Origin of the sequence: Streptosporangium sp. NPDC050284, assembly GCF_044459525.1 — a bacterium.
In the GTDB taxonomy this organism is placed as follows: domain Bacteria; phylum Actinomycetota; class Actinomycetes; order Streptosporangiales; family Streptosporangiaceae; genus Streptosporangium.
Window position 1 is genome coordinate 115,344 of the sequence record NZ_JBITIZ010000016.1, and the last position, 56,934, is coordinate 172,277.

Consider the following 56,934-nt stretch of genomic DNA (forward strand, 5'->3'; position numbering starts at 1 on the left):
CGTCGACCTCCCTTGTGCTGGACCAGTTCGGCCGCAACCTGACCCAGGCCGCCCGTGAGGGCAAGCTCGACCCGGTCATCGGCCGGGAGAAGGAGATCGAGCGGGTCATGCAGGTCCTGTCCCGCAGGACCAAGAACAACCCGGTCCTGGTGGGAGAGCCCGGCGTCGGCAAGACCGCCGTCGTGGAAGGCCTGTCCCAGAAGATCGTCAAGGGCGAGGTGCCGGAGACGCTCAAGGACAAGCAGCTCTACACCCTCGACCTGGGCGCCCTCGTGGCGGGTTCCCGTTACCGTGGTGACTTCGAGGAGCGGCTGAAGAAGGTCCTCAAGGAGATCCGCACCCGAGGCGACATCATCCTGTTCATCGACGAGCTCCACACGCTCGTCGGCGCGGGTGCCGCCGAGGGCGCGATCGACGCCGCCAGCATCCTGAAGCCGATGCTGGCCCGAGGCGAGCTGCAGACCATCGGGGCCACCACCCTCGACGAATACCGCAAGCACCTGGAGAAGGACGCGGCGCTCGAACGACGCTTCCAGCCGATCCAGGTGGCCGAGCCCAGCCTCAGCCACACGATCGAGATCCTCAAGGGCCTGCGCGACCGTTACGAGGCACACCACCGCGTCTCCATCACGGACGGCGCCCTGGTGGCCGCCGCGCAGCTGGCCGATCGCTACATCAGCGACCGGTTCCTGCCGGACAAGGCGATCGACCTCATCGACGAGGCCGGCTCGCGCATGCGCATCCGCCGCATGACCGCGCCGCCGGACCTCCGCGAGTACGACGAGAAGATCGCCAACGTGCGGCGCGACAAGGAGTCCGCGATCGACGCGCAGGACTTCGAGAAGGCCGCCGCGCTGCGCGACCAGGAGAAGCAGCTCCAGCTCAAGCGCGAGCGCCGCGAGAAGGAGTGGAAGGCCGGCGACATGGACGTCGTCGCCGAGGTCACCGAGGAGCTCATCGCGGAGGTCCTGGCGACCGCCACCGGCATCCCGGTCTTCAAGCTCACCGAGGAGGAGTCCCAGCGACTGCTCCGCATGGAGGACGAGCTCCACAAGCGGATCATCGGTCAGGACGACGCCATCAAGGGTCTGTCCCGCTCGATCCGCCGTACGCGCGCCGGTCTGAAGGACCCGCGCCGTCCGGGTGGCTCGTTCATCTTCGCCGGTCCGTCAGGTGTCGGTAAGACCGAGCTGTCCAAGGCGCTGGCCGAGTTCCTGTTCGGGGACGAGGACGCGCTGATCATGCTGGACATGTCGGAGTTCATGGAGAAGCACACCGTCTCCCGCCTGTTCGGCTCGCCTCCCGGCTATGTCGGATACGAGGAGGGCGGTCAGCTGACGGAGAAGGTGCGGCGCAAGCCGTTCTCGGTCGTCCTGTTCGACGAGATCGAGAAGGCCCACCCCGACATCTTCAACTCGCTGCTGCAGATCCTGGAGGACGGTCGCCTGACCGACGCCCAGGGCCGGGTGGTCGACTTCAAGAACACCGTCATCATCATGACGACGAACCTCGGCACCCGAGACATCTCCAAGGGGCAGGGCGTCGGCTTCGCGAAGAACAACGACGCCGAGTCCAACTACGACCGGATGAAGTCGAAGGTCCAGGAGGAGCTCAAGCAGCACTTCCGGCCGGAGTTCCTCAACCGTGTCGACGACATCGTGGTCTTCCACCAGCTCACGCCGAAGGAGATCATCCGCATCGTCGACCTGATGCTGGCCCAGGTGGACCTGCGTCTGAAGGACCGCGACATGGGGATGGAGCTCACGCAGGAGGCCAAGCAGCTGCTGGCCGACCGTGGCTACGACCCCGTGATGGGCGCCCGTCCGCTCCGCCGTACGATCCAGCGCGAGCTGGAGGACATCCTGTCCGAGAAGATCCTGTACGGGGAGCTCCGCCCCGGCCAGATCGTGAAGATCGGGATCGAGGGCGAGGGGGAGAACGCGAAGTTCACCTTCATCGGTGAGAACGCGCCGTCTCCCCAGGTCCCCGACTCGGCCGCGGCCATCGTGTAGCCGATCCAGGACCGGAGCCGGTCAGACATGGCCTGATTCAGGCCGAATGAGCAGACCCCGCCGTGAGGAGACTCACGGCGGGGTCTGCTCATTTGTTATCTAAGACGGTATTTCGCCACGACAGGTAGTACTACACTCTGTAGAGTGAGTTCGGTGACTCTCACCCGGATGATCTGAAAGTAGTACCGGCTGCGGTGAGAGCGGTATCGAGGTCAGCCCGGCGACGTACCGAGGAATCAACTCCGAGAGTGACGCGGAGATCGGTGCCCGCGCGGGATGCTTCAGACGACCGGGCCGGACTCCCGGCCGGAGGGCTCCGGCTCGCGCCGCCGTCGACGAGCGGCGCGGGGGCCATCGGGACGCTTACACGAAAGCACGCTTTGGAGGCACGCATGCGTTTACGGCACGAGGACGGGACGCTCGTTCACCTGGCCTACAACGCGGGTGTGCACCCCGCCGAGGATCTGGAGAACCTCATCGCGCACCTCACGCGGTACGCGGTGCCGGTGCGCAAGCGCCTCGGGGTGGAGCGCATGGGGGTCGGCCTCTGGCTCTCCCCGAGCGTCGCCGACCATCTCACCTCCGACAGGATCGAGCTGGTGCGCCTGCGCCGATCCCTTGAGGAGCGTGGTCTGGAGGTCGTCAGCCTCAACGGCACCGGTGGCAGAAACCAGGAGGTCCCCGGCCCCGACTGGGCCAAGCCCGAGCGTTACCGCTACACGATGGCGCTGGCCAGGATCCTCGCCTTCCTGCTCCCGCAGGACGTCCGTTTCGGAAGCATCTCCACCATCCCCATCGGCTGGCGCCGCGACTGGCCCGCCGACCTGCACTCGATCGCCTCGCGGCGGATGGAGCGCCTCGCCCGTGAGCTGCGCGGACTGTACAGCGTCACCGGCAAGACGATCAGGGTCGGTTTCGAGCCGTGGCCCGGATGCGTGCTGGAGACCACCAAGCAGGCCCTCGACCGGGTCGGCGGCATCGACTCCGAGCACCTGGGCATCTGCCTGGACGCCTGCTATCTCGCGGGCGGCTCTGAGGAGCCGGGAGCCGCCCTGCGCGGCCTGGCGGACACCGGAGCCCCCGTGGTGAAGCTCGGCCACGTACACAACCACATGGCCGCCGCGTGCCAGGAGCTGCCCAGCACCCGCCCGGTCCTGGAGGACACCCTCACCGCGATGCTCTCCGGCGCGGTGAACGGCACCGCCCACATCGAGGTGGAGACCCACGATCTCGCCGTGCCCCTCAGGGGCAAGGGCCCCGGCGCCCTGGTCAACGTGATCGCCGAGGAGCTCGACTGGGCCCGCACCAGCCTCACCGCCCTCGGCCTGCGCCTCGCCGCCTGACCTTCCTGGCTCGACGCCCTGTTGTGTCGATGCCGAGGGCGGACTCACCGAACTCGGCGCCGGACGGCTCCGGGAGAGGTGTCCTGATCTCTTCGTGTCACAACGGCTCATCACCGGGAAATCGTCGAAGCCCTCGGCTGCAAGAAGAGCCGAGGGCTTTCGCGGCATGGGGGCGGCACACCTCAGACGTACGAGAACTCCGGATGCGGGTGCATCAGGAAATCGTGGTGGGAGATGTTCCAGGCGTAGGCGCCGGCCATCAGGAACTGCACCAGATCGCCGGTCGCCAGAGCGGCCGGGACCCGGCGCGCGAGGGTGTCCTTGGGAGTGCAGAGCTGGCCGACGACCGTGACCGGCTCGCCCTCCCCGGCGATGACCATCGGCTGGTCGTGGCCCTTGGTCGCGGGTGTGCGGATGTGGTGGGTCCCGCCCGCCACGATGGCGAACAACTCGCCGTGGACTCGCTTGACGTCCAGCACACGGGTCACGTACCGCCCGCAGTAGACCGACACGGACCGGCCGGGCTCGACGCGCAGCGTCTCGCCGGGGCGGCGCAGTCCCGCCAGGCCCTTGCCGTAGGTCTCCCAGTCGAAGACGGCGCCGGGGTCGGCGTAGTCGACGGCCATGCCGCCACCAAGGTTGATCTCGGTCAGGCCAAGGCCGCGGGCGTAGCCGAGCACGCCGTCGGCGACCTCCAGCATGCGCGGGGCGTCCAGGCCGCTGGCCAGGTGGGCGTGAACGCCACGCAGGCGCACCGCGTCCTGGCGCTCCAGAAGCGCGAGACACTCCTCGACGCCGGCCGGGTCCATGCCGAAGGGGGTCGCGCCGCCGCCCATCGCCAGGGCCACGTCCCCCAGCGAAAGGGCCAGGTTGGCGCGGAGCAGCACGTCGGCCTCCCGCCCGGTGGCGATCAGGCGGCGCAACTCGTTCGGGCTTTCCACGTGCAGCCGTTCGACGCCGTGATCGAGGGCGAGCCGGAGCTCGTCGTCGGTCTTGCCGGGGCCGCCGAACGCGATCCTGGCCGACGGGAGCACACCCCGCACGTGCTCCAGCTCGCCACCGGAGGCGACCTCGACCCCGTCCACGTGCCGGGCCAGCACCCGCAGCAACTCCGGGTCCGGGTTTGCCTTGGCCGCGTAGTACAGCTCGATTCCCGGAAGCGCGGCCCGCACCGCCGCCGCGTGCGCGTCCAGGGCGGCCAGGTCGTACACGTAGGCGGGTAACCTTCCGGCCGCCGCCAGCTCACGGGCTCTTACGGTGAGAGCGTCCACAAAAATCTCCGATGGATGTGGGATGCCGAGGATCAGGTGAGAGGGAACGTGGATTCGATGATCAGGTAGCTGGTAGGCGTGACGGTCGTGGTCACCTCCACGGTCCGGCCGTCAGCCATGCGCCCCGTGTGAAGAATGTCGAAGACCGGCCTTTCGGTACTGATCTCCAGCTTCTCCGCCTCTTCGTCGGTTGGGAGGCGAACCAAGATCCGCTCGTCTGCCTCCACCTGAGGATGGCCGAGACTGGCGTACAGGGACTTGATGCCCCCGACGATCATCGGCTCAGGTTCTTCGAGCGCGGTGCCGACCGCGATGTCAGCAGGCATGTAGGAAACGACGAGACTGACGGGTATGCCGGAGGCAAGCAGGCGACGTGACCGGCGTATCACGGTGATCTCCGAAAGGCCAAAAAGGACGGAGATGTCGTCCGGAGCGGTCATTCGTGTAACCGAGATCTCATGCTGAGGTTCCAGGCCGATGGCACGAATCTCAGCGTCGAACGCCCTTTTCGCTCCTTCGTGCTCACGTGTGTCGCGCCGATAGCGAGCGCCGGACCGTGACAGGGGCGGAAGCCAAGTCACTCGGGTTCCGTCTCCCTGTCGGGGACGTACCAGGCCTTCAGTGGCCAGGAGTTGCAACGCCTTGTTCACCAGACTACGAGAGACGCCGTAGTCCGCAGCGAGGGCTGTCTCGGACGGCAGGGTCTTACCGGGAGCGTAGGTTCCGCTCCGGATTGATTTACGCAGGTCTTCGGCTATGTCCCTATATGTGAACTTCATGATCCAGCTCTCCTCTCTCGCAGCCACCAAGCATAGAGGTTAAACGTTTGTCATCTCTTGACGTGGGTCTCGATCGCACCAAGCCGGAGATGTTAAACGTTTGTCTTCTGCAGTATCGCCTTGAGCTGTCAGAGAAAAGATCGGGCCTGCTGGGTGCTGAGAACACCGAACAGGCCCTTGACCAGGAAGGCACTCCTGACCCGTGAACAACCCTAATGCCCCGAGTCTCGACCAGGCTGCGGCAATCGGCTGTGGCTGCTTTGCCGAAGTTTCGCCGATGCCGATGGGCTGTGCCCTCTGCGGGCATGCCCCCTACGCGCATGGCTGTCCCGGCCAGGGCGCCGTCGACCACGACTACGTCCAGCCGTTCAGGGAGCTGATGGCCGTCCGCTTGGAGGCCTGGCGCTTCGGCATTTTGCTGCCCGCTTCCGAAGCGTTCGTCGACGCTGAGGCCATTCCCCTCGTGCCCGCGCAGCGCCGTCCTGAACAGCCCGCCTCGGCCGCGCCGACGCCGCTGCCCAAGCGCACACCTCGGTCCTTCCCTCGTCCAGACACTCGCCCCGTCGTCGCGCCGCCGGGACGTGATGACGGCCCCTTCGGCGCGCGCCGAGCAAGTCCCAAAGCCACGCTTCTCGTCGTGGAAAAGGAGGCGCCCGTGATCCCGCACCTCGACCCCCTGGCTGGCGATCATTTGAGCGCGACCACCTGGCGCCCCGATGCCATCAGCGCCCTCAAACACCTGCGCACCGAACTACACACCCACCGCATCTACCCAGAGATCGCCTACGACGAGAGCAGGCCTCGTCTTGTGATCAGCTCTGAGCTGACCGTATGGACTGACCAGGCGGGCACGATCTTCTGTTGGGGAGCCTGCTTCCTCGAAGGCAGCGACCTCCGCGGGCCTTCCCGCCACCGCGCCGGCTCCACGTCTACGGTGGTATGGCGTATCGGCGGGGTGGATCGTTCTGATCTTCGATGACCTCGACGGCCGCCACCCCGACCTGTCGCCAGGGTCGGCCGATGTGCCCGCTGTCGTCACGGCCGTATCCGGCATGGGCGAACTGCTGGCGCCTTCCCCACTGTCCGACCTCCCCTCGGCCTCCACCACTCGCGTCTCCCTCCTGCACGGCTGGCGCGAAATGGTCGCCCGCCCGCTGAGCGACCTCGGCGGCTGGGAACGACGCCACCTGCGCGATCTCTCGGAGCTGGAGACCCACTGGGCGCATTACGCCGATGGGGCCACCCTGGTTCACGGCGACATCCGCCCCGACAACATGATCATCGCTATGGGCGGGGGCGTGTTCGTCGTGGACTGGGCACAACCCAGCAGGGGAGCCGCCTGGCAGGACGTCGCCGACCTCGTCCCTCACATGATCATGGCGGGCCATTCTCCGGCGTCGGCGGAGAAGACGCTGATCGGCGTCCAGGCATGGGATTTCGCCCCATCGGATGTGATCACCGGCTACGCCGCATCGTTCGCCGGGTACTGGACCCGGATGAGCCGGCAGCCCGCACCGCCGGGCGTCCCGAACCTTCGCGCCTACCAACGCCGAGCGGCTGCCGCCGCCATCGCATGGACGACGTACCGCACCGGCTGGTGACTCAGCCGGGGAGGCGGTAGGTGCCGTCGTCGAGGACTTCGGCCAGGCCGTCCGCGACCAGGCCGTCGAGGGCGCGCTCGCGCTGCGGGGCGTCGTCCCAGACCACGTCGAGGGCGTCCTTGGGTACGGCGCCGTGGGCCTGGCGCAGCACCGCGAGGAGGCGGCCACGGCACTGGCGGTCCGTTCCCGCGTACGTCTGGCCCTTGCGCGCCGGACCGTCGTGGGCCGGTTTGCCCGCGAGGCGCCAGGCGCACAGGTCACTGATCGGGCAGTCGGCGCAGCGGGCGGCGCGAGCGGTGCAGACCAGGGCGCCCAGTTCCATCACGGCGACCGCCCAGACGGGTGCGCGGTCGGCGTCGGGGAGCAGGGAGGCGGCGAGCCTGCGTTCCGGGGGCGTGGTGGCCTTGGGCGGATACTCCTGCCCGCTGACGGCCCGCGCCAGGACCCGCCGCACGTTGGTGTCGAGAACCGCGTGGCGGCCCTTGAAGGCGAAGCTGGCGACCGCGGCGGCGGTGTACTCGCCGACACCGGGAAGCGCGAGCAGGGCGTCGTGGCCGGTGGGGACCTCTCCGCCGTGCCGTTCGGTGATCGCGCGGGCGCACGCGTGCAGGTTCAGTGCCCGGCGGGGGTAGCCGAGGCGGCCCCAGTGGCGTACGGCCTCTCCGGGGGACTCGCGGGCGAGGGAGGCGGGTGTGGGCCAGCGCTCCATCCAGTCGGTCCAGACGGGAAGCACCCTGACCACCGGGGTCTGCTGCAGCATGATCTCGCTGACCAGGATCGACCAGGGGGAGGCGCCGGGCGTACGCCAGGGAAGGTCGCGGGCGTTGCCGGCGTACCAGTCGAGGACGGGTTCGAGTAAGCGGTTCGACTCGGGCACCTTTCGACGATAGTGCGGGCACGGACAGGCACGGGCAGACACGGGCGGACGCGGACAGGCGCGGACGCCTTGGCCTGGCTTCGCCTGTCTGCACTTGGCTGCACTTGACTGTGTCTGTCCGCGCCTGGCTGTGCCTGCTCCATGCCCGCCCCGACGACTGACCTGCGGCCGAAACAGGCCGGAAGCGGCGGGTCGTCTCCTGTGGTCCGCCAGGACTAACCATACTGAGCGTATGGATCCCGACACGTTCCGTAGTGACGTTGGAGCCGACGTCTACTGGCGGCGCCGGATAGCCGCGCTTGTCGGTGTGCTCGTGGTGGTCGCCGTCGTGGCGTGGGCCTGCTCGTCGACGAGCAGGCCGGATGACCTCAGGGAGAGGAGCACCTCGGCCGCCGGACAGGAGACACCTGACCCGCTGACGGCCGTCCTGCCGACCATGACGGTCGTCCCCTCGACGTCCGCGAGCCCGACGCCCATGCCGAAGGCGGTCGTGCGGCCCAGACGGCCGGGCGAGGCCTGCGTCTCCCCGCAGCTCGTGCTGAGCATGGAGGGCGAGGGGACGATCTACCCGGCGGGAGTCCAGCCCCGCTTCGTCCTCACCCTCGTCAACGTCGGCAAGGTGATGTGCACCGCCGACGTCGGGCCGCGCGCGATGGAGATGCGCATCACCTCCGGCAACGACCGCGTGTGGTCGTCCTCCGACTGCGTCGGCGGCGACGCCGTCAAGATCCGCGAACTCGACCGGGGCATCCCGTACGTCAAGGAGCTGGTGTGGGACCGCCGCCGGTCCGGCGACAACTGCACCGCCGACCGCGCCGCCGCCCTGCCGGGTACCTACGTCGCGGTGGTCCACGCTCCAGGCCTGAGGAGCCGCAAGGCGGTCTTCCACCTTCGGTAGCAGTCGGGGTTGCCGTCTGGCGAGACCTCAGCCGTCGGGGTTCCCGTCCGGCGGGACCTTGAGGCCGCCCTCGGGGATCATCGGGGGTGTCCCGGGTTCGCTTTTCGCGGTCGTCGGGGCTGTCGAATCCGGAGGGCGCGCGGGACGCCGGGTACGCCGTGGGCTCACCGGGGCCCCGCCGGAATCTCAGACGTAGCGTTCCAGGATGGACGACTCCGCGAGCCGGGAGAGGCCTTCGCGGATGTGGCGGGCCCTCGCCTCGCCCACCCCGCCCACCTCCTGGAGCTCGCCGATGCTGGCCGCGAGGAGCTTCTGCAGGCTGGCGAAGTGGTCGACGAGGCGGTCGACCACCGTGTTCGGCAGACGCGGGACCTTGGCCAGCAGCCGGTAGCCCCGTGGGCTCACCGGGGCCTCCAGTGCGTCGTTGCCCGAGTGGCCGAGGATCTGGGCGACGACCGAGAGGTCGAGAAGCTCGGCGGAGGAGAGCTGGTCGAGCTCGTGCAGCGCCTCGGCGAACTTGCGCGGGCGGCGGCCCGCCGCGGGCAGGTAGTCGCGCACGATCAGCTCACGGTCGCTCTCCGTGCCGGCGACGAGCTCGTCCAGCTGCAGGGAGAGCAGCCGGCCGTCGGTGCCGAGCTCGACCACGTACCCCGCGATCTCCTCGGAGATGCGCCTGACCATCTCCAGCCGCTGGGCGACCACCGCGATGTCACGGACCGTCACCAGGTCCTCGATCTCCAGCGCGGAGAGCGTGCCGGAGACCTCGTCCAGGCGGAGCTTGTAGCGCTCCAGCGTGGCGAGGGCCTGGTTGGACTTGGACAGGATGACCGCCGACTCCTCCACCACGTAGCGGATGCCGTCGAGGTAGAGGGCGATGATCCGCATGGACTTGCTGAGCGAGATGACCGGCAGTGACGTCTGCAGGGCCACGCGCTGGGCGGTGCGGTGCCGGGTGCCGGACTCGTCGGTGGGAATGGACGGATCGGGCATCAGGTGCACGGCCGCGCGTACGATCCTGAGATCGCCGGAGTTGAGGACGATCGCGCCGTCCATCTTGGCCAGCTCGCGCAGCCGCGTCGCGGAGAACTCGACGTCCAGCTCGAAGCCGCCGCTGCATATCTCCTCGACCGTGCCGTCGTATCCCAGCACGATCAGGCCACCCGTGTGCCCGCGGAGAATGCGCTCCAGTCCGTCGCGCAGCGCGGTGCCGGGTGCGACCGCGGCCAGGACGGCTCTGCGACGTTCGTCGAGCCCTTTGTAGTTTGCTGGCACATGACCCCCGTGGTCTGCGTATAACGCTCAAGCTTACCGGCGGAGGATCCGCGCGGTCCGGAATCGGTGGATGCCACCCCCCGTACGGAGCCCGTGACGCGTCTCAGGTGACATGGGTGAGGGCGTCCCAGACATTCTCCGCCTCGACGACGTCGAAGCCGGGCGCGAACGGCGCTCCGCGTCCGGCCATGCGGACCAGGGAGTGGTCGCCGTTGCGCTTCTTGCCCGTGTCGAGGGAGCCGGTGGGGACGAGCGCGCGGGTGAAGCCCAGCCGGGCGGCCTCCGACAGGCGGCGCCGCACGTCGCGCACCGGGCGCAACTCTCCCGCCAGGCCCACCTCACCGAGCACCACCAGGCCGGAGGGGAGCGCCTTGTCACCCGCCGCACTGGCGACCGCGAGCATCACCGACAGGTCCACGGCGGGATCGCTGAGCTTGATCCCTCCGACGGTGGCGGTGAAGACGTCGCATCCGCCCAGCTTGGCGTTGAGCCGCCGCTCCAGCACGGCGAGGACCATCGTGACCCGGTAGGTGTCGAGCCCGGAGGAGGATCGGCGCGGCTGCTGGGCCTCGGTCCTCGCGACCAGGGCCTGGACCTCGGCGGGCAGTGGCCGGGTGCCCTCCAGGGTGACCGTGACGCACGTGCCGGGCACCGGGTCGGTGCGATGGGAGACGAACAGGCCGCTGGCGTCGGTGATGCCCTCGATGCCGCTCTCGTGCAGGTCGAAGCAGCCGACCTCGTCGACCGGGCCGTACCGGTTCTTGATCGCACGGACGAGGCGGAGCCGGGAGTGCCGGTCGCCCTCGAAGTGGAGCACGACGTCGACCAGGTGCTCCAGGGTGCGGGGGCCGGCGATCGAGCCCTCCTTGGTGACGTGGCCGACCAGCACGGTGGCCATGCCGCGCTCCTTGGCGAGCCGCACCAGGTTTCCCGCGACCTCCCTGACCTGGGTCACCCCGCCGGGCACGCCCGTCGCCTGGGTGGAGCCGATCGTCTGCACCGAGTCGACGATGAGCAGGTCGGGCTGGACCTTCTCGACATGCGAGACCAACGCGCCCAGGTCGGTCTCGGCGGCCAGGTAGAGGCGGTCCTGGATCGCGCCGATCCGGTCGGCCCTGATCCGCACCTGGGCGGCCGACTCCTCACCCGTGATGTAGAGGACCGTCTGCTGTCGGGCGATCTTGGCCGCCGCCTCCAGCAGGAGGGTCGACTTGCCGATGCCGGGCTCGCCGGCCAGCAGCACGACGGCTCCGGGAACCAGACCGCCGCCGAGGACCCGGTCGAGCTCGGGAACACCGGTGCCGCGCGCGTGCGCCACCTCGGCCTTGACCTGGCCGATCGGCACCGCCGGTGCCGACACCGCCCCGGCGGAGGCCACACGCGCCCCCGCAGGAGCCGTCTCCTCCTCGACCGTGCCCCAGGCCTGGCACTCGCCGCAGCGCCCCACCCACTTGGCCGTCTGCCACCCGCACTCGGCACAGCGGTAGCCACCAGCCTTCTTCGCCATGGCCGCACGTTACCGGCAGAGCCCGACAACTTTCACCCGGTACGGCATGCCGTACCGGGTGAAAGTCGCGGGGAGGGACGGAGCGCGCTTCTTCAGATGTGGCCTTCGAGCTCGGCGAGGAGCAGGCGCTTGGGCTTGGCGCCCTTGATCTGCTGCACGACCTCGCCGTCCTTGTAGAGGTTGAGCGTCGGCAGGCCGAGGACGCCGTACCGCGCGGTGATCTCGGGGTAGTCGTCGGCGTTGAGCTTCGCGATCGTGACGCGGTCGCCGAGCTCGGCCTCGATCTCCGTCAGAATCGGCGCGATCATCTTGCACGGCCCGCACCACTCGGCCCAGAAGTCGACCAGGACGGGCTTGTCGCTCCGCAGCACCTGCTCGTCGAAGTTCTCCGCGGTCAATGTGATCATGATTCTCCCACTTTCCTCAGTACGCATCCCGGGCAGGCCGTGGTCAGCTGCGCCGCCACCTCCGCCCTCCGGGTGAGAAGCATGCGGATCTCGTCGTCGATCTCCGCCAGTTTGCGCTGGTAGACGGCGACGGACTCCGGGCACGACCCCCCTGACTCGTGACCGGCCCGCAGGCAGGCGACGAACGGGCGGGCGTCGTCCAGGGTGAAGCCGACGGCGAGCAGCGAGCGGATCTCGGAGACGAGCCTGAGATCCTCCTCCCCGTACTCCCGGTAGCCGTTGGCCGAGCGCCGGGCCGTGATCAGTCCCTGCTGCTCGTAGTAGCGCAGTGCCCGGGTGCTGACACCCGCCCGCCGCGCCAGCTCACCGATCCGCATCCGGCCCTCCCCACGGCACGACGATAGACCTTGACATCAACGTCAAGGTCAAGGCCCCGTCCCGTTGTTCCCGGTCGGCCCCGCGGAGGTCGTCGCCGTTCAGAACCGCTTCCAGCGCAGCAGGTTGGGGTAGGCGATCTCCAGACCGGGGGTCTCGGCGATGGCCAGGTCGGCGACCGCGGGGGTGAACTCGATGCGGAGCACGGCCTCCAGGTCGGCGCGGCGCTCGAAGGACATGCGCAGGTCGAGCTTGTCCGTCTGCCAGCCCTGGCGGCTCCAGAAGTTCTCGACGGACCTGGCGGAGTAGGCGGGGATGGACTGGCCGAACCAGCGGCCGAAGGCGCCGCGGGTGGTGTCGATGTCGATCACGAAGGCCGCGCCGCCGCGCCGCATCACCCGGGAGAGTTCGGCCAGGCCCGGCTCGCACCCGGGGCCGAAGAAGTACGCCCAGCGGGCGATGGCCACGTCCACGGAGGCGCCGGGCAGCGGGATCGCCTGGGCGGTGGCGGCATGGATCTCGACGTTCCGCAGGGCGCGGCAGCGGCGCCTGGCCAGCAGGACGAGGTCCTCGTGCGGCTCCACGCCGATCACCCGGGTGGCGGTCGAGGCGAGGGCGGGCAGGTGGTAGCCGGTACCGCAGCCGATGTCGAGGACCGTCGCCCCGGTCCACGACCGGATCGCCGACATCGCCGCCTCGGCGTGCCCCTCGGGATCCACCGCCCGGTTTTCCAACTCGTAGATCTGGGGGGTGTTCCAGATGTTGGGGCTGGGGATGGAGCCCCTCAAGAACCTCGGCATGCCCTCACCGTAATGGTGTGATCTAGGCCGTGTCGGTGGTGGCGGACAGCACTGCTCTCCGGACCCGCTTAGGCTGGCAAATGTGAGCGACGTGAGCGATCGGGCCGGTCGGCCCGGCGGTGTTCGCGAGTGTGCGCTCCGAGCCGGAGACGAGGAAGCGGTATGAGCGTCCGTGTATCCAGCGCGAAGATCGCGCTGTCCACCGCGTCGGTGTATCCCGAACGTACTCCCGATGCTTTCGAACTGGCCGCGCGCCTGGGGTACGACGGTGTGGAGATCATGGTGGGTGCCGACCCCGTGAGCCAGGACGTCGATGTCCTGGAGCGGCTGTCGGACCACTACCACCTGCCGATCCTGGCCATTCACGCACCGTGCCTGCTGGTGACGCAGCGGGTGTGGGGCAAGGACCCGTGGGCCAAGCTCCAGCGCGCGCAGCGCGCCGCCGAGCGGGTCGGTGCCAGGACGGTCGTGGTGCATCCCCCGTTCCGCTGGCAGCGCGACTACGCGCGCGACTTCGAGATCGGCCTGGCCAGGATGCGTGAGGAGACCGACGTGGTCTTCGCGGTGGAGAACATGTTCCCGCTGAGGGCGAGGGGCAACGAGGTCGTCCCCTACTCTCCTGACTGGAACCCGGTCGACTACGACTTCCCGCAGGTCACGCTGGATCTGTCGCACACGGCGGTGTCCGGGTCCGACGCCCTGGAGATGTTCACCAAGCTCGGCGATCGGCTCGCCCACCTGCACCTGGCCGACGGCGTCGGAGTGCCGAACAAGGACGAGCACCTGGTTCCCGGGCGGGGCAACCAGCCGTGCGCGCCGATCCTGGAGCGGATGGCGGGCAACGGATATTCAGGGCTGGTCGTGCTGGAGATCAATACGCGCAGGGCGGCCAGCCGTTCCGAGCGGATCGACGACCTCGCGGAGGCGCTCGCCTTCGCCCGGCTGCACCTCGCGGCCTCCACCCCAGCATGAGTGAGCCCGTCATGAGCACCACGGGCGGGCTTTCGAACGGCTCCTCGGAGAGGTCAACGGACGTCCCCGCGAACGGGCCCTCTGGGACGTCAACGGCCACGCCCGCGAGCGGGACCACGGACGTCCCCGCGAACGGGTCCACGGACGGGTTCGCGGACGGACCCGCGGAGAGGCCCGCGGACGGACCCGCGGAGAGGCCCGCGGACGGGCCGGCGGAGGGGAGAAGGCGTCCGGGGCGCAGGCCGGGCTCGGCCGACACGCGGGGGCAGATCCTCGCGGCGGCGCGCGAGACCTTCGCGGAGAAGGGGTTCGACAAGGCGACCATCCGGGGCATCGCCCGGCAGGCGGGGGTGGACCCGGCGCTGGTCCACCATTACTTCTCCGGCAAGGAGAAGATGTTCGTCGAGGCGATGGAGTTGCCGGTCAACCCCGAGAACGTCCTCGCGGCGATCACGGCGGGGCCTCGCGAGGAGGTCGGCGAGCGGCTGGTCAGGCTCATCCTGACGATCACCTCGGAGGCCGGGGCGCGTCAGCCGGTGCTGGCGTTGGCCCGCACCGCGATGACGAACGAGCGGATGGTCGTCATGATCCGCGAGTTCGTGACCCGCGCGCTGCTCAACCGGGTCGCGGAGAGCCTGGACATCCCGCTGATCCGGATGGAGGCGGCCTTCGCGCAGATGTTCGGCGTGGTCCTGATGCGCTATGTCCTCGAACTGGAGCCGCTCGCCTCGGTGGATCTTGAGGAGTTGGTGAAATTGCTCACACCCACGATCCAGGGTTATCTCGACCCGCCGCGTTAGTCTCCCCGCCGCCCTCCGGATTCCCCCATAGCGGTCTTTCCGCCATATACCGCTGTATCCCGCGCATTCCCACCATTCGGGCCGGCGTACCGGCACGCTCCGTCGAGTCCCCGTCCTGCCGACGTCCAGGCCACGCCCGCCGAGCTCCATGAATCTCGAAGGTCACTTCGACGCCGTTCGGAGGCATGCAGAGCATTGTTCTGGGAACGGTGTTGACCGTAGGGTGACGACGGTCACCGGGGGTCTCCCGACAAAGAGAAGTTACTCGTCGGTAGTATCTATGGGGACCCTCTGTCATCGTGGATGACCGGCGGTCGTACGCTGGCAGCCAACGCCGTCTGTGGGAGGACCAGTGCTCTGGGTAGCGATCATCGGGCTGGTCATGACAGCCGTCGCGCTCGCGCTCGCCGCGCGCCGCGTGTTGTTCCTGTACAAGCTCGCCACCGCAGGGCCCCCCGCGCCTGAGCGCGTCGAGTATGCCAAGGCCAACCTGGGTGAGGAGATCAAGGCCCAGCTGGTCGAGGTGTTCGGGCAGCGGAAGCTGCTGAAGTGGACGGCCTCCGGCGTCGCGCACTTCTTCGTCATGTGGGCGTTCCTCATCCTGGCGACCGTCTATCTGGAGGCGTACGGCGCGTTGATCCAGGGGGCCGTCACCGGCACCCCCGACTTCCACATCCCGCTCGTCGGGACGTGGCCGATCCTGGGCTTCCTGCAGGACTTCATCGCGGTCGCGGCCCTGCTCGGACTCATCGCCTTCGCGGTCATCAGGATCAAGAACTCGCCGAAGAAGCTGGGCCGTAGGTCCCGGTTCTTCGGCTCGCACCTCGGCGGTGCCTGGCTCGTCCTCTTCATGATCTTCAACGTGATCTGGACGATGCTCCTCTTCCGTGGCGCGGCGGCGAACACCGGCAACCTGCCCTACGCCTCGGGAGCGTTCGCCTCCGAGGCGACCGCCGCCCTGCTGCGCCCGCTGGGCACCTCGGCCAACGAGACGCTCGAGCACGTCGGGCTGCTCCTGCACATCGGCGTGATGCTGGTCTTCCTCGTGATCGTGGTGAACTCCAAGCACCTGCACATCTTCACCGCGCCGCTGAACGTGGCGTTCTCCCGGCGTCCCGACGGCAACGGCCCCGCCCAGCCGATGCGGATCGACGGCAAGCTCGTCGACTTCGAGGACGAGGAGCTCGACGGCGACCGGCTCGGCCGGGGCAAGATCGAGGACACCACCTGGAAGGGCTTCCTCGACTTCTACACCTGCACCGAGTGCGGACGCTGCCAGGACCAGTGCCCGGCCTGGAACACCGACAAGCCGCTCTCGCCGAAGATGCTCATCCTTGAGCAGCGCGACCACGCCTTCAAGGTCGCTCCGTACCTGATGGCCACCGGGGAGCAGCGCGCGGGCCTGCACGAGGACGTGCTGGCCCTGCTGGACAAGCCGCTGGTGGGCGAGGAAGGCGTGATCCACCCCGACGTGCTGTGGTCGTGCACCAACTGCGGCGCCTGCGTCGAGCAGTGCCCGGTCGACATCGAGCACATCGACCACATCCTCGACATGCGCCGCTACCAGGCGATGGTGGAGTCCAACTTCCCCTCCGAGGCCGGCGTCATGGTCAAGAACCTGGAGAACAAGGGCAACCCGTGGGGGATGTCCGAGATGAAGCGGGCCGACTGGGTCGAGGAGCTGGCGAGCCGCGAGGTCGACCCCATCGAGGTCACGCTCGTCGACGAGAAGATGCCCGACGACACCGAGTACCTGTTCTGGGTCGGCTGCGCCGGAGCGCTGGAGGACCGGGCGAAGAAGACCACCAAGGCGGTCGCGGAGCTGCTGCACGTCGCCGGGGTGAAGTTCGCGGTGCTCGGCCCGATGGAGGCGTGCACCGGCGACCCGGCGCGCCGCCTGGGCATGGAGTACCTCTTCGACATGCTGGCCAAGCAGAACATCGAGACGCTGAACGAGGCCGGGGTCAAGAAGATCGTCGCGACCTGCCCGCACTGCTTCAACACCCTCGCCAACGAGTATCCCCAGCTCGGCGGCACCTACGAGGTCGTGCACCACACCCAGCTGCTGGCCAAGCTGGTGGACGAGGGCAAGCTGGTCCCGATCACGCCGATCGAGGAGAAGATCACCTACCACGACCCGTGCTTCCTCGGCCGCCACAACAAGGTCTACTCCCAGCCCCGCGACATCATGGCCAAGGTGCCCGGCGTGCAGACCCAGGAGATGCACCGCCACAAGGATCGCGGCTTCTGCTGCGGCGCCGGTGGCGCGCGGATGTGGATGGAGGAGCGGCTCGGCAAGCGCATCAACACCGAGCGGGTGGACGAGGCGCTCACCACCGAGCCGGACACCATCTCCACGGCGTGCCCGTTCTGTCTGGTCATGCTCGGTGACTCGATCAACGAGAAGAAGAACGCGGGCGAGGCCAAGGAGACGCTGGAGGTCGTCGACGTCTCCCAGCTGCTGATCAAGTCGATCAAAGGCCGGCCCGTAGAGGCGCCCTGACAGCGGGTGTGTCATCCGTCAGAGGGGACATTTTCCCGATGTCCCCTCTGACATAGGGTCAAGTCAACGTGAAAAGGACGTAAGGTCCGAAAACCTTTCTCCACATAACGGGAAAATCACGGTAACCTCAACGTCGCGTAGCTCATTCAACGGGGAGGGGGCTTGACGATGCCAGCCGTCGTCAGCGATGCCGAGGTTACCCTGGCCGATGTTCTCTCACTTCGGCTGGCCGTCGACGAACCCTTGGCCGACGGCACCGAACTGGTCCTGCGTAACCGGGCCACCTCGGTCGAGAGCCGGGTGCCGTTGGGCACTCCGGACGCACGGATGCGCAAAGCTGAGCTGGCGGTCTCACTCGCCCCGCTCGCACTCGGTCCCGGCCGTTGGGACACCTACCTGCAACAGGGCAAGGCGCGCACGCGGCTGCGCAGCGTCGACCCCGGATTCTCCCTCGACCATCTCGAGACGTACGCGCTGAGCCGCCGCACACTGGCCTACCGCGCCTACCGGACCCGCAACGGCTTCCTCGCCCTGAAGATCGACGACGCCCGGCCGACGGCGGAGGTCCGTTCCGTCTGGTTCAGGGAGGGGCGCTTCGAGGTCACCGGGCTGCTCGCCTTCACCGGCCTCGACGACGACGAGGCGAGGCACGAGGCGAAGCTCGCCCTGCGCCGCAGCCGGCCCGACGCCGAGCTGACCTCCATTGCAACGGTCCAGGGCGTGCGCTTCCACGCGGCGCTCTCGCTGTGCGACGTGCTCGCCGCCGCCCCCGACCAGACCGGCTCCTGGGAGCCCTCCCTGGAGGTACGCGGTGTGGCCACGCCGCTGCGGCTGGGCTCCCGACTGGACGACGTCGACGGCAAGCGCCGACGCCTGCACTATCCCGCCGCGCAGATCGACGGGGTGCCGATCCGTCCCTGCTACACGGCGGACGACGAGCTCAGGATCGAGGTCGGCGGGTGAGGATCTGCCTGCTCACCCCCTCTGTATACGGCATGCGCGGTGACGTACGTTCGATCGTCAACCTCGCGGGAGAGCTGGCAGAACGTCACGAGGTCGAGATCATCAGCGTCCGCCGTCAGCGGGAGAAACCGTTCTTCCCCGTGGCGTCCGGAGTGAAGCTCTCCTGGGTGGTCGACGCCCAGCCGGGAGGCAGATACCTGCTCCCCCGGGGCCAGATGCGCACCGAGGTCGCCCTCTGGCGGCGGCTACGCGGGCTGCGGGCCGACGTGCTCGTCAGCACCAGGCCGGGGTTGAGCGTCCAGGTGGCCAGGCACGCGCCGCGCGACATCACGCGGATCGCCCGCGAGTGGGGCCGGCCGCCCGTACCGGGGCCGATCAGGAAGTTCTACCCGCGCCTGGACGCGGTCGCCACCGCCACCGAGACGAGCCGGCAGGAGTGGGATCACCTCCTGGGCGGGAACGTGCCGGTCAACGTGATCCCCGACGCGCTGCCCGCGGGGCCGTGGCCGCGCTCGCGGATGGACAACCGCATCGTCGCCGCCGGAGGGCGCCTGGTGCCGGCGAAGGCACACGACCGGCTGATCCGCGCGTTCGCCGTCGTCGCGGGCAAGCGCCCCGACTGGCGGCTGCGCCTGTACGGCGGGGGCCCGGAGGAGAAGCGCCTGCGCGCCCTCGTCGGTGACCTCGACCTGCACAACCACGTCTACTTCATGGGAACGACCTCCGACCTCACCGGCGAGTTCGCCAAGGCGTCGATCGTGGCGAGCACCTCCAGGACGGAGGTGCTCGGCATGGCCGTGATCGAGGCGATGGCGAGCGGGGTACCGGTGATCGCGTTCGGCGGCCCCCGTGGGCCGGGCGAGCTCGTGGCCGACGGCAGGAACGGAGTGTTGGTCGCCGAGGGAGAGGACGAGATCGAGGCGTACGCGGCCGCGATGCTCGCGCTCATCGACGACGAGCGGCGGCGCAGGGAGCTGGCCGCGGGGGCGTTGGAGGTCGCGGCGGGTCACGGCGCGTCCTCGGTGGCCGACCGCTGGGAGAAACTGATCGCGGCGACATCCCGCCGTGCCTGACACCGGTACCGTTGGGACATGCATGGGTACAGCGGTGACAAGCAGGCTTATCTGACCCGGTTGCGGCGTGTCGAGGGGCAGATCAGGGGCCTGCAGCGGATGGTCGAAGAGGATGCCTACTGCATCGACGTGCTGACCCAGGTCTCGGCCGCCACGCGGGCGCTCCAGGCGGTGGCGCTCGGCCTGCTGGAGGACCACATCGGGCACTGCGTCGCCGACGCCATCAGCGCCGGGGGGCCGGAGGCGGAGGAGAAGGTCAAGGAGGCGTCGGCCGCGATCGCCCGTCTCGTCCGTTCGTGACTAGTCACATGACTATCTTTTCCGACCACGTCCCGGACCCCGTCGGAGGGTCCGGGACAAGGTCTTGGAAACGGTTCTTCCAGAGGCCTCAGCAAACAGCCGAAGCGCTCAATCCGAGCGCGTTGTCGAGCTCCACCGAGGTGAGGGGCCGTTCGCTCATCGCGACGGCGGACAGCACCTCGGCATAGAGCGCGATCTCGTCCAACGCGACACGGTCGTGGACCCTAGAGTCCAGGTCGTCGTGCCCCACCGCGTCGTCCTTCCTTCCGCAGCCCACACCCACTTCGAGGTTACGGCGGGCGGTCATCGGTGCCCATGGCCCATCGGGACCATTCCTCGCCCCGCCCGACACGTCCTCAAGGAGGATCATTTCCCGTTTAGGAGATCACAATTCAGCTAATTGTCTGATGCGTAGGGGGCTAGAAGGATATAGGGGGAGTAAGGATGAAATAACTGAATTTGTGGTTTAACTATACTGATCTGTGTCAGAAGTGGCGGGGGTAAGTTCCCGATACAGGGGGGACCGGGTCGTCGCGCTCGTGCGTCAGCCGGTGCACGACCGCCGAGGCCGTCGCGAATCCGCGCTCCGGTATCTCGGTCCCCGTGAGGCGGCACCACGCGAGCCCTGTGGCGTAGGCGGCACCGAGCAGAGCGGCGGCGGCGTTACGGTCCGGCGGATGCAGCGCGGAAGGCAGCTCGCCCGAGCGCGGCCAGCATCCCCTCAGCGGATGCGAGGCGTCGGTGAGCACCACGTGGAGGATGTGCCGCAGCTCGGGATCCAGCCACGGGTAGAGACGGTCGGCCGCCCTGGGCGCGACACCCGACAGGTCGGCGGCGAGCAGCGAGGCGGCCACCGCCCGTGGGTCGGCGCCCATCGGGGCGAGGAACCCCAGCGACTGGACCAGGTCGTAGAGCGCGTGCTGGAAGTGCTCGCCCGGCGAGTCGTCGGGCAGCGTCATGTGGGGCGGGCAGCGGGAAAGCCACGCGTTCCTCACGGCGTCGTCGCCCTGGTGCGCGATGGCGGGATCCTGGCAGGCCCGGCGGAGCAACGGCTCGACCATGGACAGCAGGGCGTCGGCCCTCGGCCTGAACCTCGGATCCGCACGCACCACGGCGGCGGTGTCGGCCATCAGCGCGACCAGCCGCAGGCCCGCCTCGGGGTGCCCGGCCCTGACCCGCTCGCCGTAGAGCGCGACCAGGTCGCCCAGCGAGGTGGGCGGCAGCCAGCGGACCCACTCGTCGCCGGGCAGCGGGCGGGCCAGGAACTCTCCGAACATCGACAGCAACACCTCGTTGCCGTCGAAGGCCGGGGCGTAGGCGCACCACATGAGCGTGCCCCAGATCGCGGCGACGGGACTGGCCACCTCCCCGGCGAAGAGCCCGGCGAACGGCCCGGTGATGGGGAAGTCCTCCCTGCGCCTGCCGCGCTGGGCGATGACCAGCTCGCGAACCCTCTCGGTGATCTCGTACGGCACGTCGGGGCCGACGAACCCCTGGACCGACCCCCGGTCGACGGCGAAGTCGGCGCCGGTCGGTATCAGGTGCTGCATGATCATCGAGGTGACGTTGATCACGTGCGCCGCGGCGCGGAAGCTCCGGTCGGCGGGGGGAGCGGTGAGGTGCCACCGGCCGTCGGCGGGATCCTGGCGGTACCAGCGGGCGTGGGCGCCGAACAGCCAGCGCCCGCCGTCCGGGGTGGACAGCGTGCGCTGGGCGATGGCCTGAGCGCGTGCGAGCGGCGGCAGCGCCGTCCACCGTGGGTCGGTGACCATGGTCCGCACGTCGTTCTCGATGGCGTCGAACCCATCCCACTGCCACATGCCGGTCATCGGCATTCCGGGGCGAGTACCCGCAGCCTGGTGCCACGGGCGGGACGCCCCTGCCTCCCTTCGGTCAAGCGGTCAAGGTCGTTGCCAGGCCCCGCGATCCCCCGATCGGGCCTCGCACGATCGTAAGGCTCTCCCCGCCACCGTGTCGGGGAGCGTGCGCCACGACCCGGACGGGGAAGTCCATCCGGGGGCACAAGGCCAGGACCGGAAAGTTTCCCGAGGGCGTATAAGGCCGGGAGCGGGAGATCCACCCGGGACGGTACGGCCAGGACCGGGCAGTCCGCCGGAAGCCGGTACGGCCAGGGCCGGGAAATCCCTCGGGGCGTCGGTGCCCGGGGTCGGGAAATCCGCCCGAGGGTGTGCTCGGGGCGTTCTGGCCGTTCAGGCCGGTGGCACGGGGGTCGCGGCCCGGTGGCGGGCCGCCTTGGCGATGTAGCCGGCCGGAGTACCGGCGAACAGGGCGCGGTCGTCGTCGGTGAGCTCACGGACGATCTTTCCGGGGACGCCCGCGACGAGCACCCCGGCGGGGATCCGCTTCCCCGGCGCCACCAGGGCACCCGCCGCGATCAGCGATCCCGCGCCGACCCTGGCGCCGCCCAGCACGATCGCGCCGATGCCCACGAGCGCGCCGGTCTCCACGTGGGCCCCGTGCACCATGGCCTTGTGCCCGAGGCTCACCCGGGGTTCCAGTACGGCGGGCTGACCGGGATCGGCGTGCAGGCAGCACAGGTCCTGGATGTTGCACTCCTCCCCGACTTCGACGTCCTCGTCGTCGCCGCGCAGGACCGAGCCGTACCAGACGTTCGCGGCACGGCCCAGCCGTACCCTCCCGACGACCACCGCTCCGGGGGCGATGTAGGCGTCCGGATGGATCTGTGGGACGGCGCCGCCGTCGAGGGCCGCGATGTAGGGCGTGACGTTCATGTCAACGATGTTACGAGGGGTCGATCTGTCCGGTTTTTCGGTAAGCAGGTGGGGCGTTCCGGTTGCAGACTTGGGCAGTAAGCAGGAAAGTCGTCTCCTGACGTCTCCTTTTCCGCCACACAACCTCCACGGGTAGTGCTATGACAAACCAGCACGAGAGCTTTCCCGACCTGATGCATGAGGACTCGTTCGAGGTCGTCATGCGCGGCTACAGCCGTCGTCAGGTTCACGACTATATGGACCGCCACCGCCACCAGATCCGCGACCTGGAGGAGCGGCTCGGGCGCGCGATCGACCAGGCCGAGCAGGGCCGGATCGAGCTGGCCGAGGCCCGCAAGAGGCTTTCCGACGCCCCGCAGGACTACGACGAGCTCGGCCAGAGGCTCAGCCAGATACTGAAACTCGGGGAGGAGGAGGCCACCTCCAAGAAGCAGGTCGCCGAGGCCGAGGCGATCAAGCTCCGCGACGACGCGGCGATGGAGGCCGAGCGGCTGATCACCTCCGCGCAGGATCGGGCCGAGGGCATACTGAACGCCGCGCAGCAGGAGGCCGAGCGCCGGGTGGCCGAGGCCACCGCGGCCGCCGAGCAGATGCTGTCCCAGGCGGGCAACGACGCCGAGGAGACGCTCAACGCGGCCCGCGCCGAGTCCGAGGACACCCTGCGCAGCGCCCGCACCGAGGCCGACCGGATGATCACCTCGGCGAGGAACGAGGCCGAGCGGACGGTTCAGGAGGCCCGCGCCGAGGCCGACTCCACGCTGAGCGCCGCCCGTGCCGAGGCGGAGGCGACCGTGCTCGCCGCCAACAACGACGCGCACTCCACCCTGTCGGCGGCACAGCAGCGCGCCGCCGCCCTGGACGAGACCACCGGTCGCCGGGTCGTCTACCTCACAGACACCCACCACGAGGTCATGCGCCGTCTGCACGAGATGGGCACCGTCCTGGGCGACCTGCTCCACCGCGAGAGCTCGGCGGGGGCCCTGATCGACGAGAGCTCCGTGCTGCCCCCGGCCCCCGTCCAGCCGGCGCTGACCGCCCCCGCCACGGGACCTGACGCCGTCTCGGGGGCCGTCTCCGAGGAGACGCCCGACGACGTCCATGGCACACCCGGCGCGGCGGACGCCGTCACCCCTGACGACGCGAAGGCGCCGTCGGGACAGGCCGGGCCCCCCGGATCCGGGAACGCGTCCAAGAGCGGGCGGAACGCCGGGTTCGACTCACCCGACCTGGAATCCGTACGTGTGATCGTGGACGACGACACCGTCGGGGGCGCGGGCGAGCGGCGTGGCAAGGGCGAGGACCGTTCGGAGGAGACGCGCGTCGAGGTGTACGACGACACCGACCTCGTCGGCGACACCGATCTCGGTCCGGCCGCGGAGAAGGCCGGTAAGGACGAGGACAAGTACGCCACCCCCAGAAGAAAGTAAGAGTCCTCGCCCCCGGAGACACGAGGGGGCCCCGCACGGCCGTGGAGACGTCGGCCCCGAAGACCATGAGGGGCTCGCACGGCCGTGGAGACGGTGAGGAGGGCTCGCAGCCGTGGTCGGCTCCGGAGGCTGTGAGGGGCTCATACGGCCGTGGCCGATCCAGGAGGCTGTGAGGGGCTCGTACGGCCGTGGTCGGTCCAGGAGGCCGTGAAGAGGGTCCGCGCGGCAGGGACGGCGGGCGGGACGTGATCTCCTCACGGACCCGCCGCGGGGCTCGTACGGCCTCGCGGACGTCACGGCGGCGGGAGTCGGCCGGAGGTCAGGCGGTGGCCCCCGGCGGAGGCGGAGGCACGCGGAGGCCTCCGCCCCGACGGCGGTGAGGATCAGGCGGAAGCCCCCGCCCCCGATCGGGTCGGGGACTTCCGCGATTGGGGGCCCGGCGCCGGGACCGCATCGGATCCGCTCATCCCGGCACCGGGCGGTCTTCAGGTGTCCGTCCCCGGCTCCGTGTCGCCGGAACGTTCCCGCTGGTCGAGTAGCTGCTCACGCAGCCCTTCCGGATCGTCCGCGTCGATGGTCATCGCGCAGCCGACATCACGCTGGGCGGAGGTCAGCGGGTGGTGGCGGGTTGCCCACCACCGACCCGCGTCACTCCGCCAGATCGTCCAGTCGGGAAACTCCCGGGCGATCTCAGCGAGATGTCGGTCGAGAGACATCTGTGCACCTTCCCCGCGCCCAGGCCCGTCTTTGCGACGCTCCACCTCTGACGGTGAGGCACTTCTCTAGAGAAATCAATGATCGCGGGGGACAGGTCAACCTATCGGTTGACGGATGGTCTTGATCTATGAGTCGAAGTCGTATTGAAGTACGTAAGAGGCGGCGTCGAGAGTCATCTCGTTCACCTCGACGGCGACGCCGTCCACGGTGCGGGCGACCCGGGCGATCACGATGACCGGGGTGCCCGCGGGCAGGTCGAGCTGGACGGTCTCGTGGGGATGGGGCATGCGGGCCCTGATCTCCTCGGTGAAGTGCGCCGGGGCGTGGCCGAGCTCGCCGAGGCGCGCGTAGACGCCTCCGGGGCCCGTGTCCTCTCTGGTGATCGCGGTTCCGTCCACCAGGAGGGCGGGGAAGTGGGAGACCGACAGTTGCACCGGCCGCTCGTCCACCGAGTAGCGCCGCCTGCGGACCCACACCTCGGGGCTGCCCAGCACCCTGGCCACGGCGTCCTCGGCGGTCTCCCGGTCGATGTCCACCTGGTCCACGGTGTAGGGGCGCCCCCTGGTGTCGGAGTCCCAGATGGCCTCGCCGCGCTCCCACTGGTCACGGGAGAGCCGTCGGGAGCCGTGTCGCCTGATGGGGCGGAACTGCCTGACGTACACCCCTGAGCCGCGCTTGGGGACGGCGAGGCCTTCGTTGATTAGTACGGACAGGGCCTGCCTGGCGGTGGCACGGGCTATGCCGTGACTGGCCATCAGGGCGTTCTCGCCCGGAAGCCGATCCCCGTCTCGGAGATCGCCGGACAGGATCGCTTCGCGAAGCCCGTCGGCGATGCGCCGATAGATCGGGGGCTCGGGAGGTACCGGGGAATGCTGCACGTTCGATCACCCTCTGTCACCAACCGGGTTTGGCGTCTCCAGAGAACTTGCCCCGCCTTGTCCACGATCGCACAGATACGGAGGTTGGTATCGTGCTTCTTTTGGGAGGATCGTGCCCGTGTGGCGATCTTAAAGAGTTTTCCCGGTCCGTAACCGTGGAACGGTCCTGACCGGTATTCGAACGGCCCACCATCGGCGCGTGACGGCCGCGGCCAGCACGGCCCCCGCCGCGTTGAGGATCACGTCGTCGACGGAGCTCACCCGCCCCAGGCGCAGGGCGTACTGGAGGACCTCCACGGTGAGCGACGCCCCTGCCGCCACGGCCGCGATCCGGGTGAGCGAGGCGAAACGCGCCGAACGGACGGGAAGCATCGCCCCGAGCGCGGCGAAGACCAGGAGGTTCCCTCCGACCTGCACGAACGCCGTCTGTCCCGGTCCGTGAAGTGTCGCCCACAGGTCCGAGAAAGGGACGGGACTGACGCCGGAGATCCCCGCTCCGGGGGTGAGGATCATCCAGATCCAGGGCGCGGTCCCCGCCACCGCGACCACGTCGGCCAGGGCGGTGCGCGCCGGGAAGGGGTGGCCGGAGCGGGCGCGGCGGAGGGTGAGCAGGCGGACGGCGACGACGACCGCGGGGACCGCGAGCAAGGCCGCTATAACGACATTCCCCCACTGCTGCCACGCCTGGTGCACAAGACAAATGATGGGGTGCGCGGAGTCCCCTCGGGCGGCCTTCGAGGTTACGAGAAGGTGACCTCCAGGCAAGGGTCGTTCTCATCCCCGTGAGCGGCTCCCCGAGCGGCGAAAGGGTGCCCGGGCGCGAGGAGAGGCCGTCGGCGCGCTCGCGCGTACGGAGGCCCCGAGCCGGGGACGCGCCCCGGGGAAGGGAGGCCGGCGCGGTATGTGCCAGGGTGACGCGCCTCGAGGAAGGGCGGGCTCCTCGCGCGGTATGTGCCAGGGCGATGCGCCTCAGGGAAGGGCGGGCTCCTCGCGCGGTATGTGCCAGGGCGATGCGCCTCAGGGAAGGGCGGGCTCCTCGCGCGGTACGCGCCTCAGGGGAGAGAGGGCAGGGGGAGGTTGCGTCCGAGGAAGTGCACGGCCTGGTCCCAGGCGGCCCGCGCGGCCTCCTGGTCGTAGAACTGAGGGGCCTCGTGGTTGTGGAAGGCGTGCCCGGCCTCCTCGGCGACGTACACCCTGACGTTCGGCCGACCGGCCGCGGCCTCCTCCACCACGGAGACCCGCTCCCGAGGGATGTAGGGGTCGGAACCGCCGAAGACGAGCAACAGCGGGCAGGTGGTCTTCTCCAGCATGCCCGAGGCGTCGGGGACTGCGGACCCGTAGAACGACAGGACCGCGTCCACCTCGACCGTGGCCGCGAGCAGGTAGCCGATGGAACCCCCGAGGCAGAACCCGACCACCCCGGCCCCGCCCTCGGCCTCGGGCAGTTCCCGCAGGTGCGTCAGGGCGACGGCGGAGTCGGCCACCCCCTGGGGGACGTCGAACGTGGAGACCATCTCGACCGACAGGGCCGTTCCCGCGTCGTCGTGGCCGGACACCCAGTTGGGCCGGATCCGCCAGAACAGGTCGGGCGCGCCGACGACGTACCCGAGGGCGGCCAGGTCCTCGGCGACCTTCCTGATGTACGGTCCCACCCCGTAGATCTCCTGGATCAGCAGGATGACCGGGCCCCGGCCGCTCGGGGGAAGCCACAGGTGCAGGTCGAACGAGCCGTCGGCGACGGTGACCGTCTCGGTGCGAACTTCCACGGGATCCTCCTGCTGGCGTGTCGACCGCCGGCGTGCCGGCGTATGACGGACGAACGGTCGGCGAATCGCATACCCGCCGAACGCGGACAGATGTGCGGGCGCAGGCCAGGAAAACCCGCCGAGCATGGGCGCGTCTCGCGGATAAGGTGCGCTTGTGGACACCCTGGAAAGCCTCGTCATCACCAGGCGGCTTCGAGTCCCCGTCGACGCTCCCGCCGCCTCCACCCCGGGCTGGGGAGAGGTGGCCGCACACCAACTCGACGCCGAGCACATCTCGTGGACTACCGCAACAGCTTCGCCGAGTACTCCGGCGACCTCACCGACGCCTCCGAAGGCGCGAGCGAGTTCATCGACGTCCGTCTCGCCGAGGCGAAGCGGTCGATCATCATTCCGCAGGTGAACATCTACAGCGGCGAGGCGTTCGACGAGGCCGCGGAGGCGTTCTTCGGCTACATGAGCCGGGATGCCGAGCAGGAGGGCAGGCCATTCCGGTCGTAAGGCCGTTCGAGGGCTTCCTCGGCGCGGCCGACCGCCCGTCAGATGGTCCTGGCCAGAGCGCGGGAGATGCCCAGGGCGGCGGCCTTGACGGCAGGGGCGAGCCGGGTGGGCTGGAAGCGGGCCAGCGGCACCGAGACCGAGAGCGCGGCCACGGCCACGCCGTCGCCGAACACCGGGGCCGCGATGCAGGCGCCGCCCAGCTGGGCCTCCTCCCGCTCGTAGGCGAGCCCCGCCGCCTGGATCTGACCGATCGCCTCCTCCAGACGCCGGGGGTCGACGATCGAGTGCGGGGTCAACCGGCGCAGCGGGCGGCCGAGGACCTCGTCGATCAGGTCGGGCCCCGAGTAGGCGAGCAGGGCCTTGCCGATCCCGGTGCACGTCAGCGGGAGGCGCCCGCCGACGCGCGAGGGCAGGGCGAAGGTCTCCTGGCCGCGGATCTTCTCGACGTAGACGACGTCGAGGCCGTCGCGCACGCCGAGGTGGACGGTCTCGTGGGTCGCCTCGTAAAGGTCGTGCATGAAGGGGAGCGCCGCGTGTCTCAGGTCGCGCTCCAGGGGCACGATGCTCCCGAGTTCGAAGAGGCGGCGGCCGAGATAGTAGCCGTCGGGGCGGCGGGTGATCGCGCCGATCGCGGTCAGTTCGGTGAGTAGCCGGAAGGCGGTGGTCTTGGGCAGGTGGCAGCGCTCGGCGACGTCGGCCAGGCGCAGCGGTCCTCCCGTGGGGCGGAACGCGTCGAGTACGAGCCAGGATTTCTCCAGCAGGGACAGACGGTCGGGGTTCCGTTTCACGGAACCCATTCTTGCCTATGGCCGTTTGCGGCTCTATACCCGTACGTAGTGACCTGAAGGAGTACCTTCCCGAGGAGCAGACTTGTCTGACCAGGTGAACCACTTCATCGGTGGGGTGCCGGTCGCCGAGGGCGCGACGTTCGCCACCCATGACCCGGTGACCGGCCGGCCGGTGCGCGAGGTCCGCGAGGCGGACCGGGACGTCGTCGACAGGGCGGTCGCCGCGGCCCACGCGGCCCTGCCCGGATGGGCCGCGCTGCCGATGGCGGAGCGCGCCACCTGGATGCGCCGCCTCGCCGACGCGATCGAGGAGCGGTTCGAGGACCTGGTGGCGGCGGAGATCGCCGACACGGGGAAGTCGATCACCCAGACCCGCACCCTGGACATCCCGCGCGGAGCCGCGAACTTCCGGTCGTTCGCCGAGATCGCGGCCCAGCACCCGGAGGACGCGTTCCACCTCACGGACGTGCTGAGCTACACCGTGCGCAAGCCACTCGGCGTGGTCGCGGTGATCGTGCCGTGGAACCTGCCGTTCCTGCTGGCGACCTGGAAGCTCGGTCCCGCGCTCGTCGCGGGCAACACCGTCGTGGTCAAGCCCTCGGAGCACACGCCGAGCTCGGTCGCGGTGCTCGCGGAGATCGCCGCCTCGATCGGTCTGCCCCCCGGTGTCCTCAACGTCGTGAACGGCTTCGGTGGTGGCTCCACCGGCCAGTTCCTGGTGGAGCACCCCGGCGTGGACGCGGTCACCTTCACCGGCGAGAGCCGTACCGGATCGACGATCATGAAGGCGGTCGCGGACCGGGTCAAGCCCGTCTCGTTCGAGCTGGGCGGCAAGAACGCCGGGCTGGTCTTCGCCGACGCAGACCTGGACGCGGCCGTCGAGGGAAGCGTGCGGTCGGTCTTCACCAACGGCGGCCAGGTCTGCCTGTGCACCGAGCGGCTCTACGTGGAGCGGCCCGTCTTCGAGGAGTTCACCGCGCGGCTGGCCAGGCGCGCCGGTGACCTGCGGTTCGGCCGCCCCTCCGACGAGGACACCACGATGATGCCGATGATCTCCGCCGAGCACCGGGACAAGGTGCTCTCCTACTACGAGCTGGCCAAGCACGAGGGTGCCGAGATCCGCGCCGGCGGCGGGGTGCCGCGCTTCGGCGACGACCGCGACGGCGGCTACTACGTCGAGCCGACCGTGCTGACCGGCCTGCCGCCGGACTCCCGGGTGAACCGGGAGGAGATCTTCGGTCCCGTCTGCCACATCGCCCCGTTCGACACCGAGGCCGAGGCGGTCGGGCTCGCCAACGACAGCGAGTACGGCCTGGCGGCGACCGTCTGGACCTCCAACCTGAGCCGGGCACACCGGGTCGCCAGGTCGCTGGAGGCCGGCCTGGTCTGGGTCAACACCTGGTACCTGCGCGACCTGCGCACTCCTTTCGGCGGGGTGAAGCTGTCCGGCATCGGCCGCGAGGGCGGCACGCGCTCGCTGGACTTCTACTCCGAGCCCACCACGATCACCATCAAGCTGGAGCCTGGACATGACTGAGTGGAGCGAGGCCACCGACGTGCGCGTGGAGGCGGCCGACCGGTTGCTCGAGGCGGCCAGGAGCGGCAAGCCGTGCGCCCCGGTGCGCGAGACGCTGCCGAGCGGGAGCGCCGAGACCGGCTACGCCGTACAGGAGATCAACACCAGGCGGGCGCTGGACGAGGGCAGGAGGCTGGTCGGCAGGAAGATCGGGCTCACCTCCGCCGCGGTCCAGCGCCAGCTCGGCGTGGACCAGCCGGACTTCGGGATGCTCTTCGCCGACATGGCCTATCTCGACGGCCTGCCCGTGCCGACCGGCCGTTTCCTGCAGCCCAAGGTCGAGGCGGAGGTCGCGCTCGTCCTCGGGAGCGACCTGGAGGGCGGCCCGTTCACGGTCGCCGACGTCATCCGGGCGGTCGACTTCGCGCTGCCCGCGATCGAGATCGTCGACAGCCGCGTCGCGGGATGGGACATCACCCTCGTCGACACGATCGCCGACAACGCCTCCAGCGGCGCGTTCGTCCTCGGCAACACCCCGGTGAGCCTGCGCGGCCTGGACCTGCGCCTCGCCGGGATGACCATGAACCGGCACGGCGAGGAGGTATCCACGGGGGTGGGCGCGGCCTGCCTGGGGCATCCGCTCAACGCCGCGGTCTGGCTCGCCGACGCGCTGGGCGGTACGGACTTCCCGCTGCGCGCCGGGGACGTCGTGCTCACCGGCGCGCTCGGCCCGATGGTCGGCGTCGAGCCGGGCGACGTGTTCGAGGCCCACATCGAGGGCCTTGGCTCGGTCAGGACGGTCTTCTCGTGAGAGCCCACGGCCCCGACCGGCTCGTGAAATCCGTGAAGCCCGGGGAGTCCGGCGAGGCCGGGGAACTCGGCAGGTCCAGAGAGCTCGGGGAGTCCGGAGAGCTCGGAGGACCAGGGGAACTCGTACGACGTGTGAAAGCGGGCCTGTTGTGAAAATCGCCATCATCGGTTCTGGGAACATCGGCACCGACCTGATGTTCAAGGCATTGCTGTCGAAGAAGGTCGAGGTCGTCGCGATGGCGGGCATCGACCCCGACTCCGACGGACTGGCCCGCGCTCGCCGCCGCGGAGTCGCCACCACCCATGAGGGCGTCGAGGGACTGGTCGCGCTGCCCGGGTTCGCCGAGGTGGACGTCGTCCTCGACGCGACCTCGGCCGGGGCGCACCGGCACAACGACCGGGTGCTCAGGGCGCACGGCAAGCGCGTCATCGACCTCACCCCTGCCGCGGTCGGCCCCTACGTGGTGCCCCCGGTCAACCTGGAGGACCACCTCACGGAACCGAACCTCAACATGGTCACCTGCGGCGGGCAGGCCACGATCCCGATCGTCGCGGCGGTCGCCTCGCGGGTGCCCGTCCGGTACGCGGAGATCGTCGCCTCGATCTCCTCCCGGTCGGCGGGGCCCGGCACGCGGGCCAACATCGACGAGTTCACCGAGACGACCTCCCGGGCGATCGAGCGGGTCGGCGGGGCGGCGAGGGGCAAGGCGATCATCGTCCTCAACCCGGCGGAGCCGCCGCTGATCATGCGGGACACGGTCTACTGCCTGGTGGACGAGTGCGACGAGGCGACCGTGGCGGAGGTGAAGGACGCGGTGCTGGAAATGGTGGCGCGGGTCAACGACTACGTGCCCGGCTACCGCCTCAAACAGGACATCCAGCTCGAGACGATCCCGGCCGGGGAGCCGCTCCCCGACGGCACCCGCGACGGCGGCGTGAAGGTGACCGTCTTCCTGGAGGTGGAGGGCGCCGCCCACTACCTGCCCGCCTACGCCGGCAATCTCGACATCATGACCTCCGCCGCGCTGCGCACCGCCGAGCGGCTCGCCGAGGTGACGGAGCGGGCCGCGGACGCGGGTCGCAAGGAAGACCGGGACCGCACGGACCTGGCCGCTCGTACGGACGCGGAGGTGGGCGCGTGAAGCTCTACGTGCAGGACGTGACACTGCGGGACGGCATGCACGCCATCCGGCACCGCTACACCGTCGCCCAGGCCGCCGAGATCGCCGCGGCCCTCGACGCCGCCGGGGTGGCGGCGATCGAGATCGCACACGGCGACGGCCTCTCCGGGGGCAGCTTCAACTACGGCGCGGGCGCGCACACCGACGACGAGTGGATCGAGGCGGTCGCCGGTGCCGTACGGCGGGCGAAGCTGACCACCCTGCTGCTGCCCGGCATCGGCACCATCGACGACCTCAGGCGCGCCCACGCCCTCGGTGTCACCTCGGTCAGGGTCGCCACCCACTGCACCGAGGCCGACATCTCCGCCCAGCACATCTCCACCGCGCGCGAGCTCGGGATGGACGTGGCCGGGTTCCTGATGATGTCCCACATGACCTCCGCCGACGAGCTGGCGCGGCAGGCGGCGCTCATGGAGTCGTACGGCGCTCACTGCGTTTACGTGACCGACTCCGGCGGCCGGTTGACCATGGACGGGGTGCGGGAGCGGGTCAGGGCCTACCGCTCGGTGCTCGACGAGGGTACGGAGATCGGCATCCACGCCCACCACAACCTGGGTCTTGGCGTGGCCAACTCGGTCGTCGCGGTGGAGAACGGCACCTACCGGGTGGACGCCTCCCTGGCGGGGATGGGCGCGGGGGCGGGCAACTGCCCGATCGAGGTGTTCGTCGCGGTGGCCGACCTGATGGGCTGGGAGCACGGCTGTGACCTGCACGCCCTGATGGACGCGGCCGACGACCTGGTCAGGCCGCTGCAGGACCGGCCGGTCCGGGTGGACAGGGAGACGCTGACGCTCGGCTACGCGGGGGTCTACTCCAGCTTCCTGCGGCACGCGGAGGCGGCCTCGGCGCGCTACGGGGTCGACACCCGGACCATCCTCACCGAGGTGGGTCGCCGCCGGATGGTGGGCGGCCAGGAGGACATGATCGTGGACATCGCGCTGGACCTGGCGCGGACCGGGGAGACGTCGTGACACCGGCGGTCCTCCGGCTCTCCCCGGCCTCCGCCGAGCTCTTTCGTCGAGCGCCGTAGTGGTGTCACCGTCCTCGGGCTTCCGCCGAGCTCTTTCGTCGAGCGCCGTAGCGATGTCATCGTCCCCCGGCTCCCGCCGAGTCCCTTCACCGAGCACCGCAGTGGTGCCCGCGAGAAAGATGGTGTCCCAGTGACCGACCTGCACAAGCTCGCCGCCGTCCTGGACGAGGCCGCCCGCACCGGTCGCGCGGTGCCGAGGCCCGAGCAGGACTACGGCGTGGCCGACGCCTACCGGGTCCAGGAGGAGCTGATCCGGCTCCGCCTGGAGCGCGGGGACCGGCTCGCCGGGGTGAAGCTGGGCTTCACCAGCGAGGGCAAGCGCCGCCAGATGGGGGTGCACGACGTCATCTTCGGCCGGGTGCCGGAGTCGTCGGCCATCCTCGACGGCTCGTACATGGATATTTCTGGATTCATCCATCCGAGGGTGGAGCCGGAGGTCGTCTACCTCATCGGCCGACGCATCGCGTCGCCGGGCGACGCGCTCGCGCCGGGCGCCGTCGCGGCCGTCGCGGCCGGTATCGAGGTGATCGACTCGCGCTACGAGGACTTCAGATTCTCGCTGCCCGACGTGATCGCCGACAACACCTCGGCCGCCGGGTACGTCGTCGGCCCCTGGCAGCCGTACGACCCGTCGCGCTGGAACCTGGGCGTCGTCCTGGAGATCGACGGGCGCGTGGTCCAGACCGGATCGACCGGCGCGATCCTGGGCGACCCGCGCAGGGCACTCGCCGAGGCCGTGCGCCTCGCCCTCCAGGCGGGGATGGTTTTGGAACCGGGCTGGATCCTGCTCGCCGGTGCCGCCACGCCCGCCGAGCCGCTGGTGCCCGGTGCGCGGGTGCGGGCCGAGATCCAGCACCTGGGCTCGGTCTCGTTCACCGCCTCCGCGCCGGAACCCGCTTCCGAACCCGCTCCGACGACGCCGGGGGCGTCGGGGGTTTCCGGGGTACAGGGGGCTTCGGACAGACCGGGAACTTCGGGGGAGGAATCATGAGCGAGGGGCTCGTCGTCGAGGGAAAGGCGACGCCGCGAGGAAGGTTTCCGCACGTCAAGCGTGCGGGAGACCTCCTGTACGTGTCCGGGACCAGCTCGCGCAGGCCCGACAACACGATCGTGGGAGCCGAGGTCGACGAGTTCGGCACGGTGAAGCTCGACATCGCCGAGCAGACCAGGGCGGTGATAGAGAACATCGGAGACATCCTCAAGGCGGCGGGAGCCGACCTGAGCGATCTCGTACAGATCACCACCTACCTGGTGAACATCAATGACTTCGGCGGATACAACGCGGTCTACGCGAAGTACTTCGACGAGACCGGCCCGGCACGCACCACCGTGGCCGTCCACCAACTGCCCCACCCGCACCTGCTCATCGAGATTCAGGCCGTGGCCCATCGACCGGAGGTTCGCCCATGATCGCCCCCATCGACCTCACCAAGTGGATCGACGAGCACGCCCACCTGCTCAAGCCGCCGGTGGGCAACAAGATGGTCTTCGAGAACACCGGCGACTTCATCGTCATGGTCGTCGGAGGCCCGAACGCGCGGACCGATTTCCATATCGACCCGTACGAGGAGCTCTTCTACCAGATCCGCGGCAACATGCACGTCAACATCATGACCCCCGAGGGGCCGGAGACCGTGCACGTGCGCGAGGGGCAGATGTGGCTGCTCCCGGGGAACACGCCGCACTCGCCGCAGCGCCCGGAGGAGGGGTCGATCGGCCTGGTGGTGGAGCGGATCAGGCCGGAGGGCGTGCTGGAGAAATTCCTCTGGTACTGCCCGCGGTGCAGCGGCGTGGTCCACGAGGTGGAACTCCAGGTCCGTGACATCGTGACCGACCTGCCGCCGATCTTCCAGGCGTTCTACGACGACGAGAAGGCGCGTACCTGCGGGAACTGCGGCACCGTCCACCCCGGCAGGGGATAGTCGTTGATCATCGACGTTCACACGCACCACGTCCCCAAGGGCTGGCCCGATCTCGGCTGGCCGGGGGCGCCCCGGCTCAGGGTCGACTCCGAGCGGGAGGCCGTGATCATGCTCGGGGATCGGGAGTTCCGCCGGATCGCCGACGACTGCTGGAATCCCTCGGTACGCCTGGAACGGATGGACGCCGACGGGGTGGACGTCCAGGTCGTCTCCCCGACGCCGGTCTTCTTCTCCTACGAGCGTCCGGCGGCCGAGGCCGTACGGGTCGCGAGGGTGTTCAACGACCTGGCGCTGGAGATCTGCGAGTCCGAGCGGCTGGTGCCGTTCTGCCAGGTGCCGCTCCAGGATCCCGACCTGGCCTGCGCCGAGCTGGACCGGTGCCTCGCCTCCGGGCACGCGGGCGTCGAGATCGGCAATCACGTCGGCGACCGCGACCTCGACGACGAGGGAGTCGTCCAGTTCCTCCAGCACTGTGCCTCGGTGGGGGCGCCCGTCTTCGTCCACCCCTGGGACATGGCGGGCGGTCCACGGCTGGAGCGCTGGATGGCGCAGTGGCTGGTCGGCATGCCCGCCGAGACGCACCTGTCGGTGCTCGCCCTGATCCTGGGCGGTGTCCTCGACCGGGTGCCGAAGACGCTGCGCCTGTGCTTCGCGCACGGCGGCGGCTCGTTCGCCTTCTGGCTAGGCCGCTTCGAGAACGCCTGGCACCGTCGCAACGACCTGGTCGGGGTCTCGGAGTTTCCCCCGTCGCACTATCTCGACCGGTTCAGTGTGGACTCGGTCGTGTTCGACGAGCGGGCGCTGCGGCTGCTGGTCGACACGATGGGAGAGGACGGGGTCATGCTCGGCTCCGACTTCCCCTACCCGCTGGGGGAGTCACCGGTGGGCTCGCTGATCCGCCGGGCGGGGTTTCTCTCCGACACCGCCCGCGCCAAGCTGCTCGGCGGCAACGCCACCCGGTTCCTCGGGCGCTGAGCGGGCGCTGAGCGGGCACTGAGCGGGACCGGTCGCCGGGCCGGGGTCCGGAACGCGCCGCCGGGGACCGGGAGGCTCAGCGCCTGCTCAGCCGGCGTCCCCTGTACTTCGGGTAGTCGGTCTCCCAGTATCTCCAGCCTTCTACCCGCGCGGGGATGTTGGCCACTCCGGCGGCGACCTTGCGGACCCGGCAGCTGTAGACCTGGCGCCACGCGGAGAAGCCCACCCGGTAGCCGAAAACGCGATACCACATGTTTCCGTACTTGCCGTCGGTGATCTCCTGCACGTATTCGTGCCCGGCCTCGACGATGTACTCCTCGGCGAGCAGCGGATTGACCAGGTTTCGCAACTGACGGATCAATTCGCCCCTGTCGATCTCGCTGAGTTTTTCCCTTTCCAGCTCCATCTCGGCGTAGACGCGATGCTGCCGGGTGACGGAAACCGTCATCGTGCCGCCGGGGCCGTCGATGAAGCGCGTGCGGGGAATGAAGAAATTCCTCGGTCTGAAGGAGTGGAATCTGAAGAAGGATCTCGGCCTGCATTTCTTGCGCGCCTGATCCAGAAGCGTGTGGCGGGGGCCGTCGGTGTCGGTGTCGGTTCCGGTTTTCGTGCCCGTCGCGGTGGTGCCGGTTCCGGTGCCGACCCCGTTGTCGGTGTCTCTGCCGGAAGGGGAGGTGGAGGTGCTGGTCGACGTGACGGACGAGTCGGAGTCGGGTGACGGATCGCCGGACGCGGACGGGTCGGGTGACGGGTCGCCGAGCGCGGACGCGGTGGCGGGTGAGGGGAGGGCGGGGGACACGGTGACCATGAGGGCCAGACAGAGGAATCCGGTAAGGGCCGGCATCGCCGGCCCTTTCTTCGGCCGGTGCCCTTTCTGTCGTTTACGTATGGTTGCGGCGTTTTTTTGAGGATGGGGAGTGATCATGGAGACACCATTCCCTTCGAGACATGGTCTGTGGCCGCGACCAATCCGCTGACCGGAATACGCTTTTTTTCCGGTGTGCCGAGCCGCTTCATCGTGACAGTGACGATGCTTACAGCCTCACTTGAGGGCCATGTGATGACACGCCGAGACCAAGACCACTGAACGAGGAAAGGGCGAATGGAAGGGAACTACAGTGATCGATCGTCCACGGGCGACGGTCCGTCACCGATCTGTGAGGGCGCCTCGAGCGTGGCGACGAGCCTCTTGGGAGCGACGGCGCGGTAGCTCTCCTCGACCCAGTCGAGGAGTATCTCGGTCTCCAGGAGCGCGCTCGCGTTCATCAGGGAGATCGAGACCCACCCCGTTCTGGCCAGTCCGTAGCCGGACGGTTTGACGCCGTCGAACGCCAACGCGTGGCCGCTAGACTCCGGCAACTTCATCCCGACTCTCGGTCTCCATTTCTCGGTCGGCTCTTCGACGCCGAGGAAGAGAAAGATTTTCTTGTTGACTTTGACGACCGTGTCGTCCCAGGGGTGATCCTCGTAGGTCTCCGGCAGGCGCAACGCGAACTCGCGCAGCGTCTCGCGGACCTCACGCCAGTTGTCCATGGCGCCCATTCTGAACCTCTGCGCCGACGATTCCACCCCGGGCCGGCGCGGATCTACCGGGATCATCCCGGGTCGGCCCGGCTTCGGCCCCGCCTCGGGTCGGCTTCGGGTCGGTCCGGATCTCGGAACGATCGTGACCGGACGGCCGGACCCGTCGGTTTCAGGGACGGGGGATGTTGCGCAGGTTCGCCTTCGCCATGTCGATCATGCGCCCCACCCCGCCGTTGAGCACGATCTTGCTCGCGGCGAGGGCGAACCCCTTCACCTGTGCCCCGCTGACGCTCGGAGGCATGGCGAGCACGTCCGGGTCGGTGACCACATCCAGAAGGAAGGGGCCGGGGGTCGCGAAGGCCGTGGCGAGGGCCTCCCGTACGTCCGAGGGATTCTCCACCCGCAACGCCCCGATCCCGGCCGCGCCGGCGATCGCCGCGTAGTCGACGGGGGCGTGGTCGGTGCCGAAGTCGGGCATCCCCTCCACCATCATCTCCAGCTTCACCATGCCGAGCGAGGAGTTGTTGAACACGACCGTCTTCACCGGCAGATCGTGCTGCCGGACGGTGAGAAGCTCCCCGAGGAGCATGGCGAGCCCGCCGTCCCCGGAGAGCGAGACGACCTGGCGGCGCCGGTCCGCGAACTGGGCGCCGACGGCCTGCGGGAGCGCGTTGGCCATGCTTCCGTGCACGAACGAGCCGATCACACGGCGACGCCCGTTGGGGCTGAGGTAACGGGCGGCCCAGACGCAGCACATCCCGGTGTCCACGGTGAACACGGCGTCGTCCGCGGCCAGTTCGTCGATCAGGTTCGCGACGTACTCGGGGTGGATCGGGAGGTGGTGCTCGATGTCGTGGGTGTACGCCTCCACGACGTTCTCCAGCACCTTCAGGTGCTTGCGCAGCGTCTTGTCGAGATGGCGGCGGTCCGTCTTCTGGGCGACATGGGGCAGCACCGCGCGGATCGTCGCGCCGACGTCGCCGTGCACGGCCAGCTCCAGCGGGGTCCTGCGGCCCAGCCGTCCCGCGTCGTGGTCGATCTGGATCGTCCGCGCGCCCGGCAGGAAGTCGTCGTACGGGAAGTCGGTCCCGGCCAGCACCACCAGATCGGCGTCGTGCATCGCCTCGTGGCAGGCGCCGTACCCGAGCAGCCCGCTCATCCCCACGTCGTACGGGTTGTCGTACTGGATCCACTCCTTGCCGCGCAGCGCGTGCCCGACCGGCGCCAGGACGCGCCCGGCCAGCGCCATGACCTCGTCGCGGGCGTGACGCGTCCCCGCGCCGCAGAACAGCATCACCTTCTCGGCGCGGTTCAACGCCGCCGCCAGCTCGGCCACCTGGTCGGCGGGAGGTACGACCGTGCCGGTCGTGGTCAGGAAGTCGTGCTCGCCCGCGGGATGGACGGCGGACAGTTCCGCCACGTCACCGGGAAGCACCACGACGGAGACGCCACCGAGGCCGATCGCCTGCTGGACGGCGGTGCGCAGCACCCGGGGCATCTGCTCGGGTGTGCTGATCATGTCGCAGAAGTGGCTGCACTCCACGAACAGCCGTCCGGGGTGGGTCTCCTGGAAGAAGCCTGTACCGATCTGTGCGGAGGGGATGTGCGAGGCGAGCGCGAGCACCGGGGCACCGCTGCGGTGGGCGTCGTAGAGGCCCTGGAGCAGGTGGGTGTTACCGGGCCCGCAACTGCCCGCGCAGACCGCGAGGCGCCCGGTGACCTGTGCTTCGGCCGAGGCGGCGAACGCCCCGGCCTCCTCGTTCTGCACGTGGATCCACTCGATGCCGCCGGCCTTCCTGATGGCGTCGACCACCGGGTTCAGGCTGTCGCCCACCACCCCGTAGATCCGTTCCACCCCGGCCTGGCGGAGAACCTCGATGAACTGCTCGGCGACGGTCGCCATGGTGCCCCCTCATGTCTGGCGTCACCGGGGTACCTCACCGTATTTCGCCGGATCACTCAGGATCGCCCGGGAAGAGTCAGGGGTGCGGCCGGCCGCGTGTATCGGGGGACCTGTGTCTCGCGACACAGCATCGTTCATATATCGAACAAAAGTTCTTTATGCGTACAGAGTGTAACCGGAGGGATAGGTTCTCCAGAGAAGACGGCCAGGTCCGGCCGGATGCCTGTCACTTTCCGTGGCACCCTACTTACCATGCGGACGAGGTAACCACTCTCGGAAGGGGCCAGATGACCGGGCAGAACTCGGCGACCGCGTCCGACTACGTCTTCGACAACGACGGGGACCACTCGTCCGACCAGCACCACTACCTCGCCCGGCTTCTCGACCCGCTCACGTTCGAGCGTCTCGCCCTGACCGGTGTCGGGCCCGGCTGGAGGTGCCTGGAGGTCGGGGCGGGCGGTGGCAGCGTGGCCCTCTGGCTGGCCGAACGGGTGACGCCGGGTGGACACGTGCTGGCGACCGACATCAAGCCCGGCCTGATCCCGTCCAGACCGGGGCTGACCGTGGCCCGCCACGACATCGTCACCGACCCGCTGCCACAGGACGCGTTCGACCTGATCCACGCCCGGCTCGTGCTCAGCCACCTGCCGCAGCGCCGCCAGGTCCTGAGGCGCCTGCGCGCCGCGCTGCGGCCCGGCGGCCGGCTGCAGCTCGACGAGATCGACATCACCCGCTGGGTGGCGCCGCCCGCCTCCGGCGGGCGCGAAGGGGAGGTGTACGGGATCTACGTCACGGCCATGGCCCGGGTCCTGGGCGCGGCGGGTAGCGATCCGACCTGGGGGAGTGTGGCCGCGCGGGATATCGCGGCGGCGGGCCTGGTCGACATCGACCAGGTGCGTTGGACCGAGGTGTGGGAGCGCGGGTCCGCCGGGCTCGGCCTCCTGATCAGCAACAGCCACCATCTGGAGGACCATTTGACGGCGGCGGGGATGACCTCGGGGCAGCTCAGGGAGGTCCGGGAGGTCATGTCGGCTCCGGGCTTCAGCGCCCCCTCCTTCGAGATTCACTCGGTCCTCGCCCGCAGGCCCGACGACGACTGAGCGCTCCGCGAGGGGTGCGGCGGCCCGGCGTCCCGCGGGATCCGAGACGACCGGGAGTCCTCAGGGGGTGAGAATCCGGCGAGGGCACCCGGTCCGCCGGAGAGGGGCCTCGCGCCTGACCGGCGGTCGATCGGCGGATGGTGACGAAACAGTCTCAATCCGTGGCGACGGCGGGGAACGCTCACTAGCGGGCGACACCCGGTGTGAGCTGGGCGATCGTCAGAAATCCCGCTTTTATGGATAAGAAACCGCCCTACCCACCCTGAACATTGATATTCAATCTTCGCTCTGGTGACTTGAAGCGTGATAAGTCCCATGGGCATAGTGTGTCGAATCACACACGCACCAGTCGCGGCGTGCGACCGCGGGGCCCGTCCGGCCTGCGGGCGCCGGCCAGGCGCAGGAACCGCGGATTGGAAAGTCCGAATGAGCAACCCCCCTCCGATTCGCTCGAAGATCCTCGCGATCCTGCTCCTTCCCATCCTCTCGCTGATCGTCCTCTGGGGATTCGTCGCCTACTCGACCGTCGCGCAGGTCGCCGGCATCGCCCAGACCCAGAGCCGCTGGGAGGTGATCGGAGAGCCGATCCGGCGGTTGATCTTCGAGATCCAACGGGAACGCCAGATCTCCGCCGAGTCGGCCGGTGCCACCGCCCAGAACGAGACACTCTCCAAGCAGCGGCGGGTCACGAACGTCCAACTGGACCGGGTACGCCAGGCGGTCGCGTCCGCCGAGGCATACGAGCCCGACAACGCCCCGACGGACATCCGGGCGTTGATCGCGGCGATGGAAGGGCTCAGCCAGGTCCGTACCCTCGCCGACCGCGGTGCGCTCAGCCCCGTCCAGGTGACCGACGGCTACAACGAGTTCGTCGGCGTCGCCAACCGGCAGATCGGTGACGCCACCGCGATCGCGGACCTGGAGGCCTTCCGTAACGTCCGCGGCATGGGCGCCTACAGCACCACCGCCGAGTTCACGAGCAGGGAGCACGCCGTCCTCACCGCCGCGCTGAAGCGTGGCGCGATGACGCCCGCGGAACACGCGGCCTTCGTCTCGGCGATGACCAGCCGGAGAAACTACCTGGTCTACGCGGAGCGGGACATGAGCCCGGACCTGCGGGCCGATCACGAGACGTTCCTGCAGAGCCCCGCCTACAAGCGGTTCACCGCGGGCGAGGAGAGGATCTTCTCGTGGAACCTCACCGGTAAGCCCCCGCTGGACGCCGCCGAGTGGAAGCGTGACGCCGAGGCTGTTCTCACCGCCGTCAACAAGCAGAGCGTGCAGGAGTTCGCCCGCTCGGCGACCAGGGGCGAGGCGCTCAGGAACGACACCTACCTGCGGATCGGGCTGATCCTGGGACTGGGCCTGCTCGCGATCGTCGTCTCCATCCTCGCCTCCTACCGGTTCGGCCGCTCCCTGATCGCCGAGCTCAAGCGGCTCCAGGCGTCCGCCGTGGAACTGGCCGAGGAGCGGTTGCCCCGGCTGGTGGAGCGGTTGCGCAGGGGCGACGACGTGGACCCGGCGACCGAGGCCCCCGAGCTCGCTCCCGCGAGGACCGCCGAGGTCGACCGCGTCGTGCACGCGTTCTCCGCCGTGCGACGCACCGCGGTGGAGGCCGCGGTCGGCCAGGCGACGCTCCGCAAGGGCGTCGGCCTGGTCTTCCTGAACCTCGCCTGGCGCAACCAGGCGCTGCTCCACCGCCAGCTCACGCTCCTCGACACGATGGAGCGCCGCGTCGAAGAACCGGAGATCCTGGAGGATCTCTTCAAGCTCGACCACCTGACCACCCGCATGCGGCGGCACGCGGAGAACCTGATCATCCTGTCCGACGCGGCTCCGTCCCGCAGGTGGCGCGACCCGGTGCCCATCTTCGACGTGGTGCGCAGCGCCATCCTGGAGGTCGAGGACTACACCCGCGTCACCGTGCTCCCCATGCCGCACGCGCCGCTGCTGGTCGGCGCCGCGGTCACCGACGTGATCCACCTGATCGCCGAGCTGGTGGAGAACGCCACCACCTTCTCGCCGCCTAACACCGCGGTCCACGTGCGGAGCATGACCGCGGCGAACGGCTTCGCGCTGGAAGTCGAGGACCGCGGCCTGGGCCTGAGCCAGGCCAACCTCGACGAGCTCAACGCCAAGCTCGCCGACCCGCCGGAGTTCGACCTGGCGGACAGCGACAGGCTCGGCCTGTTCGTCGTGGCGAGGCTCGCCGCCCGGCACGGGATCAAGGTCGTACTGCGCCCCTCGCCGTACGACGGCACCACCGCGATCGTGTTGCTGCCGCAGAGCCTGCTCGCCACCTGCGAGTCGCTCGCCGCCGAGACCATGCCGAACCGGGCGCGTCAGGACGGCGCGCACCCGGGCGGACCGGCACGGGCGCTGAGCGCGGCATCGGAAGACTGGCCCAGGGCACTCTCCGGCACGCAGGACCACGAGGTGGTCCACACTCCCGAGACCACGTCGAGCTGGTTCCCCACCCAGGAGCGGCGCGAGGCTCCCGCAACCCCCTCCTCGATACCCGTGCGGCGGGCCGTCTTCATCCCGGACACCGACGACGACCTGGACGGGCTGCCGATGCGGGTACGGCAGGCTAACCTGGCCCCTCAGCTCCGCCAGACACGCTCCCCCGAGCCGTGCGACACCACCGCGCGAACTCCCGAGGAGCTCTCACACCTCATGTCCTCCATGCAGCGAGGCTGGCAGCAGGGTCGCAGCCATGCGGAGCAGGAAACGGACGTGTGGAAGCGAAAGGACGGCCACTCCGATGCCCGACACCAGATCTGAACTGAGCTGGTTGCTCGACGACCTGACCCAGCGGGTCACCGGTATCCGGCACGCCATCGTGCTGTCCGCCGACGGCCTGGCGATGGGCGGCTCCCGAGGGCTGACCCGGGAGGACGCCGAACACCTGTCCGCCATCTCGGCGGGAAGCCACAGCCTCGCGCTGGGCGCTGGGCGGCATTTCGGCCTCGGCGGCGTACGGCAGACCATCATCGAGATGGAGGGGGGTTTCCTGTTCGTCACCGCGGCGGGACAGGGAGCCAGGCTGGCCGTACTCGCCGCGGGCGACGCCGAACTGGGCATGGTGACCTACGAGATGGCGCTGCTGGTCAAGCGCGTCGGCGAGCATCTGTCCGCTCAGCCGAGGGGAGCCGCCCCAGCGCCCTCTTGGAACGGTACGAGGACGTGATGGGGGAGGATCCAGGGCCTCTGGTCAGGCTCTTCGGGGTGACCGGAGGCAGGGCGCGCCCGGTCGGGGAGAGCTTCGACCTGGTGGCCATCGTCACGACCGTCGAGGTGCCCTTCGAGCCGGTCGGGCTGATGCCCGAACATCTCAACATGCTGTACGCATGCCGTCGGCCCACCACCGTGGCCGACGTCGCCGCGCATCTCAAGCTGCCACTCAACATCACCCGCGTACTCCTCAGCGAGCTGCGACGCGAGGGCCTGGTCACCATCGACAAGCCCCGGCCGATGGGGAAGACGATCGACGAACGCATCTACAGGGAAGTGCTGCATGGAATACGCGGCCTCTGAGCCGGGCATGCCCCCGGGCGACACCCCCGCGATGGCCATCAAGATCCTTGTCGCCGGTGGTTTCGGAGTCGGCAAGACGACCATGGTCGGCACGATCAGCGAGATCAGGCCTCTGCACACCGAGGAACTGCTGAGCGAGCGCGGCATCCACGTGGACGACACCGCGGGCGTGGAGTCAAAGATCACCACGACCGTCGCGCTGGACTTCGGCCGGATCACCATCCGCGACGGGCTCTGGCTCTACCTGTTCGGCACCCCGGGCCAGGACAGGTTCTGGTTCATGTGGGACGAGCTGTCCGTCGGCGCCCTTGGCGCGGTCGTCCTCGCCGACACCCGGCGCCTGCAGGACTGCTTCCCCGCCGTGGACTACTTCGAGCAGCGCGGGCTCCCGTTCGTCGTCGCGGTCAACTGCTTCGACGGCGCGCGCCGGCACGACCCGATCAAGGTACGGCGGGCACTGGGCCTGGACGGCGTGGCACCGATCATCCTCTGTGACGTGCGCAGGCGCGACTCGGTCAAGGAGGTGCTGACCACGCTGGTCACCTACGCGGCGGGAGGCGCGTTCCAGGCGGCCCACGCGGGCGCCTGAGACCCGTCGCACCCGCGTGAACCTCCCCTGACCGTGTCGCCGAGCGTACGATCGCGGCGTACCGGAGTACGGGTTCGACCAACGCCGCCACCGGAGGGCCGCCCCTGTGAACACGGAGAACACGAGCGTGGAGGTCGCGAGGACGGGGGACCCGGAGAAGGCGGGCGCGGGCGCGAAGGCCGGCCTCACCGGGGGCGGGCTGCTCAGCGGGCTGGGAACGGGGAGCCAGGGGACCCCGGCGGAGGCGTTCAACGTGGTCCGCGCCGACGAACTGGAGGGCAGGGTCGCCCTCGTCACCGGTGGCGGCAACGGCATCGGCGCGGGAGTGGCCCGGCGGCTGGCCGAGGGCGGTGCCCGCATCGTCCTCGCCGACATCGACGACGTCGCGGGCGGCAGGCTCGCGGACGAGCTGGGAGCGACGTACGTCCACTGCGACGTGTCCCGGCCGCAGGACAACGAGACGGCGGTGGCGACCGCGGTCGAGCGGTACGGCAGGCTCGATCTCGCCTTCCTCAACGCGGGCATCGCCTCGGGCTGCGGCCTGGGGGAGGACTTCGACATCCGGCGCTACCGCCTGGCGATGGGTGTGAACCTCGACGGCGTCGTCTTCGGGGCGCACGCCGCGATCCCCGCCCTGCGGGCGTCGGGTGGCGGCACGATCGTGGCGACCGCGAGCATGGCGGGCATCGTCGGCATCCCGTCCGACCCCGTCTACGCCGCCAACAAGCACGCCGTCGTCGGACTCGTCCGCTCGCTCGGCGAGGACCTCAGGCCGCACGGCATCAGGGTGCAGGCGCTCTGCCCGTCCTTCGCCGACACCGCGATCCTCGGCGAGAGCAAGGCGGTGCTGGAGGGACTCGGCTTCCCGATCCTCGACGTCTCGTCCGTCGTCGACACCTTCTTCCGGCTGCTCGACAGCGACGGCACCGGTGAGTGCTGGTTCGTCGTCCCCGGCCGCGAGAGCCAGCCCTTCGCCTTCCGTCGGGCCCCGGGACCGCGTACCTGATCCGAACGGTCAGGGCCGACGGGTCGCGTAGCCGGACCGAGTGGGCCGGGCCGACGGCGCGCCTGTCGGCGGAGTGGATACGACGTTCTCGTCGTCGGCGAAGAGGAGGCGGACGGGGAGCGGCCCCGCCCGCCGGGCCGCGACACGCTCAACGGCCACGGCGATCTCCCTCACGCCGGCGATAACCGAACGTAAGATCGCGAATGTGAAGAGTAGCCGCAGGGTGATCCCGAACCGGGAGGCGGCATCCGGCGGGCTCCGCCGCGTCCTGCTGCTGGCCGGGCAGTTGAGAGTCGGTGGCACCGAGAAGCAGATCTTCCTCCTGGCCACGGGCCTGGCCCGCGACGGCGTGAAGGTCGACGTGGTCACCCTGCACTTGGGAGGTCCGTACGGTGACGCGCTCGAACGCGCCGGCGTCCCCGTGCACAACGCCGGGTTCACGGCGTTGTCGACGGGAATCACCGCTCTTCCCCGCAACCTGCTCGCGGCGGTACGCCTCGTCAGGTTGGTACGGCGGCTCAGGCCGGACGTGCTCCACGCCTTCCTGTACCACGCCTATGTGATCGGCACGCCGATCGCCTGGCTCGCCCGGGTCCCCGTCATCGTGGCGGGACGACGCAGCCTGAGCCTCTTCAAGAGGCTCCCGTACGGGATCCACGCACTGGAGCGCCTCGCCGTCCGGCTGACGCGGCACGTGGTGGCCAACGCCGTGGCCGTGGCGGAGGACGCCAGGAGGGTGGAGGGTCTCGCCCCGGAGAAGATCAGCGTGATCTACAACGGGCTCCCCGAGTCGGCCTTCCTGCCCGTCACGCCCGCGTCGATCGCGACCGACCTGCCGGTCGTGTGCTGCGTCGCCAACCTGATGACGTACAAGGGCCACCGCCACCTCATCGAGGCGATGGCGCTGCTGGCGGACCGGGGTACGCCGTGCACGCTGGTGCTCGCGGGAGAGGGACCTGAGCGCGACGCACTGACACCGCAGGCGGAGAGCCTGGGGGTGGACCTGCGCCTCCTGGGCCTTCGCAGGGACGTCCAGGCCCTGGTGCACCGGGCGTCGGTGGTGGTGCTCGCCTCGCTCCAGGAGGGGATGAGCAACGCGGTCATGGAGGCGATGGCGGCGGGCAGGCCGATCGTCGCCACCGCGGTGGGCGGCACCCGCGAGCTGCTGAACGGGCGCGGGCTGCTGGTCCCCCCGCAGGATCCCCGGGCACTGGCCGACGCCCTGGAGCGCGTGCTGCGCGACCCTCGCCTGGGAGCGTCCCTCGGCGGCGCCGCCCGCGCCTGGGCACTGGACAACCTCCGCGTGGACTCCATGATCGACCGGCATCTGACGCTGTACCGGCGCCTTCTGGAGGAGCGATGTGCGCGATAGCCGGTGCCGTCTGCCCGGACGGGGTGAACCCGAACACGGTCCGCGACATGTGCGAGACGATCGCGCACCGCGGCCCCGACGGCGGCGGCCTGCACGTGGAGCACTCGGCCGTGCTCGGCACGCGCCGCCTCGCCGTCGTCGACGTGGCCGGTGGCGACCAGCCCGTCTACAGCGAGGACGGCCACGTCGTCGCGGTGTTCAACGGCGAGATCTACAACTTCGCCGAGCTACGGGCCGAGTTGCTGGCCAAGGGACACCGCCTCGCCGCGAACGGCGACTCCGAGTGCCTGGTCCACCTGTACGAGGAACACGGCGACGCCCTCGTTCACCGCCTGCGCGGCATGTTCGCCTTCGCCCTGTGGGACGGGCGCAGGCGAAGGCTGCTGCTCGCCCGTGACCGGGTCGGCAAGAAGCCGCTCTACTGGGAGACGAGGTCGGGCTCGCTGCGTTTCGCCTCCGAGCTGAAGGCGCTGATCCGTGACCCGAGCCGGCGCGGCGAGATCGACCCGGTCGCCCTGCACCACTATCTGACGTTCCAGTACGTGCCCGCCCCCTGGTCGATCTTCGAGGGGATCGGCAAGCTCCCGCCGGGCTCGACCCTGGTGTGGCAGGAAGGCCGGGTGCGCGTCGACCGCTACTGGCGGCTGGACGCCACCCTCCGCCCGGTGGCCGCCGTGGAGGAGGAGGCCGAACGGCTCCGCGAGCTGCTGCTGGAGGCGACCCGGCTGCGGATGACCGGCGAGCGCCCGATCGGAGCCTTCCTGTCGGGGGGCGTCGACTCCTCCGCGGTCGTCGCGGCGATGGCACGGCAGTCCTCGCGGCCGGTCCGCACCTTCTGCGTCGGCTTCGAGGAGGCCGCCTTCGACGAGCGCGCGCACGCCGGGGAGGTGTCCGCCCTCTACGGCACCGACCACTCCGAGCTCGTCCTCTCCGGCGCCCCGCTGGACGTGTTCCCCACCCTGGCCTGGCACTTCGACGAGCCGTTCGCCGACTCCTCGGCGATTCCCAGCCTCCTCGTCGCCCGGATGAGCGGCCGGGAGGTGACGGTGGTGCTCAACGGGGACGGTGGGGACGAGTCCTTCGGCGGCTACCGCCGTTACGCGCTGCTGCGCTGGATCTCCCGGCTGCGGATGCCGTCGGCGGCGTCACCGCTGCTGGGCGCGGCGGGCAGGAGCGTGCAGGCCCTGTCGCGCCCGGGATCGATGCTCCGCAAGGCGGGGTGGGGCATGGAACTGGCCGGACTGCCGACGGCAGGCGGATACACACGCCTGATGTCCTACTTCACCGAGGAACAGAAGTGGCAGGTCTACACCCCGTGGCAGCGTGGCCGGGTGGCGGGCGTCCACAGCGGCGACATCATCGAGCGGGCCTTCGAGGAGTCCTCGGCGGGCTGTGACCTCACCCGGGCCATGGACGTCGACGTCAACACCTACCTGCCCGGCGACCTGCTGGTGAAGACCGACATCAGCACGATGGCCTACTCGCTTGAGGCGCGTTCCCCCTTCCTGGACCACGTCCTGATGGAATGGGCCGCGGGCCTGCCGGGGGAGTTGAAGGTCCGTGGCGGTACGACGAAGTACCTCCTCAAACACGCCCTCGCCGGCTGGCTGCCCGCCCACCTGCTGAGGCGCCCGAAAATGGGGTTCGGGGTGCCGCTCGCCTCCTGGCTCAGGAGCGGGCTGCGTCCCCTCGCCCACGACCTGCTCACCGACGCCACCGCCCGGGACCGGGGGATCTTCGATCCGAAGGTCGTCGCCCGCCTGCTCGCCGAGCACGCCGCAGGCCGGGACCACTCGAAGCGCATCTGGGCGCTGCTGCAGTTCGAGCTCTGGCACCGAACCCACCTGCCGGAACAACCCGCCGTACAACCGGTCGGGCAGTCGGTCGCGCGACCTGCCGTGGAACCGGTCGCACGATCGGCCGAACAACCCGCCGTACAACCGGCCGAGGACCGTTGTCGGCGGCCGCGGCTCACGTGAGTGCCACGGTCGCGACGGGGCGCGGCGGAGACGCGACCGCCACTCGCCTGGCCCACCTGCTCCTCACCCACCTCACGCTCACCGTCGCCGGAGGACTCACCAGCGTGATCGTGGCCCGCGCCCTGGGACCGGGGGACCGCGGCGCCTACTGGGTGATCGTCACCATCGCGACCACGGCGGCGGCGATGGGAAACCTGTCGGTGGAGAAGTCACAGACGGCGCTGTGGACGCGGGAGGAGAATCGGCCCGCGATCGCGGCGAACTCCCCGTGGCTGGGGCTCGCCGTGGGCGCGGTGGCGGCGGGGATCGCCTTCCTCGCGGTCGCGCCCCTGCCGGGCGTCGGCGCCGACCGTTCCACCCTGGTCTGGGGGCTGGCCGCGGTACCCGTCATGACGACGATCGTCTACGTCAACAACGTGCACGTCCTGCGCGCCCGCACAGGGGTCGTCAACCGGGGCTCGCTGGCCGGAGCCGCCCTGCAGTGCTCCGCCCTGGCGGCCCTCGGATTTCCCGGATGGCTCACCGTCGAGGGAGTAGTGATCGTCTGGGCCCTCTCCTTCGTGGTGAACCTGCTGCTCCTGCTGCCGTCCCTGCCGGTACGCCGCCCGCGCGAGGGGCGGCTGGCCGCCCGTACGCTGTCGTGCGGGCTGCGCTACCACCCGGGGTACGTCTGTCATTTCCTGCTGCTGCGGCTCGACGTCCTCATCCTGAACGCGATGAGCACGCCCGCCTCGGTGGGGATCTACTCCATGGCGGTGACACCGGCCGAACTCCTGCGGGCGATGACCGGCGCGGTGGTTCAGGTCGCCCTGCCCCGGCAGATGGAGTCGAGCCGGGAGGCGGCCGCCGCGTACACGGCGCGGACGATCCGGATCACCGCCGTCCTCGCCGCCTCGTCACTCGCCCTCCTCTGCCTGACGGGGCCGTTCCTGGTGGTCGCCGCGGCCGGTCCGGCCTTCGCCGGGTGCGTCGTCCCGATGCTGGTGCTCGCACCGGGCGTGGCCGCCGCCGCGACCGCGGCCCCGGCCGCGGCCTACCTGCTCCGCCTCGACCTGCCGCTCGTCACCTCGCTGATGTACGGCGCGGCGCTGTCGGCGAACCTCGTACTGAACGTCCTGCTCATCCCCGAAGCGGGTGTCGCGGGGTGCGCCCTGGCGTCCACGATCGCCTACACGGCCCTCGCCGCGACCCAGCTGGTCTGGTTCGCGCGATCAGCGGGAGTGCCCCTGCGGAGGTTGAGCCCGGGGGCCGCCGAGGTGCGCGAGATCGCCCACCGGGTCCGCGGACTCCTGCGCGTCGGCTGATCCGACTGATCGGGGGCGACCCGCCTGATCAGGCTGATTCGGCTGACCCGATTGATACGGCTGATCGCGCTGGTTCGGCCGGTCGGACTGGTTCGGCTGGTCGCCTGAGCAGATACTCGTTGCAGCCGAGTCCGCCCGCGCACGTCTTGAGGAGCAGGAGGCTGAGATCGTGCGCGCGGGCACGGGCGAGGACCTGCTCGGGCCTGGAAACCTCGAACGGGTACCCGCCCACCCAGTCGAGCATGTCGTGCCGGCGCGACATGCCCCGCGGCTGGGGGGCCGTGGGGTCGGCCCGGCCACGGAGCAGCCGCGCGACCTTGATCAGGGGCCAGGCCCGGTAGATGTACGCCGCGCTCCCGGCGACCAGGGCGCAACGGGTCACCGGCCCCGACCGGTTGTAGCGCCGCTTCACGGCGGTCCAGACCCGGCTCTGCCTGCCCTGGTCGTTGTAGAGCGAGACGAACAGCAGCCCGCCGGGGGCGACGAGCCCGACGGTGGCGTCGAAGGCCCGCCACATGGCCCCGGTGTGGTGCAGGACTCCCCAGGAGTACACCACGTCGAAGGTCCCCAACCCCGCGAGGTAACCGTCGTCCAGAATCGACCCCCGCTCGATCGTCCAGGAGGCGTCTCTTTCTTCGAGCATCTGGGAGGTGTCGGCCGCTTCCCGTTCGGTCATCCGCGGGGTGCCGGTCGCTCCCCCTTCAACGGTCCGGGAACTGTCGGGAGCGAAGGCGTGCCGTAGCCGTACGGCGGACTCAACCGCCTCGGCGTCGGAGTCGAAGGAGTGCACGCGGGCCCCGAGGCGATGCGCGGCGAGTGAGAACAAACCACTGCCGCAGCCCACGTCGAGGAAGGTGCGCCCGGCGAGATCCTCGACCTCCAGGGCCGCCCGCAGCGAGTCGATCGCGCGTTGGACGCGACTCTCGTCGACACGTGCGACGAACGCCTTCCAGTTGCGGCCGAAGGCGAACCTCTCACCCTGCCTGACCTGCAGAAGGATCTCGTCCACCATCGTCTCCTGCCACATGCCGTACGAGGACTTCCCAAACGATGATCCGTAACCTATCGCAACTGATCGGTCACACTAAGAAGGTGGTCCGGGGTGGCGACAGTGACGCCACGTCATACGTTCACCCGATAAATGTCATGACAAGCTCATGACGTGGTCGCACTGCCCGATGAGCGCGGCGGCTGGTGAGATCGATGCATGTCCTCGACATCGGTCATCGACGTTGAACGTCTGAATCTCGCCTACGGCGACTTCCACGCAGTGAAGGACCTCTCCCTCCAGGTACGGCAGGGAGAGCTTTACGCGCTGCTCGGCACGAACGGGGCGGGGAAGACCTCGGCCCTGGAGACCATCGAAGGCCACCGCAGAGCCACCTCGGGCACCGTGCGGGTCTTCGGGCAGAGCCCGAACGACCGGAACGCCGTACGACCCAGGATGGGCATCATGCTGCAGGAAAGCGGGTTCTCCCCGGACCTGACGGTGCGGGAATCGGTCCGGCTCATCGGGAAACTCACCCGGCGCACGGACACGGTCGAACGCGTCCTCGGCGTCGTGAACCTCACCCGCAAGGCCGACACCAAGGTGGCCCAGCTCTCCGGCGGCGAGAAGCGACGCCTGGACTTCGCCACCGCCGTGTACGGAACGCCTGAGCTGATCTTCCTGGACGAGCCCACCACCGGCCTGGACATCCAGTCCAGGGACGACCTGTGGAAGACCGTCGGCAAGCTGCGCGAAGACGGCGCCACCATCGTTCTCACCACGCACTACCTGGAAGAGGCGCAGCAGTACGCGGACCGCATCGGCCTCATGCGCCAGGGCACCCTCCACCGGGAGGGAACCGTCTCCGAACTGACGCGTACCCTGCCCTCCACCATCCGCTTCTCCCTGCCGGGCACCCTCCCCGAGGCGCCACTCCCGCTGCAGGCCGCCCGCGACGCCGAAGGCACGTTCCTGATCGAGACCTTCGGTCTGCAGAAGGACCTGTACACCCTGCTCCGCTGGGCGCAGGACCACTCGGTGGAACTGCGGGACCTCCAGGCCGGATCGACCCGGCTCGACGACGTCTTCCGCGCCCTCGGCAGCGAGTAGACCTCCGCCCTCGCAAGCTCAAGCGAGCGAACCTCCGCTCTCTCAAGCGAGTAGACCCCCGAATCCTCAGTAGACCCCCGAATTCCCAAAGGAAAGAAGCTTCGCCATGCTCTCGATCGCTCGCAGCGAGCTGATCCAGATCTTCAGGAACCGTCTGGTCCTGGTCACCAGTCTCGTCATGCCCATAGTGGTCAGCGGGTTCTTCATCTACCAGCACGAGGTCTTCGCGGCCATCGGCAGCCTCGGATACATCGCGGCGATCACGATGTTCACCGTGGGGGCGTTCGGGCTCTACACCACCACGGTGACGACCCTCGCCTCGCGTCGGCAGAACCTCTTCCTCAAGCGGCTACGCTCCACCGCGGCGAGCGACGGCGACATCATCTCCGGGCTGATCCTCCCGGTCACCGTCATCTCGCTCGTCCAGGTTGCCGTGATCATGACCGCGCTTGCCACCGTCACGGGCCGGCCGGACAACGTCCTCCTCCTGGCGGCGGCCGTCCTCTCGATGGTGGTCATGATGCTCGGCCTGGGACTGGCCACGGCGGGAGTGACGAACTCCCCTGAACACGCCCAGGTGACCACGCTGCCCGTCAGCCTCGGCGCCATCGCCGTGGCCAGCTGGGTGGGAATCACCGGCACCGAGGAGCTCGCCATGCTCAAACGGCTGCTCCCCGGCGGCTCGGCCACCGAACTCGCCGTCAACGCCTGGAACGGCGGCGTTCCGGTCGCCGACTCCCTGATCCTCCTCGCGCCCACCCTGGGCTGGGTGATCGTCGCCGTCGCGCTCGCCTCCCGGATCTTCCGCTGGGAGCCGCGCCGATGACACCCTTCGACGCCGCCGACCGTACGAGAGTGCCTCGTGTGCTCCTGCCGCGGCGGCGGGACGCGAGGGGCTGTCGTGACGTTTCCGCAGGTCAATCCATTTAATCCATGAAACGGTGTCACCGGTGGTGCCCCGGAGCGAGAGGAATGCCGGGGCGGACTCCGCTGTTCGACCCTGGAGAGCCGTTCCTGCGGGACCACCGCGCGATGCCGCCGACTGTGGACACGGCCGACGTGTACGACCTGCGGCTGTGTACGACCCGCGGCCCAGCGGCCCGACCGCGAGGACCGACCGTCCGGCGACCAGGTGAGGATCAGTGAGCCCGACACACGCGGTGCCCCAGGCCACCGAGTCCACGCGGGGGCGGCTGCGCAGGCTCAACCTCACCCTGTTCCTCCCGATGCTCATCGGCGTCGGGGTGCTGGTGGTGGTGAAGGACGCCAGGACCTGGTGGGAGGCCCTTGTCCTGAGCGCGGGCGTGGTGGCGGCCCTGGTGGCCTTCGTACGGTGGGCGGCGGGCGACGTCCTGCGCGTCGCGATCCCCTGCCTGATCGTCGCCGCGGCCGTGTGGCCCTTCTCCGTGCTCGTGGTCGGCGGCGGCATGGCGTTCTACGGCATCTCGATCGTGGCTTCCCACGTCATCCCCCAGCTACCGCGCCACCGGGTCGCGGCGGCCCTGGGAGTGGTCGCCTACGTCGCCGCGGTGGGGGCGACAAGGCTGCTGATCACCCAGGAGGTCGACTCCTCCGCTCTGATCGAGTACGTCGTCTTTCCCACGGGCGGCACGGCCGCGGTCATCGGCCTCATGTTCCCCAACAAGCGGTTCTACGGCCTCGTCGAGGAGCTGGAGGAGGCACGAGAGCGCGAAGCGGAGCTGGCCGTCATCCGCGAACGCGTCCGGTTCGCCAGCGACCTGCACGACATCCAGGGCCACACCCTGCACGTGGTGAAGCTCAAGATCGCGCTGGCGCAGCGGCTCGTACGCAGCGACGCCGAACGGGCCGAGCAGGAGCTACGCGAGGTGCACGCCCTGGTCAGCGACACCATCAACCAGACCAAGGAGCTCGCCTACGCCCAGCGGCGGCTCAACCTCTCCGCGGAGCTGGAGAACGCGAAGAACCTCTTCGAGGCCGCGGGCATCCACGTACGCGTCGACCGCGAGGCCGAGGTCGACGCCCGCGCGGGCGAACTGCTCGGCCTGGTCCTACGGGAGACGACGACCAACATCCTGCGGCACGCGCAGGCCAGGCAGGTGCGCGTCACCCTCTCTGAGTCGGGCATCGTCATCGTGAACGACGGCGTCCCGGACGCCCCGCTTCCCGCGCTCCGAGGGCTCGCCACCCTCAGGGAACGGGTGGCGACCAACGGGGGCGAGCTGACGGTGGAGCAGAAGGACGGACGTTTCCTCACGGCTGCGACATTCCCCCACGACCCTTCGACCGTCACTCCCTGACCTGTGGAAGGAGAATCGACACCTGTGGAAGGAGAGTCGACCGACATGACCACCGTGGTGCTCGCCGACGACGAGGCCCTCCTCCGCAAGGCGCTGGCCGCTTTGCTCCCCCTCGAAGGCGACATCACCGTACTCGCCGAAGCGGAGGACGGCGGGACGGCCGTCCAGGCCACCCTGCGACACCGGCCCGACGTGCTCGTCATCGACCTGGAGATGCCCGGCGTGGACGGGCTCGGCGCCGTCGCGGAGATCCGCCGTACCCGGCCCGACCAGGTGATCCTCATGCTCACCCGCCACGCCAGACCCGGCGTGCTGCGCAGGGCGCTCAGGCTCGGCGTCCAGGGCTTCGTCAGCAAGTCCGCCGAACCGGCACACATCGTCTCGGTCATCAAAACCCTGCACGAGGGCAGACGATGGATCGACCCGGACGTCTCCGCCCTCGCCGTGATCGACGACTGCCCGCTCACCGACCGCGAGATCGACGTCCTGCGCGCGACCAGCGAAGGCTACTCGGCCGCCGACATCGCCACCCGGCTCCACCTGGCCGAGGGCACGGTCCGCAACTACCTCTCGAACGCGATGCAGAAGACCCAGACCCGCACCCGCCACGAAGCGGCCAGATACGCCCGCGAACACGACTGGCTGTAACCGCCCGAGGCCGGTGACGAGGAAGGCTCCTCGATGCCACGGCCCACCTGAATGTCTCTTGCCCTACTCGTGTCAGCTGAGGAACTTAGTCGCTGTTTGTCCGACTTAGGTTTGGTGGAGGGGTGCAGCCTCAACTGTCGGCCGCATTCTGTCGGGAGTTCTAAGCGGCAGATACGGTCTGGCGCTTTTGATCGTTCAGGGCGGTTTGGCCGCATTCGGCTGTTCTTGTTATTCGATTTCATGTGAACCCCGAGGGCTGAAAGCAGTGCGGCAACGATGGCCTCCAGTCGTGTGCCGACCTCGATCTCGGCGTGGCGATCATCGCGGGGCGTATCAACGCAGGCACGTGCATGCAGGAGTGCTGCAGACAGAGGACTGATTTCGTCTTAAACTTACGGCGTAGGCCCTGTGTCAGCAGTTGGAGTGCATGTATGGTGAGATCGTGTTGATCAGATTCGGAGCCACGAACCATCGCTCCATCCGAGGGCCAGTCGATCTTTCGATGGTCGCAATCGATCGAGATCGCGAAGAAGCGCGCCCCGTACCGCTGCTCGGAGAGAGCCTTCTACCAATTGCGGCGATATATGGACCAAATGCCTCTGGAAAGTCAAACGTCGTAGCAGCGCTCTCCTGGTTGTGCGATGCGGTCAGTTTTTCTTTTCGTTTTTGGGAGGACGAAATACCGGTTGAGCCATTCGCCTTTGGTGATGGTCGTACACTTGCGAGTGAGTTCAGCGTCGAAGTCATAATCGATGGCGTTCGTTTTGAGTATGTACTTGAGTTGGACCGCGAACATGTGATCTATGAAGGCTTGTTTCACTATCCAGAGAAAAAGCGCAGGAGAATATTTGAGCGAGAAGAGTTGGAGCTGAAGCTGCAAAGAGGGCTTGGCGGCCTATCCGGCACTCGCGAACTTATCACGCACAGGACTCTGGCACTTTCGATCGCGCGACGTTTTGATGAACCGCTGGTGTCGGAATTCACGCGAGAGCTTCTAGGCATACAGAACCTTGGTCACATGCCCAGGCGTAGCAAGTCGCGCCTCCCGGCGGGAGCGTATCGAAACTCAAGCCATCGCTCAACAATTCGCTGGTTCGAAGAGGAGGGCAACCAACTGACCCTTTTCGATGACAACGAACTTGGCGGGAGATTTATTGGAGTTCGCCAACAAGCATTGGCGCTGTTGCGTCTGGCCGACCTTGGCATCGAAGACGTGGTCATCGATCGCCGAGAGGTCATCTATTCCGACTCGGAGGTGCGTACTCAACGCAGGGTGCGACTTCTACATAAGACCTCAGAGGAGAGCGTCCCGTTTGATTTAGATGTCGAGTCAGAGGGCACGAGAACGTGGTTCGCTCTGATCGGCCCAGTTCTGACTGCCCTACGGCAGGGTTCGGTCGTCCTGTTCGACGAGCTGGACGCGAGCCTGCACCCAACCTTGTCAGCGGAATTGCTAAGGATCTTCCGTAGTCCGGTGACCAATCCACGCGGTGCTCAATTGATCTTTACGTCTCACGACACCAGTCTTCTGAATCACCTCAATCGAGACGAAGTCTGGCTGACCGAAAAGCAAGCCGACGG

The 56,934-nt window shown here is 69.1% G+C and carries 55 protein-coding genes (2 of these 55 running past the window's edge); 35 read left to right on the forward strand and 20 right to left on the reverse strand.

Annotated elements, in window-relative coordinates:
* Positions 1–2,012, forward strand: partial view of an ATP-dependent Clp protease ATP-binding subunit gene (locus ACIBH4_RS31500; protein WP_362510322.1) — the 3' portion only. The gene continues 481 nt to the left of window position 1, outside the view; the window shows 2,012 of its 2,493 coding nt (coding positions 482–2,493); the start codon falls outside the window, past its left edge; the stop codon is at positions 2,010–2,012.
* Positions 2,013–2,404: 392 nt separating this feature from the next.
* Positions 2,405–3,355 carry a TIM barrel protein gene (locus ACIBH4_RS31505; RefSeq protein ID WP_350941523.1) on the forward strand — a complete coding sequence of 317 codons (951 nt, stop codon included), beginning with the start codon at positions 2,405–2,407 and terminating at the stop codon, positions 3,353–3,355.
* A 182-nt stretch (positions 3,356–3,537) separates the two neighbouring features.
* On the opposite strand, the gene ACIBH4_RS31510 is transcribed toward ACIBH4_RS31505, so the two are convergent.
* Together ACIBH4_RS31510 and ACIBH4_RS31515 are read right to left on the reverse strand one after the other, a co-directional pair.
* A complete protein-coding gene (locus ACIBH4_RS31510) occupies positions 3,538–4,626 on the reverse strand; it encodes an alanine racemase (RefSeq protein WP_362764680.1) in 1,089 nt (362 codons plus the stop codon).
* Between the two features lie 32 nt (positions 4,627–4,658).
* Entirely contained in the window at positions 4,659–5,405 is a 747-nt protein-coding gene (locus tag ACIBH4_RS31515) for a GntR family transcriptional regulator (protein WP_362510328.1), read from the reverse strand.
* A gap of 202 nt (positions 5,406–5,607) precedes the next feature.
* Between ACIBH4_RS31515 and ACIBH4_RS31520 the strand changes: the two genes are divergently transcribed.
* On the forward strand, positions 5,608–6,384 hold the full coding sequence (locus tag ACIBH4_RS31520; RefSeq protein ID WP_362764677.1) for a hypothetical protein: 777 nt from the start codon (positions 5,608–5,610) through the stop codon (positions 6,382–6,384).
* The gene (locus ACIBH4_RS31525; protein ID WP_362510868.1) at positions 6,365–7,006 is read left to right on the forward strand and encodes a phosphotransferase; all 642 of its coding nucleotides are present in this window, start codon (positions 6,365–6,367) and stop codon (positions 7,004–7,006) included. The genes ACIBH4_RS31520 and ACIBH4_RS31525 overlap by 20 nt, the downstream gene beginning before the upstream one ends.
* Before the next feature lies 1 nt (position 7,007).
* On the opposite strand, the gene ACIBH4_RS31530 is transcribed toward ACIBH4_RS31525, so the two are convergent.
* Entirely contained in the window at positions 7,008–7,883 is an 876-nt protein-coding gene (locus tag ACIBH4_RS31530) for an A/G-specific adenine glycosylase (RefSeq protein WP_362510334.1), read from the reverse strand.
* A 232-nt stretch (positions 7,884–8,115) separates the two neighbouring features.
* Between ACIBH4_RS31530 and ACIBH4_RS31535 the strand changes: the two genes are divergently transcribed.
* The gene (locus ACIBH4_RS31535; RefSeq protein ID WP_362510337.1) at positions 8,116–8,781 is read left to right on the forward strand and encodes a hypothetical protein; all 666 of its coding nucleotides are present in this window, start codon (positions 8,116–8,118) and stop codon (positions 8,779–8,781) included.
* A 186-nt stretch (positions 8,782–8,967) separates the two neighbouring features.
* Here the strand turns inward: ACIBH4_RS31535 and disA are convergent, their stop codons facing one another.
* The 5 genes from disA to ACIBH4_RS31560 form a co-directional block, all read right to left on the reverse strand.
* Complete coding sequence (disA, locus tag ACIBH4_RS31540; protein ID WP_362510340.1) at positions 8,968–10,053, reverse strand: DNA integrity scanning diadenylate cyclase DisA; 1,086 nt, start codon at positions 10,051–10,053, stop codon at positions 8,968–8,970.
* A gap of 103 nt (positions 10,054–10,156) precedes the next feature.
* A complete protein-coding gene (gene radA / locus ACIBH4_RS31545; RefSeq protein WP_350941518.1) occupies positions 10,157–11,560 on the reverse strand; it encodes a DNA repair protein RadA in 1,404 nt (467 codons plus the stop codon).
* A 92-nt stretch (positions 11,561–11,652) separates the two neighbouring features.
* Positions 11,653–11,967 carry a thioredoxin gene (trxA, locus tag ACIBH4_RS31550; protein ID WP_362510343.1) on the reverse strand — a complete coding sequence of 105 codons (315 nt, stop codon included), beginning with the start codon at positions 11,965–11,967 and terminating at the stop codon, positions 11,653–11,655.
* Positions 11,964–12,344 (reverse strand): MerR family transcriptional regulator, encoded by a 381-nt coding sequence (locus tag ACIBH4_RS31555; protein ID WP_362510346.1) that lies wholly within the window; start codon positions 12,342–12,344, stop codon positions 11,964–11,966. The genes trxA and ACIBH4_RS31555 overlap by 4 nt, the downstream gene beginning before the upstream one ends.
* A gap of 99 nt (positions 12,345–12,443) precedes the next feature.
* On the reverse strand, positions 12,444–13,142 hold the full coding sequence (locus ACIBH4_RS31560; RefSeq protein WP_362510349.1) for a class I SAM-dependent methyltransferase: 699 nt from the start codon (positions 13,140–13,142) through the stop codon (positions 12,444–12,446).
* Positions 13,143–13,304: 162 nt separating this feature from the next.
* Here ACIBH4_RS31560 and ACIBH4_RS31565 point away from each other — a divergent pair, with 162 nt between their 5' ends.
* The 6 genes from ACIBH4_RS31565 to ACIBH4_RS31590 all read left to right on the forward strand — a co-directional run bounded on the left by ACIBH4_RS31565 (position 13,305) and on the right by ACIBH4_RS31590 (position 19,753).
* Entirely contained in the window at positions 13,305–14,114 is an 810-nt protein-coding gene (locus tag ACIBH4_RS31565) for a sugar phosphate isomerase/epimerase (RefSeq protein ID WP_362510352.1), read from the forward strand.
* A gap of 11 nt (positions 14,115–14,125) precedes the next feature.
* Positions 14,126–14,914, forward strand: coding sequence for a TetR family transcriptional regulator (locus tag ACIBH4_RS31570; RefSeq protein WP_362764674.1), 789 nt, complete (start codon positions 14,126–14,128; stop codon positions 14,912–14,914).
* A gap of 352 nt (positions 14,915–15,266) precedes the next feature.
* Positions 15,267–17,417: a heterodisulfide reductase-related iron-sulfur binding cluster gene (locus ACIBH4_RS31575; protein ID WP_362764672.1), complete on the forward strand. Its 2,151-nt coding sequence runs from the start codon at positions 15,267–15,269 to the stop codon at positions 17,415–17,417.
* A gap of 168 nt (positions 17,418–17,585) precedes the next feature.
* Positions 17,586–18,380: a hypothetical protein gene (locus ACIBH4_RS31580; protein ID WP_362510871.1), complete on the forward strand. Its 795-nt coding sequence runs from the start codon at positions 17,586–17,588 to the stop codon at positions 18,378–18,380.
* Complete coding sequence (locus ACIBH4_RS31585; RefSeq protein ID WP_362510361.1) at positions 18,377–19,453, forward strand: glycosyltransferase; 1,077 nt, start codon at positions 18,377–18,379, stop codon at positions 19,451–19,453. The genes ACIBH4_RS31580 and ACIBH4_RS31585 overlap by 4 nt, the downstream gene beginning before the upstream one ends.
* 18 nt (positions 19,454–19,471) lie before the next feature.
* Positions 19,472–19,753 carry a metal-sensitive transcriptional regulator gene (locus ACIBH4_RS31590; protein ID WP_350941509.1) on the forward strand — a complete coding sequence of 94 codons (282 nt, stop codon included), beginning with the start codon at positions 19,472–19,474 and terminating at the stop codon, positions 19,751–19,753.
* A 485-nt stretch (positions 19,754–20,238) separates the two neighbouring features.
* Here ACIBH4_RS31590 and ACIBH4_RS31595 read toward each other — a convergent pair whose 3' ends face one another.
* Both ACIBH4_RS31595 and ACIBH4_RS31600 read right to left on the reverse strand, forming a co-directional pair.
* Positions 20,239–21,582, reverse strand: a complete 1,344-nt coding sequence (locus ACIBH4_RS31595) for a hypothetical protein (protein WP_362510365.1) — start codon at positions 21,580–21,582, stop codon at positions 20,239–20,241.
* Between the two features lie 381 nt (positions 21,583–21,963).
* A complete protein-coding gene (locus ACIBH4_RS31600; RefSeq protein ID WP_362510368.1) occupies positions 21,964–22,506 on the reverse strand; it encodes a gamma carbonic anhydrase family protein in 543 nt (180 codons plus the stop codon).
* 140 nt (positions 22,507–22,646) lie between these two features.
* On the opposite strand from ACIBH4_RS31600, the gene ACIBH4_RS31605 reads away from it, so the two are divergent.
* On the forward strand, positions 22,647–23,933 hold the full coding sequence (locus ACIBH4_RS31605; RefSeq protein WP_362764667.1) for a hypothetical protein: 1,287 nt from the start codon (positions 22,647–22,649) through the stop codon (positions 23,931–23,933).
* Positions 23,934–24,418: 485 nt separating this feature from the next.
* On the opposite strand, the gene ACIBH4_RS31610 is transcribed toward ACIBH4_RS31605, so the two are convergent.
* The 4 genes from ACIBH4_RS31610 to ACIBH4_RS31625 form a co-directional block, all read right to left on the reverse strand.
* Positions 24,419–24,649: a hypothetical protein gene (locus ACIBH4_RS31610; RefSeq protein ID WP_362764664.1), complete on the reverse strand. Its 231-nt coding sequence runs from the start codon at positions 24,647–24,649 to the stop codon at positions 24,419–24,421.
* A gap of 126 nt (positions 24,650–24,775) precedes the next feature.
* Complete coding sequence (locus tag ACIBH4_RS31615; RefSeq protein ID WP_362510377.1) at positions 24,776–25,528, reverse strand: GntR family transcriptional regulator; 753 nt, start codon at positions 25,526–25,528, stop codon at positions 24,776–24,778.
* Between the two features lie 129 nt (positions 25,529–25,657).
* Positions 25,658–26,221: a VanZ family protein gene (locus ACIBH4_RS31620; RefSeq protein WP_362510380.1), complete on the reverse strand. Its 564-nt coding sequence runs from the start codon at positions 26,219–26,221 to the stop codon at positions 25,658–25,660.
* Positions 26,222–26,580: 359 nt separating this feature from the next.
* Complete coding sequence (locus ACIBH4_RS31625) at positions 26,581–27,294, reverse strand: dienelactone hydrolase family protein (RefSeq protein WP_362510383.1); 714 nt, start codon at positions 27,292–27,294, stop codon at positions 26,581–26,583.
* Between the two features lie 276 nt (positions 27,295–27,570).
* Between ACIBH4_RS31625 and ACIBH4_RS31630 the strand changes: the two genes are divergently transcribed.
* Positions 27,571–27,792, forward strand: coding sequence for a hypothetical protein (locus ACIBH4_RS31630; protein ID WP_362510386.1), 222 nt, complete (start codon positions 27,571–27,573; stop codon positions 27,790–27,792).
* A gap of 38 nt (positions 27,793–27,830) precedes the next feature.
* Here ACIBH4_RS31630 and ACIBH4_RS31635 read toward each other — a convergent pair whose 3' ends face one another.
* Positions 27,831–28,589: an IclR family transcriptional regulator gene (locus ACIBH4_RS31635; RefSeq protein ID WP_350941495.1), complete on the reverse strand. Its 759-nt coding sequence runs from the start codon at positions 28,587–28,589 to the stop codon at positions 27,831–27,833.
* 73 nt (positions 28,590–28,662) lie between these two features.
* On the opposite strand from ACIBH4_RS31635, the gene ACIBH4_RS31640 reads away from it, so the two are divergent.
* The 8 genes from ACIBH4_RS31640 (at position 28,663) to ACIBH4_RS31675 (ending at position 36,014) form a co-directional block, all read left to right on the forward strand.
* Positions 28,663–30,117, forward strand: a complete 1,455-nt coding sequence (locus tag ACIBH4_RS31640) for a 2-hydroxymuconic semialdehyde dehydrogenase (RefSeq protein ID WP_362510389.1) — start codon at positions 28,663–28,665, stop codon at positions 30,115–30,117.
* Positions 30,110–30,907, forward strand: coding sequence for a fumarylacetoacetate hydrolase family protein (locus tag ACIBH4_RS31645; RefSeq protein WP_362510392.1), 798 nt, complete (start codon positions 30,110–30,112; stop codon positions 30,905–30,907). Before ACIBH4_RS31640 ends, ACIBH4_RS31645 begins: the two co-directional genes overlap by 8 nt.
* 148 nt (positions 30,908–31,055) lie before the next feature.
* Complete coding sequence (locus ACIBH4_RS31650; RefSeq protein ID WP_362510395.1) at positions 31,056–32,048, forward strand: acetaldehyde dehydrogenase (acetylating); 993 nt, start codon at positions 31,056–31,058, stop codon at positions 32,046–32,048.
* The gene (gene dmpG, locus ACIBH4_RS31655; protein ID WP_362510398.1) at positions 32,045–33,058 is read left to right on the forward strand and encodes a 4-hydroxy-2-oxovalerate aldolase; all 1,014 of its coding nucleotides are present in this window, start codon (positions 32,045–32,047) and stop codon (positions 33,056–33,058) included. The genes ACIBH4_RS31650 and dmpG overlap by 4 nt, the downstream gene beginning before the upstream one ends.
* A 189-nt stretch (positions 33,059–33,247) precedes the next feature.
* The gene (locus ACIBH4_RS31660; protein ID WP_362764660.1) at positions 33,248–34,108 is read left to right on the forward strand and encodes a fumarylacetoacetate hydrolase family protein; all 861 of its coding nucleotides are present in this window, start codon (positions 33,248–33,250) and stop codon (positions 34,106–34,108) included.
* Positions 34,105–34,527, forward strand: coding sequence for a RidA family protein (locus tag ACIBH4_RS31665; RefSeq protein ID WP_362510404.1), 423 nt, complete (start codon positions 34,105–34,107; stop codon positions 34,525–34,527). The genes ACIBH4_RS31660 and ACIBH4_RS31665 overlap by 4 nt, the downstream gene beginning before the upstream one ends.
* Positions 34,524–35,039, forward strand: coding sequence for a 3-hydroxyanthranilate 3,4-dioxygenase (locus ACIBH4_RS31670; protein WP_362510407.1), 516 nt, complete (start codon positions 34,524–34,526; stop codon positions 35,037–35,039). Before ACIBH4_RS31665 ends, ACIBH4_RS31670 begins: the two co-directional genes overlap by 4 nt.
* A 3-nt stretch (positions 35,040–35,042) precedes the next feature.
* The gene (locus ACIBH4_RS31675; protein WP_362764657.1) at positions 35,043–36,014 is read left to right on the forward strand and encodes an amidohydrolase family protein; all 972 of its coding nucleotides are present in this window, start codon (positions 35,043–35,045) and stop codon (positions 36,012–36,014) included.
* Positions 36,015–36,090: 76 nt separating this feature from the next.
* Here ACIBH4_RS31675 and ACIBH4_RS31680 read toward each other — a convergent pair whose 3' ends face one another.
* From ACIBH4_RS31680 to ACIBH4_RS31690, 3 genes are all read right to left on the reverse strand, one after another.
* Positions 36,091–36,858: a hypothetical protein gene (locus tag ACIBH4_RS31680; RefSeq protein WP_362764654.1), complete on the reverse strand. Its 768-nt coding sequence runs from the start codon at positions 36,856–36,858 to the stop codon at positions 36,091–36,093.
* A 269-nt stretch (positions 36,859–37,127) separates the two neighbouring features.
* Positions 37,128–37,547 (reverse strand): MmcQ/YjbR family DNA-binding protein, encoded by a 420-nt coding sequence (locus tag ACIBH4_RS31685; RefSeq protein ID WP_362764652.1) that lies wholly within the window; start codon positions 37,545–37,547, stop codon positions 37,128–37,130.
* Between the two features lie 160 nt (positions 37,548–37,707).
* Complete coding sequence (locus ACIBH4_RS31690) at positions 37,708–39,441, reverse strand: pyruvate dehydrogenase (RefSeq protein WP_362764649.1); 1,734 nt, start codon at positions 39,439–39,441, stop codon at positions 37,708–37,710.
* Positions 39,442–39,728: 287 nt separating this feature from the next.
* Between ACIBH4_RS31690 and ACIBH4_RS31695 the strand changes: the two genes are divergently transcribed.
* The 6 genes from ACIBH4_RS31695 (at position 39,729) to ACIBH4_RS31720 (ending at position 45,673) form a co-directional block, all read left to right on the forward strand.
* A complete protein-coding gene (locus tag ACIBH4_RS31695; protein ID WP_362510422.1) occupies positions 39,729–40,541 on the forward strand; it encodes a class I SAM-dependent methyltransferase in 813 nt (270 codons plus the stop codon).
* Positions 40,542–40,967: 426 nt separating this feature from the next.
* On the forward strand, positions 40,968–43,325 hold the full coding sequence (locus ACIBH4_RS31700; protein WP_362764646.1) for a nitrate- and nitrite sensing domain-containing protein: 2,358 nt from the start codon (positions 40,968–40,970) through the stop codon (positions 43,323–43,325).
* Positions 43,306–43,731 (forward strand): roadblock/LC7 domain-containing protein, encoded by a 426-nt coding sequence (locus ACIBH4_RS31705; RefSeq protein WP_362510428.1) that lies wholly within the window; start codon positions 43,306–43,308, stop codon positions 43,729–43,731. Before ACIBH4_RS31700 ends, ACIBH4_RS31705 begins: the two co-directional genes overlap by 20 nt.
* The gene (locus ACIBH4_RS31710) at positions 43,731–44,078 is read left to right on the forward strand and encodes a DUF742 domain-containing protein (protein ID WP_362510431.1); all 348 of its coding nucleotides are present in this window, start codon (positions 43,731–43,733) and stop codon (positions 44,076–44,078) included. Before ACIBH4_RS31705 ends, ACIBH4_RS31710 begins: the two co-directional genes overlap by 1 nt.
* Positions 44,059–44,667, forward strand: a complete 609-nt coding sequence (locus ACIBH4_RS31715; protein WP_350941467.1) for an ATP/GTP-binding protein — start codon at positions 44,059–44,061, stop codon at positions 44,665–44,667. The genes ACIBH4_RS31710 and ACIBH4_RS31715 overlap by 20 nt, the downstream gene beginning before the upstream one ends.
* 106 nt (positions 44,668–44,773) lie before the next feature.
* Positions 44,774–45,673 (forward strand): SDR family NAD(P)-dependent oxidoreductase, encoded by a 900-nt coding sequence (locus ACIBH4_RS31720; protein WP_362764643.1) that lies wholly within the window; start codon positions 44,774–44,776, stop codon positions 45,671–45,673.
* Between the two features lie 9 nt (positions 45,674–45,682).
* Here ACIBH4_RS31720 and ACIBH4_RS31725 read toward each other — a convergent pair whose 3' ends face one another.
* Positions 45,683–45,832, reverse strand: a complete 150-nt coding sequence (locus ACIBH4_RS31725) for a hypothetical protein (protein WP_362510437.1) — start codon at positions 45,830–45,832, stop codon at positions 45,683–45,685.
* A 46-nt stretch (positions 45,833–45,878) separates the two neighbouring features.
* Here ACIBH4_RS31725 and ACIBH4_RS31730 point away from each other — a divergent pair, with 46 nt between their 5' ends.
* From ACIBH4_RS31730 to ACIBH4_RS31740, 3 genes are read left to right on the forward strand one after another with little or no spacing between them, the layout of a single operon-like run.
* Positions 45,879–47,045 carry a glycosyltransferase gene (locus ACIBH4_RS31730; protein ID WP_362510439.1) on the forward strand — a complete coding sequence of 389 codons (1,167 nt, stop codon included), beginning with the start codon at positions 45,879–45,881 and terminating at the stop codon, positions 47,043–47,045.
* Entirely contained in the window at positions 47,033–49,024 is a 1,992-nt protein-coding gene (gene asnB / locus ACIBH4_RS31735; RefSeq protein WP_362764640.1) for an asparagine synthase (glutamine-hydrolyzing), read from the forward strand. Before ACIBH4_RS31730 ends, asnB begins: the two co-directional genes overlap by 13 nt.
* Complete coding sequence (locus ACIBH4_RS31740) at positions 49,021–50,328, forward strand: polysaccharide biosynthesis C-terminal domain-containing protein (RefSeq protein WP_362764638.1); 1,308 nt, start codon at positions 49,021–49,023, stop codon at positions 50,326–50,328. Before asnB ends, ACIBH4_RS31740 begins: the two co-directional genes overlap by 4 nt.
* Before the next feature lie 28 nt (positions 50,329–50,356).
* On the opposite strand, the gene ACIBH4_RS31745 is transcribed toward ACIBH4_RS31740, so the two are convergent.
* Entirely contained in the window at positions 50,357–51,337 is a 981-nt protein-coding gene (locus ACIBH4_RS31745; RefSeq protein ID WP_362764635.1) for a methyltransferase domain-containing protein, read from the reverse strand.
* 198 nt (positions 51,338–51,535) lie between these two features.
* On the opposite strand from ACIBH4_RS31745, the gene ACIBH4_RS31750 reads away from it, so the two are divergent.
* The 5 genes from ACIBH4_RS31750 to ACIBH4_RS31770 all read left to right on the forward strand — a co-directional run.
* Positions 51,536–52,426: an ABC transporter ATP-binding protein gene (locus ACIBH4_RS31750; protein WP_362764632.1), complete on the forward strand. Its 891-nt coding sequence runs from the start codon at positions 51,536–51,538 to the stop codon at positions 52,424–52,426.
* A 106-nt stretch (positions 52,427–52,532) separates the two neighbouring features.
* A complete protein-coding gene (locus tag ACIBH4_RS31755; RefSeq protein WP_362764630.1) occupies positions 52,533–53,252 on the forward strand; it encodes an ABC transporter permease in 720 nt (239 codons plus the stop codon).
* Positions 53,253–53,568: 316 nt separating this feature from the next.
* A complete protein-coding gene (locus tag ACIBH4_RS31760) occupies positions 53,569–54,705 on the forward strand; it encodes a histidine kinase (RefSeq protein WP_362510457.1) in 1,137 nt (378 codons plus the stop codon).
* Between the two features lie 45 nt (positions 54,706–54,750).
* Positions 54,751–55,353: a response regulator transcription factor gene (locus ACIBH4_RS31765; protein ID WP_362764627.1), complete on the forward strand. Its 603-nt coding sequence runs from the start codon at positions 54,751–54,753 to the stop codon at positions 55,351–55,353.
* 427 nt (positions 55,354–55,780) lie between these two features.
* On the forward strand, positions 55,781–56,934 hold the 5' portion of the coding sequence (locus ACIBH4_RS31770; RefSeq protein ID WP_362764625.1) for an ATP-binding protein. Its footprint extends 151 nt past the window's final position; the window shows 1,154 of its 1,305 coding nt (coding positions 1–1,154); it begins with the start codon at positions 55,781–55,783; its stop codon lies off the right edge, out of view.

Coding starts and splice junctions, on each gene's coding strand:
- ACIBH4_RS31505 (WP_350941523.1), top strand. CDS start 2,405: ATGCGTTTACGGCACGAGGACGGGACGCTCGTTCACCTGGCCTACAAC.
- ACIBH4_RS31515 (WP_362510328.1), bottom strand. CDS start 5,405: ATGAAGTTCACATATAGGGACATAGCCGAAGACCTGCGTAAATCAATC.
- ACIBH4_RS31535 (WP_362510337.1), top strand. CDS start 8,116: ATGGATCCCGACACGTTCCGTAGTGACGTTGGAGCCGACGTCTACTGG.
- radA (WP_350941518.1), bottom strand. CDS start 11,560: ATGGCGAAGAAGGCTGGTGGCTACCGCTGTGCCGAGTGCGGGTGGCAG.
- trxA (WP_362510343.1), bottom strand. CDS start 11,967: ATGATCACATTGACCGCGGAGAACTTCGACGAGCAGGTGCTGCGGAGC.
- ACIBH4_RS31555 (WP_362510346.1), bottom strand. CDS start 12,344: ATGCGGATCGGTGAGCTGGCGCGGCGGGCGGGTGTCAGCACCCGGGCA.
- ACIBH4_RS31560 (WP_362510349.1), bottom strand. CDS start 13,142: ATGCCGAGGTTCTTGAGGGGCTCCATCCCCAGCCCCAACATCTGGAAC.
- ACIBH4_RS31565 (WP_362510352.1), top strand. CDS start 13,305: ATGAGCGTCCGTGTATCCAGCGCGAAGATCGCGCTGTCCACCGCGTCG.
- ACIBH4_RS31570 (WP_362764674.1), top strand. CDS start 14,126: ATGAGCACCACGGGCGGGCTTTCGAACGGCTCCTCGGAGAGGTCAACG.
- ACIBH4_RS31580 (WP_362510871.1), top strand. CDS start 17,586: ATGCCAGCCGTCGTCAGCGATGCCGAGGTTACCCTGGCCGATGTTCTC.
- ACIBH4_RS31590 (WP_350941509.1), top strand. CDS start 19,472: ATGCATGGGTACAGCGGTGACAAGCAGGCTTATCTGACCCGGTTGCGG.
- ACIBH4_RS31595 (WP_362510365.1), bottom strand. CDS start 21,582: ATGACCGGCATGTGGCAGTGGGATGGGTTCGACGCCATCGAGAACGAC.
- ACIBH4_RS31600 (WP_362510368.1), bottom strand. CDS start 22,506: ATGAACGTCACGCCCTACATCGCGGCCCTCGACGGCGGCGCCGTCCCA.
- ACIBH4_RS31605 (WP_362764667.1), top strand. CDS start 22,647: ATGACAAACCAGCACGAGAGCTTTCCCGACCTGATGCATGAGGACTCG.
- ACIBH4_RS31610 (WP_362764664.1), bottom strand. CDS start 24,649: ATGTCTCTCGACCGACATCTCGCTGAGATCGCCCGGGAGTTTCCCGAC.
- ACIBH4_RS31635 (WP_350941495.1), bottom strand. CDS start 28,589: ATGGGTTCCGTGAAACGGAACCCCGACCGTCTGTCCCTGCTGGAGAAA.
- ACIBH4_RS31645 (WP_362510392.1), top strand. CDS start 30,110: ATGACTGAGTGGAGCGAGGCCACCGACGTGCGCGTGGAGGCGGCCGAC.
- ACIBH4_RS31665 (WP_362510404.1), top strand. CDS start 34,105: ATGAGCGAGGGGCTCGTCGTCGAGGGAAAGGCGACGCCGCGAGGAAGG.
- ACIBH4_RS31670 (WP_362510407.1), top strand. CDS start 34,524: ATGATCGCCCCCATCGACCTCACCAAGTGGATCGACGAGCACGCCCAC.
- ACIBH4_RS31680 (WP_362764654.1), bottom strand. CDS start 36,858: ATGCCGGCCCTTACCGGATTCCTCTGTCTGGCCCTCATGGTCACCGTG.
- ACIBH4_RS31685 (WP_362764652.1), bottom strand. CDS start 37,547: ATGGACAACTGGCGTGAGGTCCGCGAGACGCTGCGCGAGTTCGCGTTG.
- ACIBH4_RS31690 (WP_362764649.1), bottom strand. CDS start 39,441: ATGGCGACCGTCGCCGAGCAGTTCATCGAGGTTCTCCGCCAGGCCGGG.
- ACIBH4_RS31695 (WP_362510422.1), top strand. CDS start 39,729: ATGACCGGGCAGAACTCGGCGACCGCGTCCGACTACGTCTTCGACAAC.
- ACIBH4_RS31700 (WP_362764646.1), top strand. CDS start 40,968: ATGAGCAACCCCCCTCCGATTCGCTCGAAGATCCTCGCGATCCTGCTC.
- ACIBH4_RS31705 (WP_362510428.1), top strand. CDS start 43,306: ATGCCCGACACCAGATCTGAACTGAGCTGGTTGCTCGACGACCTGACC.
- ACIBH4_RS31710 (WP_362510431.1), top strand. CDS start 43,731: ATGGGGGAGGATCCAGGGCCTCTGGTCAGGCTCTTCGGGGTGACCGGA.
- ACIBH4_RS31715 (WP_350941467.1), top strand. CDS start 44,059: ATGGAATACGCGGCCTCTGAGCCGGGCATGCCCCCGGGCGACACCCCC.
- asnB (WP_362764640.1), top strand. CDS start 47,033: ATGTGCGCGATAGCCGGTGCCGTCTGCCCGGACGGGGTGAACCCGAAC.
- ACIBH4_RS31750 (WP_362764632.1), top strand. CDS start 51,536: ATGTCCTCGACATCGGTCATCGACGTTGAACGTCTGAATCTCGCCTAC.
- ACIBH4_RS31755 (WP_362764630.1), top strand. CDS start 52,533: ATGCTCTCGATCGCTCGCAGCGAGCTGATCCAGATCTTCAGGAACCGT.
- ACIBH4_RS31765 (WP_362764627.1), top strand. CDS start 54,751: ATGACCACCGTGGTGCTCGCCGACGACGAGGCCCTCCTCCGCAAGGCG.